Raw genomic sequence first — 57,671 nt, forward strand, 5'->3', positions numbered from 1 at the left:
ATTAATTATTTTAAATAAATCTGTATCTATTATTTAATCTATAGCTTACAAAAAAATTAAGTATTATTGATGAGGATATTAATTATACCAACACTGCTTTGATTGATTTTACAAACGAGTCTGCATTATTTAGCCTGGCTTCTTCAGTCTGGCCGGCCTGAATCTTTTCGATTAAGGCACTGCCGATGATTATGCCATCTGCGTGTCTGGCTGCTTTTTTAGCTTTTTCAGGGCTATCAATACCGAAACCGAGACCGATTGGAAGTTCTCCTGCCTGCTCTCTTACTCTGGTTAAGTATGATTTCAGGGCAGGGTTTTCTCTGCTGCTATCACCGGTAATCCCTAGATGAGCTATTGAATATAGAAAACCTGATGAACGATCTGCTATCGCTTTAATCCTTGATGTTGCCGTATTTGGGGTCACCAGCCTGATCTGATCAATAGCTGCCTCTTTTAGCTGTTCTGATATTGTTTCATCTTCATCAAATGGAAGATCTGGAATGATAATACCTGAAATTCCTGCAGCTTTAGCGTCATGGGCAAATCTTTTCTCTCCGAAATTTAAGATTGAATTATAATAGCCCATTAAGATGACTGGAATTTCTATTTCATCTCTGATCTCTGCAAGCTTTTTGATTAGCTTTTCAAGGGTTATTCCACCTCTGATTGCCCTCTGGGAGGCTGCCTGGATTGTTGGGCCATCGGCCAGGGGATCGGAGAAAGGAATACCGATCTCCAGGATATCAACACCTGAATCCTGAAGCTGATAGATCATTTTTTCTGTGAAATCAAGGTCTGGATCACCGCCGCTAATATATGTAATTAGAGGTTTCTTATTCTTAAAGCTCTCTTTAATTCTGCTCATCTGCTTCTGCCTCCCTGATCTTCTTGAAATTATTGATATCTTTGTCGCCTCTGCCTGAAAGGTTGACTACAATTGTCTGGTCCTGGCTGAGTTTCGGGGCCAGCTTTTCCAGGTAGGCCAGGGCATGGGAGCTTTCTAAGGCCGGGATTATGCCCTCTCTCTCTGAGAGTAGCCTGAAGGCCTGGATGGCCTCCTGGTCATCTATATAATCATATCTGACCCTGTTAATTGCCTTAAGATGGCTATGTTCCGGGCCGACTCCTGGATAATCGAGTCCGGCAGAGATCGAATGGGCTGGAATGACCTGGCCGTCCTGATCCTGGAGAAGATAGGATCTACTACCATGGAGGACACCGACTCTGCCCTCTGACAGGGTGGCTGCATGCCTGCCAGTATCTATGCCCTCGCCGGCAGCTTCGATGCCGATAAGATTGACATCCTGATCATCAACAAATGGATGGAAGATTCCGATGGCATTGCTGCCGCCACCGACACAGGCCAGGATATAATCTGGAAGCTTTCCTTTTTTATTTATAATCTGCTTTTTTGTTTCTTCGCCGATAATCTTCTGGAAATCCCTGACCATTTCTGGATAGGGATAGGGGCCAACGACTGAGCCGATGATATAATGGGTTGATTCTACATTGCTGACCCAGTCTCTAATCGCCTGATTGGTGGCATCTTTTAAGGTCTTGCTGCCTGTATTGACCGGGATAACCCCGGCCCCTAGCATCTCCATTTTATAGACATTTAGGGCCTGTCTTTCAATATCTTCAGCTCCCATGTAGATTTCGCAATCTAAATCGAAACGGGCAGCTACTGTTGCTGTGGCGACGCCATGCTGGCCTGCTCCTGTTTCAGCTATTATTCTTTCTTTGCCCATCTTTTTGGCCAGGAGAATCTGGCCCAGGGTATTATTGATTTTATGGGCGCCGGTATGGTTTAGGTCTTCCCTTTTTAAGTAGATTTCTGGCCCCTGGTAATACTCTGTTAGCTTTTCTGCATAATAGAGCGGGGTTGGCCTGCCTGAATAATCGGCAAGCAGAGCTTTGTATTCCTCTTTAAAGCTATTGTCTTCTTTGATTGTCTGATAGGTCTGACTTAATTCATCCAGAGCCGGGATTAATGTCTCCGGGACATAGCGGCCTCCGTATTCTGAAAAGTATTTCTGAGTCATGGTTTTTGCTCCTCTCGTCTGATCTCAACTTATTAATTTATTTTCGTCTTATTGTCATTATGCTAATTGTTAATAGGACTATTGCTGTTCAGGGCATTTCCTGCATTGTAACTTTTGATTATATCGACTGTTTCACGGATCAATTCTGGATCTTTTCTGCCTGGGGCTGCCTCCAGGCGACTATTTAGATCCACTGCTGCCGGTTGCAGCCTGTCCAGAGCTGCATTGATATTAGCCGGACCGAGGCCACCTGCCAGTATATAATTCTGGTTGAGTTCTTTGCTGGCAAGCAGGCTCCAGTCGAAGCTTTTGCCTGTGCCCCCTGTCTGGCTGCCAACTTTTGTGTCAAATAAGAGATAGTCGGCCTGACCCTGATATTTAGTGACTTCCTTTAGATCTGACTGATCTGAAATAGAGATTGCCTTAATTGTCTGGAGCGGAATATCCCTGAAAATTGAAGGGTCTTCACTGCCATGAAACTGGATTGCTGTGAATATCCTGCTGGCAATAATTTCGTCCAATCTGGATTGATCAGGATTGACAACGACGGCCACCCTGGCGATAAAGGGAGGCAGACTGGCAGTTAATTCTCTGGCCTGGGTTATGCTGACCTGCCTTGGGCTTTCGGCCAGGATGAAGCCCAGGGCATCGACACTGTTATTAACTGCTGCTTTAATATCCTGATGATTGGTCAGGCCGCAGATTTTAATCTTAGTTGATTGCTGCCTTATTTTAGTTGGTTGCTGACTTATTTCAGTTGGCTGTTTCATCTAATACTCCTTTCTTTAAGCCCAGTTGATCGATTTTGGCCTCTGGATCGGCTGCCTTCATTAGGGTTTCGCCAATCAGGACGCCATCAACTGCCAGCTCTTTTAAATAATCTATATCTGCTTTAGTTTTAATTCCGCTTTCAGCTATCAGGTAATAATCATTGCGACGGCCGCTGGACTTTAAGTGATTTACAAGTTTTTCTGTTGTTTTAAGATCGACATTGAAGGTTTTAAGATTCCGATTGTTGATGCCGATAATCTTTGCACTGGTATTAAGGACTCGCTCTAATTCTTCCAGGTTATGGACTTCTACGATTGCCTCCAGGTTTAGTTCTGAGGCGATGGCCAGAAATTGGTTTAGCTGGTCCTGATCTAAAACTGCTGCAATCAAGAGGATTACATCTGCCCCGATAAAGAAGCTCTGATAGATCTGGATTGGATCTATGATGAATTCTTTTCTTAAGACTGGCAGTTCTGTGACCTCTCTGACATCTATTAAAACCTGGTTGCTGCCCTGGAAAAATTTCTTGTCTGTCAGGACTGAGATTGCCGAGGCCCCGGCCTTTTGATAGGCTAGTGCCTGACTTTTAGGCTGGAAGTCTTTCTGGATAAGGCCTTTGCTCGGCGATGCCTTTTTGATCTCGGCTATCAGGCTGAGGCCAGGCTCAGCAAGTCTGGTCTTTAATGACCTGTGTTTGCCGGCTTGCTTGAGTTCTGCGACTTCTCTGCTTTTTTCTGCAATAATCTTATCCAGGATCATTTAGACTGCCACCTCGTTGCTGCAGCTGATTAGTTCCTGTAGCTTTTTTCTGGCCGAGCCTGAATCGATAAGGCTGGCTGCGTATTCTGCTCCCTCTTTGAGGTCATCAACTTTGCCGGCTATCATAAATGCTGCTGCCGAATTGAGGAGTATTACATCTCTTTGAGGCCCAGGCTTTCCCTTTAGGATATCTAAGGTGATCTTCTTATTTTTTTCGACTCCGCCGCCTAGAATTGCGCTAAGGGGCGCCTTCTTTAGGCCGGCCTCCTCTGGCTGGAAATTATATTCTTTGACCTGGCTGTCCTTTAAATAGAAAGTTTTATTTAAGCCGGCCAGGGAGAGCTCGTCTATACCGCCGGCTCCATGGACTACCATTGCTGATTTCAGGCCAAGGTTTTTGAGAACATGAACTAATGGCTCGACTAATTCTTCTTTATAGACCCCGAGGATCTGATAGTCGGTCCTGGCCGGGTTGGTTAATGGGCCCAGGATATTAAAGATTGTTCTTAAGCCTATCTCCTTTCTGGGGCCAACTGCATGGCGCATGGCCTGGTGAAAGTTTGGGGCAAATAGGAATGAGATGCCAGCCTTTTCGAGACAGCTGGCTGCCTCTTCTGGATTTAGGTCTATCCTGACTCCCAGGGCCTCCAGTAGGTCGGCACTGCCGCTTTTAGATGAGACGGAGCGATTGCCATGTTTGGCTACATTTAGGCCACCGGCTGCCATGACCAGGGCAGTTGTTGTTGAAATATTAAAGGTGCCCTTGCCATCACCGCCGGTTCCACAGCTATCGATTAAGTTAGTGGCCTCTGTATTAACTGGAGCAGCTTTAGCTCTCATGACTGAAGCCGCACCGGTGATTTCAGCGATGGTCTCGCCTTTCATTCGCAGGCCGACCAGAAATCCGGCCAGCTGGCTATCTGTTGTCTCACCTTCCATGATCATATCCATTGCAGATTCCATCTCTTTTAAGGTTAGATTCTCTCTACTGACTACTTTCTCTAAATGTTTATTAAACACTGGCATCACTCCTGTTGTTGATAGGATTTTTATTATTTTTCTGGTTGATTAGGTTTTTGTCACTTCTGTGATTGATTAAGTTTTCCAGTAATTGCTGGCCTGTTTCTGTTAGAATTGATTCCGGGTGAAACTGGAGGCCATAGATATTGTAATCTTTATGCTTGATTGCCATGATCTCGCCAGCTCCTGTTTCGGCCAGGATTTTTAGGTCAGCTGGAAAATTATCTCTATTGATAATTAGGGAATGGTACCTGGTGGCTGTGAAATTATCTGGAATCTTATTAAATAACCTGTCCTGACTAGTCTGGCTGGCAATTTTGATTTTAGAGATTTTGCCATGGAAAATCCGGGGAGCTTTGATGATCTCACTGCCAAAGACCTCGCCGATACATTGATGGCCAAGGCAGATGCCGATGATTGGAATCTCGCCTTTAAACTCTTTGATCAGATCCTTTGAGATACCGGCATCCTCTGGCCTGCCTGGACCTGGTGAGATCAGGATATTATCTGGCTTTAGTTCCTTTATCTCTTTAATGGTGATGCTGTTATTCCGATAGACTTTTACCTCATCATATCTCTCTAATATATGGACTAAGTTATATGTAAAGGAGTCAAAATTATCTATTACTAAGATCAAAATCGCCACCTCCTGTTGCTATCTTCAGGGCTTCAAAGAGGGCCTGGCCTTTATTTAAGGTCTCCTGGTATTCTGTGGCCGGGTCAGAATCTGCGACAATGCCAGCTCCTACCTGGAGATTGAGGATTCCATCTTCCAGGGAGAAGGTTCTGATTGTTATGCAGCTATCTAAGTTGCCATTGAAACTGAGATAGGCAACGGTACCGGCATAGACTCCTCTGGCCTCTTTTTCGATATTATCTATTAGTTCAACTGCTTTAATTTTAGGGGCTCCTGAGACTGTACCTGCCGGAAAGTTGGCCTTCAGGGCATCCAGGCTATCATAACCTGGTTTTAGTTCTGCCTCCACCTGAGAGACAAGATGCATGACTCTGGAGAAGTATTCGACCTCCATCAGCTCTGTAACCTCAACTGTTCCTGGAGCTGCTATCCTGCTTAAGTCATTTCGGCCTAGATCTAAAAGCATGGTATGTTCGGATCGCTCTTTCTCATCACTTTTAAGATCAGCTGCCAGGTTGAGATCTTCCTTTTTATTGCTGCCCCGGGGTCTGGTACCGGCCAGCGGCCTGGTCATTACCTGGCGATCCCTGACCCTGACCAGAACTTCAGGGGATGAGCCAATAATCTTTATCTCCGGGAAATTTAAATAAAACGAATATGGCGATGGGTTGGTCGATCGCAGAGCCCGATAGATATTAAAGGGTGGGATTTGATTTTTGACTGAAAATTTCTGGGAGAGGACGATCTGAAAAATATCGCCTTCTATGATATGTTCTTTAGCCCTTTTGACCATTTCCTGGAATTCAACCTGTTCAATATTTGATTTTAAGTTGAACTGGCCTGCATTACCGGTGGCTTCTGGAGATTTAGCTGGAGAATTGGCTTTTAAGTTTTTGGTATCAGGTACAGGTGAGTCGATCAGGGCTTTAACTCTTTCTATCTCTGATATCCCCTGGCTATAGATCTCTTTCTTTTCAGTTAAACTCAGGCTTTCACTTACCTTTAGGTTGTTGATGATCTTCACTCTGTTATTGAGGTGGTCACAGGCCACAATAACCTGTGTTTCAACAAGCAGGCTTAAGGGTTTATCGCCTTTCATTAGCTCTTTTCCTGGTTCTTTATGGTAGATATCTTCCCATTTTTCGATCATCTCATAATTGAAATAGCCGACAAAGCCACCAGTAAATGGTGGCAGTTCTTCTCTCTGATAGACTTTAATCTCGGCCAGGTAGTCCTGGAGATATTCAATGAAATCCTGATCTTTAGTTACAGTACTGCCATTTCTGGTTATTTCGATTGTATCGTTATAATTTCTGTAGATGGCTGCCGGTTCCAGCCCGATAAAGGAATACCGGTCATTCTCGGTACTTTCTAAAAGATAGCTGTACTCTTTTTGGCCAGATAGTTTCTGATATAAAGAAATCGGGGTTTCAGTATCTGCTATTATTTCCTGATAGATTGGGATTATGTTGTATTCTTCTGCTAATTCCAGGTATTCTTTAAGTTTAAGCATCTTTGCCTCCTTCTAGAGGAGCCAGGTTTAGTTTGAAAATAAAAAACGGCCAGGGCTTTTAATAGCCTGACCGTAAAGGTTTATAGATATATAGACATAGTAATCCTGTATAATCTTTATAATAAGCAGCTTTAATAATGCCGGTACTGCTCATCCAATGATACCAAAATACAGAGTATTACATGCTTTCACTATTGCTCAGCTAGTCTAATTCTAATCTAATCTCTTCTAATCCAGGCTCATCTAATCTAATTTTCATTAATTGTATATTATCATTTTACTTTTGTCAAGTGAATTACTGAAATTATTTTGTTAAGTATTAACTTGATAAGATTTGTTGGGTTTATTATGCTAATAGTAAGATAATAATGATCTAATATAGAGGGAGGTTTATTTAATGTCTGAAATTAATAATAATGAGCAGGAAGAGTTTGAACCTGAAGAAAAGCCGGAGAAACTGACTGAAAAGAGTATTAATCGCCGTGACTTTATTGCAATGTCAGGTAAGGTTGTTGCCGGTGCTTATCTGGCCACAGCTGGTTTAGACAGTTTATCTGCCAGTGCTGAAGAGACTAATAGCCTCAATATTATAACCACCACTGATGAGCATCAATATATACTTCCATATAATTATATGGATGATGCCGAGGATCAGGGCATTGGCTTATCTAAGGCTTATAGTCTTATCGAGGAAGAAAAGGCTGAACATGAGAATACTATCCTGGTCTCCAATGGCGATGTGATTCAGGGAAGTATTATCGGGGATTATGAGTTCAGGATTGATCCGTTAGCTGAAGGCGAGACTCAGACTATTGTTAATATCTTTAATGAATTAGGCTATGAGATGGCTGCAGTCGGTAACCATGAGGTCCAGGATTATGGACTTGGTTTTTTTGATAGTGCTGTTGCCGGTGCTGATTTTCCATGGCTGGCAGCCAATATGAGAGTTGCTGGCAGCGATGAGACCTATGTTGATTCTTATAAGATCGTTGAAAAAGAGATCGATGGCGAGACAGTTAGAATTGGCTTTATTGGTTTTATTCCTCCTCCAACAATGCGCTGGGGGCGCGAGCACTTAGATGGCGAGGTTGAGATAGATGGGATTGCTGAAACTGCTGAAAGAATAGTCCCTGAGGTTAGAGATCAGGCTGATATTGTAATTGCCCTGGCCCATACCGGTATTGATGATACCAGGGGCGGTAATGAAGGTGTTGATCTGGCCCAGGTTGATGGATTTGACGCATTTATTTTTGGCCATGATCACAATTTCCTTCCAGGTGATTATGAGCATATTGAAATGGTCGACAGTGAAATAGGTTTAATTAACGGTGTTCCGGCGGTAATGGCTGGTTCCTGGGGCCGGGCGATTGGGATTGTTGATCTGGAGCTGATGAAGGAGAATGGCCAGTGGAGACTGGCTGAAGCCGGTGTCAGGTTAAGAGAGATAGACGAGGATACTCCTTCCAGCGAAAGGATTGAAGACATGGCAGCCGATATTCATGCTGAAGCCCTTGACTATATTAGAACTCCAATCACTGAAGCTGATGAGCCATTTACAAGTTTCTTTGCCCGGGTTAAAGATGCCGCTATTACCCAGATAATTAATGAGGCCCAGTTAAATTATGGCCGTAATTTTGTTGAGGCCAACCCTGAATATGAGGATTACGGGGTTTTAGCTGCCGCTGCCCCATTTAGATTTGGTAGAGAGGGTCCTAGAGATTTCACTCAGGTATCTGATGAGATAAGAATTAGTGATGTTAATGATATTTATATGTTCCCAAATGAGATCAGGATTGTTGAATTTGATGGGCAGATGGTTTTAGACTGGCTTGAATATACTGCCAGTAACTTTAATCAGATTGACCCTGATTCTGATGAGAGGCAGTATTTAATCAATGATAATTTCCCTGGTTACAACTGGGATATAATTGAGGGCATTGAATATGAGATCGATATAACTCAGCCTCAGGGTGAAAGAATTGTTAATGCTACCTATGAGGGCGAGCCTCTGAATGAGGACCAGAACTTCCTGGTTGTGACAAATGATCACAGGGCTTCTGGTGGCGGAGAGTTCCCTCATCTTGAAGGTGAGACAATTATATATTCTACACCGACAACTCACCAGGAGATAATTATTGAGTTTCTTGATGAGCATGATCCTGTTGAAGCCAGCAATAACTGGCGGATTGTACCCTTTGACTATCAGGGTGAATTGATTGTCCGGTCACATCCTGAAGGTGCTGAATATATAGAGCAGCGTAATCTTGGGTTTATCGAGTATCTTGAGACTGACGGGGATGGCTGGGGAATTTATCGGTTCATCTTTGAAGATTAATGGTAATTTTCAAGGTATATAGAAATAGTGAGTTATTGCAAAAGAGTGCTGGGGTAAAGCCAGCACTCTTTTTAATTGAATATATATTTTTGTAGTTATATTAATAATATTAAGACAGGATCACCAGCCTCTATCTGCCATCTTTTCATTATCCTCTAAGGTGCTAATGTTGATTCCGACCATGGCTTCTCCGAGGTTTTCTGAGACTTCAGCGATAATCTCTGGTTTATCATAATTGGCTGTTGCCTTGACGATTGCTTTTGCTCTTTTGGCAGGGTCACCTGATTTAAAGATACCAGATCCAACAAAGACACCGTCACAACCAAGCTGCATCATCAGGGCTGCATCGGCTGGAGTTGCCACTCCACCGGCAGCGAAGTTAACGACAGGCAGGCGGCCATTTTCTGCAACATACTTAATCAATTCGAATGGCGCCTGGTGATCTTTAGCTGCTGACATTAATTCTTCGCTATCCATTGAAGCTATTCTCCTGATCTGGCTATTTACTGTCCGCATATGGCGAACTGCTTCGACAACGTTGCCAGTACCGGCTTCACCTTTGGTTCTGATCATACTTGCACCTTCACCGATTCTTCTTAAGGCTTCGCCGAGATTGGTTGCACCACAGACAAAGGGGACATTGAATTTGGTTTTATCGATATGATTATCTTCATCGGCAGGGGTTAAGACTTCACTCTCATCGATATAATCTACTCCAACTGCCTCTAAGACCTGGGCCTCAACGAAATGGCCGATTCTAACTTTGGCCATTACCGGTATAGAGACGGCATTAATTATCTCCTTGATCATTGTAGGATCAGAAGCCCTGGATACTCCGCCTTCCTTGCGAATATCGGCTGGAACTCTCTCTAAGGCCATAACTGCCACGGCTCCGGCCTCCTCGGCAATTACTGCCTGCTCTGGATTGATTACATCCATGATGACGCCACCTTTGAAGCTATCTGTCATCTTGATAAATTCTTTGCTTTTTTCGTTCATTATATCTCCTCCTGAGATTGGCTTAAAGTGTATTACTAATTTTGATTTGTTTGGAATTGTATCTATTTATATTATCACAAATTATTATTGTATTGTCAATAGTAATACAATAATACTGGGGAGATATTGTCCAGAGCCTGATTTTTACCGTATTTTAAAGATAGTGAGTCTGTTTTGATATTAAGAACTATCTATATCACTCTCCTTTGCTGCTTTGATCATTTCTTTTAGTTCTTCTGTATCTATATCGAGTTTATCTGCCTCTTTAAGCATCGGGACAATATATCTGTCGATAAAATCTCCTCTCCTCTTTTCCAGGAGTTTTTCTCTGGCACCTTCTGCTACAAACATTCCAATTCCTCTTTTTTTATAGATAATACCTTCATCGACAAGTAAGTTGACACCTTTAGAGACGGTTATATGGTTGACCTGATAGAAGTTAACCATCTCTGTTGTTGAAGGGATCTGGTCATTTTCAGTTAATTCCTGATTGACTATCTGGTCTTCTAATCTCTTTTTGATCTGTATATAAATTGGATCTTTATCATTAAATTGATAGCTCAAATCTACCACCACCTTATTGCTGTATTAAATATATTGACTGTAGTTTCCTGTAACTATTTTAATTAATTACTTGCTGTCTGCACTGTATTATTTATTGTTTGCCAGGCTTAATCTCTAATCTGCAATCCAGCTGCTTTTTTTAGAGACTATCATAATTAATACAATTGAAAGTACTAACAGGCCTCCTGTTTCGATGGCCAGATTGGCCGGATTGAGCTGGCTGACTCCCATTATCTGCTGCAGGCCTCTGGCCAGATAGGTTAAGGGCAAAAACCGGCTGACCTGCTGAAAATATGACGGGAGGAATTCGATTGGGAAATAGATCCCTGAGAAAAAGATCATAACTGTCAGCAGGATATTGGCTGCCTGGAACCCGCTATCGGCTGTTGTTGCAAAGAGGGTTATTAAGGCACCCAGCCCCATCATTATGACTGTGCCGATTATAATATAGGGAATAAATAGGAACCAGTTAATATTAAAGCTGACATCAAAAATGTATCTGCTGGATATTAAAATCAGGGCTGTACTGAGTAAGGATGCCGGCATTCTGCTGGATATCAGGGCAAAGGTAAAGGAGTTTCTACTTAAAGGTGAGGCAGCCATTCGCTTTAAGACTCCCTTTTCTTTATGATAGATAAATAGCTCCACTATCACGAATAGACCTGATGAGGCCAGCCCCAGGGCGATTAGACCTGGAAAAAGCGATAAGAACTGACTGCTGCCAGCAAGGTTACCGGTATCAATAATTTCTGTCTGGAGGTAGGTCTCCAGGCCAGACCTTCTGATATCCAGCTCCCTGGCAATGGCCATTGACTGCTGCTCGATTGCCGGGTTATCCTGGATTCTGGCTGGATTATAGCTGAATTCCAGGCCATCTCCGCTGACTCTAAGCAGGGTTTCGGCCTCGTAATCCCTTAATAACTGCTCGCCTTCTTCGATTGAATCGATATACCGATAGCTAAGGCTCTGATTGGCATCTATAACTTCTTCTATCTCTGACTGGCTAATTGTTGCTGTATCTTCAAAATAGAGGAGTACTCTATCCTGGCGCCGGCCATCGCCATTGCCATAAAGTGAGCCGAAAATTAACATGAATAATAGGGGCAGGACCAGAACATAAAAGACAGTCTCTTTATCCCGGAGGAAAGCCAGGCTCAAGATTTTTGTATTGTTTATATATTGTTTAAACATCAAGAATCACCTCCTGGGTTCCAGCTGAATTTGACCATTGAAATTACTATTGAAACTATTAGCCAGATTGCCGGTACGATAAGGTTTAATAGATCAGAAGTCGGGCTGGGATAGACTCCGAGGATATCTCGCATACCATTGACGAGATAGGTCATCGGGTTGATGACAACTATCAGGCCAAGGATGCCTGTCATCCCGGTGACTTCAAAGAAAATACCGCTGAGAAAGGCCATTGGATAGGTCAGGGCCTGACTAACTACTCCGACTGACTCTCTGCTTTGAACCAGTGAGAGCACCATGAAACCGATTGAAACTGAGACAATCAGGGCAAAGACCATATAAATGATAAAGTCAAGATTTAATATATCAAGGTTGACATCAAGGAAAAATATTGACCAGCCATGGATTATTAAGACCTGGACGATTGATAGAACAATAATGAAAGCAAGGATACCTGCAAAATACTGGATTGGTTTTAACGGGGTTGCAAAGTATCTTCTTAATATGCCCCGGGCCCGCATTGATGAAATCCGACCAACTAACACCTGAATTCCGGAGCTTAAAAAAGTGAATAGGATGATTCCTGGTACGAGAAATTCGGCTATTGAGAAACTGCCCTCTTCTCCATTTGTCAGGCTGACATCTATCTGGCGGCTGGTTGTTGCAATTAGCTGGTCCCTGCTGACATTGCCCTCAGCCAGGTTGATTTCTCGGTTAATCTCGTTAATTATACTATTCATGACATCAGCGGCTATATTCGAAAGCTGGTTGCCTGGCTGGCGATAGATCTCGATCTGGCCTGGTTCTGGCAGGCTGCCTCCAGGAATTTTTAGGATGAGATGGCGGTCACCTGATTCCAGAAATCCCTCTTCTTGAGTTATAAATTCTTCTGAAGATTGCTCAGGGTCCTGGCGGTGAAACTGGAACCAGCGGCTATCCTCTGAAGCTTCAATGCCTCTGATCACATCTTCTATAATCATGGCATAGCTTACGGTTTCTTCAGGGCTTTCCTGGTCTATCTCTGGCATGGCTATGCTAATATCAAAGCTGATATCCTGGCCGGTTTGGCCGCCAAAGATCAGGGTCAGAATTGTTAAGAGAACAAGGGGGAAGACGAGATTCCAGAAAATAGAATATCTATCCCGGAGCTGTTTTCTAAGGTGTTTTAGAAAGATATTTTTAATGGCCAGCATCAGTCACGCAGCCCCTTTCCTGTTAATTCAATGAAGACATCTTCTAAATTTGGCCTTCGTATCTTGAGGTTATCCAGTTTAAATTCTGCTTTTTCAGCCCAGTTGATAAGGGCTGGCAGGGCAGTTGAGATATCCTGGACATAGACTGAGATATCTTCAGGGTTTATTTTTATTTCAGGATAATGCTCTTTTAGCTCTGCAAGCTGATTATCTTCAAGACCGTTTCTGGCAAAGTCGATTACATTTTCCTGGCCCAGGTTGTCGATTAATTCTTCAGGGGTGCCATCGGCGATAATCTTGCCCTGGTCCATAATGTAGACGTAATCTGAGAGTTTTTCTGCCTCATCCATATAATGGGTCGTTAGAAAAATTGTCTTACCTTCATCTTTTAAGCCCTCGATTAAGTCCCAGAGATTACGACGAGCCTGAGGATCTAGGCCTGTTGTTGGTTCATCCAGATAGAGTATTTTAGGATCATTGATCAGGGCCAGGCCGATTGAGAGCCGCTGTTGCTGGCCTCCTGAAAGGTTTTCTACAAAGGAGTCTTCTTTATCTTTTAATGCAATCTTCTCGAGAATATCATTAATTGGCAGAGACTTTTTATAAAAGGAGCTAAACATCTTTAGCATCTCTTTAACTTTAACCTTTTCAATATAATTATTTTTCTGGAGGAGAACACCTATATCTTCTTTCTCCTTGCTGCCAATCTTATCTACCTTTCTATTAAAGAACTCAATTTGACCGGCATCTGCCTCTTTAAGGCCTTCGAGAATTTCAATAGTTGTTGTCTTGCCGGCACCATTGGGACCTAGAAGGGTGAATACCTGGCCTTTTTTAACATAAAATGAAATTCCGTCTACTGCCTTAACTGTGCCATATGACTTTTTTAGACCTTTAATTTCGATTGCCCTTTCGCTGCTTGTTATCATAGTCATTTCCTCCTTTTTTGAATTTATTCCTATTTTATTTTGAAAGCTTATTTTTATTCTGAACTGACTTTTGAATAAGCTTTATGGTTATATACATAAATATAATGGTAGATAGGTTGATTGTCAAGTAGTATTTTGTAAAGTTAATTTTTTTATTGAAATTCATAATCTCTTCATATTTGAGTTTTATTATATAGATAGTCGAGCAAAACAATAGACATATTAGGTAAAACAAAATTAAATGGAGGCGATTTTAATGAAAAGATTGATTGTTGTTAGTTTATCTGTTCTGTTGGTTGTAGGATTGGTTGCAAGTACAGGATTGGCTTTTAGAGGACATGGTTCCAGGATGCAGCGAGATTTTGCCAGTCAGGACTTTGAGAGTGTGGACAGGTTTGAAGAGTTGACTGAGGAAGAGCTTGCTGAATTAAAAGAAATTGATCGTCAGATGTTTAGACTTGCTGAGAGAATTTCAGTTCTTAGAGAAGAATATCGTCAGGCTATTATTGATGGCGCTTCTGATAATGAACTGGATGATTTAGAAGATCAGTTATTTGAACTCCAGGATGAGATGGCCGAGCTGAGTTATGATAGTGACTTCAGAGGATTTCACATGGGGAACCGAAGAGGCGATACTGGATTTGGCGGAATGATGAGAGGTTTTATGGGATCTTCTCGTGGAAATGGAACTCACTGCTGGTAATTTAATAATTTTTGATAAACATAAAAAGTCCCCTTGATGATAATTCATTGAGGGGACTTTAAGTATTTTCTGTTAGTTTAATTTTTTGTGGTTGAATCTTTATGATTGCTATACCAGTTTTCATGTCCTGATCATCTCACTCCACCTCCTGATAGCTTATTATTTAAAAAATAGGACCGTTATAATGCTTAAAACCCTGCTGATAATGCTCGTCTCTAATTTTGTCACTATTATCTATTTTGATTTGATCATCTCTTTTTAGCTTAAATAAATTAATTATATTCATCATATTTGACACCTCCTTAAACTTTATAATTCTTTTAGCCTCTTTAGTAGATAAACTCCTGGCTCTTCTTTAGACAGTTATGAAGATGTTCCTGATAAAAATCTTCTCTCTGATTACTCTTCATCTTAATTTCATTGTTTTCTAGCCTTAAAATATTATTTAGTAAACCCACTCTGATCACCCCCTTTATTTAACTTTTATCATTTGTCTATATTATATACTTAAAAATTAAGTTTGTCAAGTATTTGATTAATATTTTTAATAAAAAACTTAATATATTTAATTTTGCGCTTAAAGTAATAACGTATTGAGGCCTGGTTTTTATAGAATTAAAACTCTTATACAACCTGTGATATCATATATTTGCAGGCTTTTAATTTTTATCATATTCATTTAAAGCTATCTTGAAAAATTAATAAAAAAATAATTTAATATTAATATATTTAATATCAACATTAATATATTAGAACTATTATTAGATTATGATGAGTCAGAGATAAAAAACAGGGTATAAATTATTGATTTTAATATACAGGTATAAATTTTGGATTGGAGTACGGGTAGGATTAGATTGGAGTGGGAGTAAGATTGAAGTGATACCTGGAAGATACTCGGGAGATGCTTGCTGGATTGAGACTAACTGCTATTAATTATGTTTTTTTGTCAGATAGTCCCAGGCCATGATTATAACTGCTAGAGAAATAAATGCCTCAACGCTAAATTCAATTAAATGTACCTGAAAGCTGCTCCCTGAAAATGATAGAAGTTCCCTGAACATATTTCCAAGCCCATGATAGAGAACTGCTATGACTGCAAATTGACCTGTTATATTATAAAGCCAGCCATAAAAGATTGATCCGACTAAAATGCCTAAATTAAAGAAAATGAACCCTGTTGAAAATAGCCCAATAGCTGATTGATAGGTTCCTGCTATTAAGAATAAAGGCAGATGCCAGAGAGCCCAGAATAGCCCTATTATCAGGCTACTTTTTAAGGGAGAATAATATTGCTGGAGTGCTTTCTGCCCATAACCCCGCCAGCCTGGTTCTTCAATCACTCCGGCCATTAAACCGACCAGTATAAAGACTGTCGGTGGTGAGAAACTGGCAAGCTGGTGTATTGATTGGTCAAATATTATTGAGCCGATTAATAATGGGCCTCCAGTTAGTATTAATAAAGCAGCAGCCATTACTAGATACCATTTAATCTTTACATTAAATGGATTGAAACAGTTATCAAGAAACGCTTGAATATTTCCTGGCCAGTAGCCAAATTTGACCATGATAACAGCTACTACAGTTGGGGTTATAAAGCCCAGGATAGTAAGGATTATATTAGGAAACTGAAGCCAGCCCTGGCCTGTTGCTGCTGCCCCAAACCAGAATAGCCAGGTTATTATTAAAGTTGTGAATAGATAAATGTAAGGACGATAATTATTGAATTTGTCATCCATAATAACCAACTCCTCGGTATTTTAATTTAAGCTCTGGCTTTTCGATAATATTCAATTTTCATTATAACATAGTTCTAACTAATTTTAGTAGCTTTATGCTGCAGCTTAACTTAATTATTCTACTTCTTAGAGGAAATCCATTCTTTTTTGATAAAAACTATGTTATTATGTTTTTAAGGTTATTTAAAGTATTTAAGTTTTGGAGTCTGGAGGTTTTTAGATGAAAGTAAATCTGATCTGTTCTAATAGTTTTAAGCCTCTTTTAAGGGAGCTTTTAGAGACTAGAGATTTTATTATAGCCGATGATGCCGAGCTTAGCCTGGTGGAAAAGGGCCTGGAGCTCCCTGAGAATGGCATTAGTATTGTCTTTAACCCGGCTGAAATGGAGCAGTTTCTTGCGTTTTTGAAGAATCTATTTTCAGATGCTGGTAAGGATACCCAGAAAGGGGGTTCTCTGCCCGGTCATCTGACAGGGCAGGCTGGCGATAACTATGAGTTAATTAGTTATCAGGATATTATTCTGCTTGAGACCGAGGCCGGCAATATCTATGCCAGGACCGCTAAAGGCAGGGATTATCGGATAAAAGAGAAACTCTATGAGCTGGAGGAATCTCTGGCAGGTGAGGGGTTTATCAGGATTAATAAATCTAATATTGTCAATGTGCTTCATATCAATGAGATTGTGCCCTGGTTTAATGGCCGGTTATTACTTAAGCTAAATAATACTAAAGAGGTTGAGGTCTCCAGGAGTTATGCCGGAGATTTCAAGGATTTTCTGGGGCTGTGAGGAGGTAATGATGGATAAACTAAAAGGATATATTTTGAATTTAATACCGGCTGGAATGGTTGGAGTTGCAGTTGCTGTCTTTGAGTTTTTATTTTTAAATAGATCCAGTGATTTATTAAGGTCCAGCATTATTTATTTTGTCTTTGGGGCTGTTATTGGAACTGTCAGTGCTGGCTGTTATTCCTGGTCCAAATATAAGGGCTTTTCTACTATTCAGTCCTATCTTGTTTCGATGTTAGGGAATGGAATCTCTGTATTTATTCTATTGATGATACTCAGAACCCATCAGGCCTATGGCTGGGGTGCTGTTATTTATATTATTTTACTAACACAGGTGCTGGGTCTTCTGATCTCATATTTTGAGAACCGCTATTATAATGATATTAATAGGAGTTTGCAGGAGAAAAAAGAAAATTTAAGCAGAGAGCAATAATATATTGAAATCCCTCCTTACGGAGGGATTTTTTTGGTTGGTATATATTTTTTGTTACTGGCCAGGGCTGACCTCTGCCATGGCCTCGTGGACAGGGCTGGTTGGCCTTTGCCAGGAGGCTGGGGGCAGGCGATTAATTATGAGTTAGCTGACTACGTTCTGGGGCTGGCCATCCAGCCAATTTTCGATATTGGCAAAGACGATCTCTGCTCTTTTCAGGAAGGCTTCCTCGGTGGCAAAGGCAACATGGGGTGCCAGGACTGTATTTTTGGCGTTAAGGAGTGGATGATCCTCTGGAATTGGAGGCTCCATCTCGAAGACATCGATGCCGGCACCGGCTATCTTATCGTTATTTAGAGCTGCTGCCAGGGCTTCGCTATCGACGACTGGGCCCCGGGCTGTGTTGATTAGAATTGCATCCTCTTTCATGAGATCAATCTTCTGGCCATCGATTAGACCTTCAGTCGACTCTTTGAGAGGAACATGGAGGCTGATAATATCGCTTCTGGCCATAACCTCATCGATATCCAGGTATTCCACGCCTAATTCTTTGCCGATTGCATGTTCTTTGTGATTGTCTACCAGGAGATTACAGCCGAAGGCCTTTGCGATTTTAGCTGTTTTCTGGCCGATTGAGCCAAAACCGATGATTCCAAAGTTTTTACCGGCCAGCTCACTGCCGATGAGCCCGGCTCTGGTCTTTGATTCTCTGGTGGCCTTGTCACAGGCTTTGAGATTCCGCATCAGGTCAATGGTCAGGCCAAAGACCAGCTCGGCAACTGCCTGATTGGCATAACCGGAGGAATTTGAGACCAGGATATCATTCTCTCTGCAGGCTTCCATATCGATATGGTCGTAACCGGTAAAGGCGACTGAGATCATTTTTAGCTCCGGGCATGAGTTGATGACATTGGCTGACAGGGGCTGATTGGCTATAATCATGATTTCGGAATCTTCTGCTCTTTCGATCATTTCGGCATCACTGGCAGCTCTCTCAGAGTATGTTATTAGTTCATGGCCTTTTTCGGCAAATTTTTTCTTATATTCTTCTCTTTTTTCAGTAGAGATATTGATTGGTTCTATCATTACAATTTTCATTATCTGATCACTCCTTAGATAGTTTATTTTTTAACTCTCTAAACTACTAATATTATATCAATTGTTCAGGTAAATAACAAAGTTGCAGATATTTGATTTTGATATATTGCAACTTAACTGCTTTATTCTACGACTTAGCTGAAATCTATTTTCTTCTGGCCAGGTCTATGGTATTCTGCTTATAGAGTTATTCAGGAGTTAGAGGGAAACTGTCAAGCAATCTAAATTATAAGTGAAAATTTGAAAGGGGAAATTATAATATGAAAGTTTTTAAGAGGTTATTAATTATTGTTCCAGCTATACTGGTTTTGGTGATTGGTTTTGTGGTCTTGAGCAGTTATTTTGAGCATAGAGACCTGATTGCTGAGGAGAAGGAGCTTTATCCGGCTCCAGGTCAGCTAGTTGATGTTGATGATGGCCAGCTACATATTTATGCTGAGGGTGAAGGCGATAATACTCTGGTTTTTATGTCCGGATTAGGAACCAGTTCGCCATTTTATGATTTTAAACCGCTTTTTGATGAGCTGACAGAAGATAATCGGATTGTTGTGATTGAGCGGGCAGGTTATGGCTGGAGTGAGATTACTTCTACTGGCAGGGATTTAGATACTGTGCTGGCTGAAAGCAGGCAGGCCCTGGCAGAGATTGGTGAATCCGGGCCATATACTCTGATTCCCCATTCGCTGGCCGGGATGGAGGCTATCTACTGGGCCCAGTCCTATCCAGGTGAGGTTGAGAGAATTGTTGGCCTTGATCCCTTGATTCCAGAGTATTATGAGCAGGATGAAGATAGAGATAATCCTCTCTCGCCACTGGTTACTTTTCTGGCCAGGTCTGGCCTGATGCGGCAGCAGGAAGGTGTCTGCGAGAATATGCCTGTGATTGAAAAGGGCTATCTAAATGATGAAGAGATGGAGGCTGCCTGTGCTATTTTTATGAGGCGATTGATGACTAAAAATATGTGGGAGGAATACCGGAGTCTTGATGATAATAGTCAGCTCGTCTTAAATGGACCCGGGCTTGAGGTTCCTTTTTATGCCTTTATTTCCGGCCAGGGTGAGGAGTTATGGATTGATACCCTGGAGGATTATGCTGATATGAGCTTTACTCTGGATGCTGGTCATTATATCCATCTTGATGAAACTGAGTTGATCGGAGAAAAGATCACTGAAATCATTGAAACTGATGATATTACCTTTTAGATATTTAATTGCAGGGTTTTTGGGATTTTGCAAAAGGCTGGGCTTTTTAAGGCCTGGAAATAGGATATAATTAAGGTGAGACTGAGGCTAAAGTATAATTGATGGTTAGAAAAAATGTGATTTAGCGGTAATTATTAATAGAGTTAATGTTAATAAAATTTGTTGGAATCGATAATATAAGAGCCAGTGGACTCTGGACTTTCTGACGGAGGTGGTAACTGTCAGGTAAGGGCCAGGTCACTGGCTGTTTTATATTTAAAATATTAGTAAATGGAGAACTCCCCTGAAGATAACGCCGATTACAGCTGCCACCATTGCCGGCCTGACAACTTCTTTGATCCTGGGCCCAGCCGAGATTAATAGAGCCAGGCCAACCGGGTCAAAGGGGTTTAATGTGAAGCCTACAACTCTGTTGAGCTCGGCAACTGTCATTGCTCCTTCCTGCATTAGATCCAGCAGAATTCCTAGCATGGCTGTGCCACCGGCTAGATATTTGGTCGCTATCGGCAGGACGGCGGCTCCTGGGATGCCGATTCTGGTTAAAGCCGGGGCCATCAGGGTTTCCAGAACGTCGATAGCTCCAACCTCCCTTAATACGTTGACCAGAAATATCGCTAAAACTAGAGGTGGGATTGATTTCTTAACGATCTCCAGGCCTTCTGCTCCTCCTTTAAATAGAAGGGGAATTAATCTGAGGTCTTTTTTCTCGGCTTCGGCTTTGATGTTTTTAGTTGCCTCTAGTGCCGCGGTCTGTTCGTCTTCTCCATGGATTTTATAGGCCAGGTAGCCGGCCAGTAATCCGCCCAGAACAGAGGTCAGCATGGCTATCGGTATATTGACACCGACAACTGCCAGCGGAAAGGCGGCATTGGCCTGGGACATTACCAGCACTGCGGCCAGGGTTGCTGCTATTTTTCTGTTTGTAATACTGCCGTCCTGTTCCATTATCTTAAAAGTTGAGATCGGGGCTGCAAAGTTTACGAATAAGATCTGGATCATGGCAAATACACCTAGCCCTGGCAGCCCAAAGATTGCCAGGAGCGGCGATATCTTTTTGGCTATTAGGGCCAGCAGGCCTTTATCTTCTAAAACCCGCATTAATGCCATTAGAACAACTAAGACTGGCAGAAGCAGGTATAGTGCTAGATCGACGGCTGTTTCTCCTGATACGATTATTAAGTCAACGACTGTCTGCAAAATAGGATCCTCCTTGATGATTTATGAGTAATTATTACAATTTCAATTTCTTTTTAAGATAACTGCTACAAAGACGACAATTATGAAGATTATAAGCCATTCAAGCATTGTTATCACTCCTGGCCTGCTCCTTGATATCTCCATAAAACGAATATTGACTTTTGCCAGATTCCTTGGATTGATACATGGCTTCATCGGCTTTATTTGTTAGGGTCTCGACGTCCTGGCCGTCTTCTGGATAAAATGCGACTCCCATGCTGGCTGTAATATCAAAGCTTTTGCCCCCGACTTCAAAGGGTTCCTGAAAGGAGTCAAAGATCTTATCAGAGACAACTTCAGCAGATTGCTTGTTATTGATATCTTTGCATTTAATGATAAATTCATCGCCACCATATCTGGCTACGATATCTTTTTCTCTTAAATTTTCCCGCAATCTTGCTGCAACCAATTTTAAAAGATTGTCTCCCTTTTCATGGCCCAGGGTATCATTAACTTCTTTGAAACCATCAAGGTCTAACATAGCTACCATTATAGACTGTTCCTTCTCTTCTGCTATATTAATTGATTCATTTAACCTGTCAATAAATAGTCTTCTATTTGGTAATCTAGTTAAGCTGTCATGGTTGGCCAGATATTGAAGCTCTTTTGTTCTTCTAGCAACCTTGGCTTCAAGTTCTTCATTAAGTTTTCTTAATTTCTCTTCAGCTTCCACCCGTTCTTTGATATTAGAAAATGTGCAGATAAAACCTAAGTAATCTCCCCAATCATCCTGAAGAGTAGCTATTGAAAAGAGTACAGGGATATCCTGGCCTTCCTTTGTTTCCAGTACTTTATCCTGATACTTTATCATATCCCTTTTATTGGTACCAGAGAAAAATGAATCAATCAGGCTATCATCTTTGATGATCTTATCTATTGGTTCTTCTAAAAGTTCTCTCTTTCTAAAATTCAACTGGTTTAATGTACTCTGATTAACCATCTTAACCATCCCTATATTATCAGTAACTATAAGGCCTTCATTCATAGTCTCCAGGATATCGCCGGCTATTCTATCGGGAGAGAGATCCATTAATTTATATTTTTCTATTGAATAGAGAATTCCTAAAGCCGGGATCAGGATAAATATGATTGAAAGATCTGGATATTGATTATAACCTAAATGAGGCGGAATTATATCGACTGCAGTTCCAATTATAAAAGCAAGCACCAGAGTTTTTAATATCAGTTGGGCCTGTTTCTGTTTCCTGGTAGTTCTGGCATTACGACCCCATCTCCAGAGTAATAGCATTGAGATCAGGATATAAGAAATATAATAAATATAAAATGCCAGGCTCCATTCTGTATGTTCAGCTGAAACGACCCAGCCGATATTTAACTCGACCATTTCATAATAATTAAGCATATATGGGCTAAGGCTAAAATTATAAATCATTAAAGCTGCTGGCAGATATAATAGTATCAGCAACAATTTACTTTTCAAAATGCTTTTATTCTTTGCTAGTATTAATGTGAAATGCAGAAATAGACTGTAAAAACTCAAATAACCTACTGCCCCTATTCGCCTCAAGGACAGGGCAGTTTCAGAGCTATTTGCAGCAAGAGAGAGCCCAAAAGATAGTGCCCAGAGACTTAAGAGTATGGAAATAATAAAGAATAATCTATTTTTAGGAGATTTATTATCTTTTCTGATTACATAGATGCCAAGAGTGAAATATATAATAGTTACAATAAAATAAGCCAGGAACGGTATTAGACGGGCTCTTGAAATGACAGGCACCTCCCCACTCAATAGGCAGTACTTTTTTACCACTTAATATATTATTCTCTATAAAGCAGAAAGTTCCTTCAAAAAAATAGAAACTGCTGGATGGCTCAAATTTAATTTTGTATATCTGTTAACAGACTTTGTTTAAATGCAGGAATATATTAAGAGAATAAACCCATTAAAGGAGTGGTCGAGATGAAAAAATATATTCTGAATTTTAGTTTTATGCTCCTTTTGGTATTGGTCTTCTCTGTTGGAACTATGGCGATCTCCCTTGAATATCTTACAGAATTAAATCCTGCACTGACCTACTATAACCTTGATGACCATTTCGCTCCAAACATGGGCATGCATTTTATTGCCCCAGGACCTCATATGACTGTTGTTCTTGCCGATGATAATACTGTTGTTGCGGTTGAACTGGTGGTTCCAGAAGAGCATGGCTGGCTCCCCTGGTTTGACCAACCTGAAGGAGAACCAACTGAACTTCCCATTGGTATAGCTTACACCCAGCATATTTATTTAGCTGACAGAGCTACTATTATTCCTGGCCAGAGTCCAATGCTTTTTGCCAATTATCCTGATGAACAGTTTAATCTCAGCCAGCTTCATCGCTCAAATCCTGCCCTTGATATGTATAAGTATCTCACAGATTATATTCCTGGACGAGGCAGTCTTTTTGGCCCTGAAGGTCCTGGTTTGGGTATCCTTCTTGATGAAAATGAACAGATTCTTGGCTTTGAATTAGTCTTTCCTGCTGAGGCAGGCTGGTTTGCCTGGTTTGATCAATCTGAAGGCCAACCAGATCCCCATCCAGAGTTAGGAGAGATTTATTCTCAGAGTATCCGTCTTGCAACTGCTGAGTAAATTTTATATTTAATTAAATTAATACTCCCCTGAAGCCAGGTTAGTTGACTTGCAGGGGATTTGTTATTTTATAAAATAAATAGCGTTATAATTTATTATTGAAATATTTTGCATTAAACCTGGATTTCATATAAAATGTTCTTTAACTAACTAATACTCAAAAGGAAGTGGCAGTATGTCAAAACAAATAAATGATAAATTTAAAGAGTTAGACCAGTTAACAGTTTTTCATTCAATTAATAATGATAAAATAATCCAAAAGTTAAAATCCCCGACTGGTCAAGATGGTGGTCAAACTATTAACGCCTTGATCGAGCATTCAGAAAATAACTGCTTGAGCGGTGATCTCTGGCAGAATTATTTAAAAGATCTCATTATAACTGATGAAAATATTTTCACTTTAAGTTGTGAAAAGTATATGATCTCTGAAGATAATAGCCTTTATCAGGCAGCAGCTCATGACTTAAAAATATTAAAAAGGCTGCTCTCCCTTTCTGTTATTGATATCTTTAAAGATTATCCAGGAAATCTTTATTCTCTCGGCTCGAATTATAAGCCTGTCAAAAATGCAGGTAAAAATACATATCGAAAATCTTTAGAGCTATTAAATAGCAGCCTAGAAGAAATTATTAACTATTTAAATAAATATTTTTATGAGCATGGGGCAGGCCTTCTTAACCAATACAGGGCTTTTAGCTGGGATAGCAGAGATAACCTGGTTCCTGTTAATAATCCTGATTCGATCAATTTTAATAATTTAATCGGCTATGAAAGCCAGCAGAAAAAATTAATAGCTAATACCGCAAACTTTATAAATGGTCAAAAAGCCTATAATGTTCTGCTCTATGGGGAAAGCGGTACCGGTAAATCATCATCTGTTAAGGCTGCACTGAATAAATTTGCTGGCCAGGGGTTGCGCCTGATAGAAATCAATAGTGATCAGATCAAGGAACTCCCTGGAATTCTAGACTACTTAAGCCAGCGAGGTAGCTATTTCATTATCTTTATGGATGACCTCTCTTTTGAAGAATTTGAGACTGAATATAAGCATCTAAAGGCAATTATGGAAGGCGGGATTGAGGCCAGGCCTAAAAATGTTCTCTTTTATGCGACCAGTAATCGCCGTCATCTCATCCAGGAGAAATGGGAAAGCAGGGAAGAGATTCACCAGAATGATATGATTAACGAACGGCTTTCTCTTTCTGAGCGGTTCGGCCTGACTATCTTATTTAACTCCCCAGATCAAGAGGAATACCTTGAGATCGTTAAAGGCCTGGCCAGCCAAAAGGAGCTTGAAATCGATGATGCTGTTCTGGAAGAGAAAGCCCTCAAATGGCAGATGTGGCACAATGGCCAGTCTGGTAGAACAGCCAGGCAGTTTATTGATTCATTATAAAATTAAATAAATTGCATTAACTAAAAAATTTTCGATAAAAATTCTTGCCATCTTCATCAAGGTCATTAGTCCTGATAAAACCGGCCCTCTCCCAGAAACGCTCATTAATATGATTAGTTGGAGTCAGTTCAATATAGCTGGCTCCTTCTTTTGCAATCTGATTTTCAGCCATTCTGTATGCCTTCTTGCCATAGCCTGAATTTCGCTTATCAGGGCAGATATAAAATTCTGCCAGCAACGATTTACCATCCTCATCAAAATAAGTGCAGTACATCATAAAACCTATTGTTTCTTGTTGCAATTTGAAAAATAATAATTTAAGTGGATTCTTCTCTCTTCTATTTAATCTTTCTATCATATTTTTATATTCATCAGAGAAGAAATAATTTTTATCTAATTCTTCACCCCTGGTGGCATTTTCGGCCAGCTCATTAATATAATCTTTAAATAGTGTCCAGAATTTATCCAGCTCAAATGCTGTTTCTACTTCTTTCATTTTAAGAGTATTATTCATATTCTTTCTCCTTTAATTTGATTGTGTTTCTTCTTCAAATTTATTTTTGGCTGCCAGCACATCACTAATAACCTGATCTATATTATCTGCCTGCAGAACAATTACATCATCTGCTTTAGCCATGCCCAGGGCAACCTGAGTTGCTTCTTGCTCATTAAAGATAATATCTATTCTCTCATCCTTAAAACCACCATCCAGGAGGCCCTGGCGAACCAATTCTGCTGTTTCGCCTAATTTTCTACTTCTGGGATCTGGATCTGAGATAATTATATGATCATAATACTGAGCTAGTGTATAGCCAAATTCAATGATATCTTCTTCCCTGCGGTTGCCTGTGCCTGAAGCCATCCTGATTATTCTATTTGAGCCCAGACTATTAATAAAGTCGCCAGTAGCTTTTATCGCCCCAATATTATGGCCATAATCGATAACGACTTTGTAATCTTCAATCTCTATAATATTCATTCTGCCAGGGGATTGACCAAGGGATGCACTAAAACTAACCAGGCCTGCTCTGATTTGTTTGGCATTTAAGCCTAATGCAGAGACGGCTGCCACAGCAGACAGCACATTTTTAATATTAAAGATAGCTTTACCGGTAAAGGTTATAGGAATCTCGGCAGCACTGGCAACTACTGATTCCCAGCCCTCTTTTTTAATAACTATATTACCATTTTGAAGGATAACATTCATATTGCCCTTATCCAGGTTTTCCTTTAGGGCAGGGTTCTCTGGATTAATCGAAAATAGTATTGGGTTGGCCCTGGTATTTTCCAAACAGTCAAGAACCAATTGATCATCGGCATTTATGACTGCATGGCCCTCAGATTTTACTGCTTCAATAACTGTGGACTTAAGTCGAGCCAGGTCTTCTAATGTATTTATTTCGCCTTCGCCAAGATGATCAGAGCTAATATTAAGCAATACTCCAACATCTGCCCGGGAATAACCTAAACCCCGGCGCAAGATACCGCCTCGAGCCACTTCCAGGACAGCATGATCAATAGTTGCATCTGTTAAAACAGCTTTAGCCCCGGCTGGCCCGCTAAAATCTCCCTCAAGTACTGGAATATTATCAATAACAACTGCATCAGTAGATGTCATGCCAACAACATTTCCGCTTAGACCAAGGATATGGGCAATTAGCCTGACAGTAGTAGTTTTACCATTGGTACCAGTTACAGCAACAATCGGTACCGGTTGATAGGCTCCAGGTGGGAATAACATATCCACCACTGGAACTGCAACATTAATAGGCTGACCCTTAGTTGGATCTAGATGCATTCTAAAGCCTGGAGCAGCATTAACTTCAACTACTCCTCCGATATTCTTCTGGAGTGGTTCCTGTAATGTCGGAGCTACAATATCAATACCGATAACGTCCAGGCCAATTATCCTGGTAATCCTCTCTGCCATCAGTTTAACTAATGGATGAACATTCTCAGTCACATTTACAGCAGTTCCTCCAGAACTGAGGTTAGCTGTTGATTTAATATATAACTTCTCCCCTGCAGGCAATATAGTCTCCAGTGATAAATCATTAATTACCAGTAGCCTTTTCGTCATGGTATCTATTATTATTTTGGTCAGGTTCTTCTCATGGCCAACTCCTCGTTTAGGGTCGTTATTAACTTCCTCTATTAACTGTTGAACTGTTGAGTTGCCATCGCCAATTACAAAGGCAGGCTCTCTTTTAGCCGCTGCCACAAATCTGCCATTAATCACCAGGATCCGAAAATCTGTGCCTACTAGAAGCTTCTCTATCAAAACATCTTCACAAACCTTTTTAGCCATCTGATAGGCTGCTGCAAGCTCTTCTTCACCTTGAATATCAATACTAATTCCCCGGCCATGATTGCCGACTAGAGGTTTAACAACTACTGGATAGCCTAATTGATTAGCAGCTGTTTTAGCTTCAGCAAAATCGCTAACTGAAATGCCTTCAGGCACAGGTATTCCTTTCTCAGCTAACATCTGTTTAGTATATTCCTTATTATCAGCAATTTCAACACCTAATGCTGAGGTACTGTCCATCATTGTAGCCTGAATCCGCCGCTGGTAGCGACCATGACCTAGCTGGACATAGCTATATTCATTCAACCTGATATGAGGAATTCCTCGACGTCTGGCTTCATCAACAATGGCCTCAGTGGAAGGGCCGAGTAGACTATCATCTCTAATTTTCTTTAACTGATAAACTAGAGGCTCGATTTTAGAAGTTTCTCCCTGAAATAATTTATCTACAATATTTATTGCAAACTGGCCAGCCTGCAGGCCGACATTTTCATCGACATAGCTATAGACAACATTATAGACCGTTTTTTCTTCTGTACTAAAAGTTTTTCCAAAGGAGACATCATTATCAGCCAACCCTTGAAGCTCAATAGCAACATGCTCAACTACATGAGCTGCCCAGGTTCCTCGTTCAATTCGTTCAAAGAAACCTCCAGGCCTTCCTGGAGAACAGCTATGCTCATAAAGAGAAGGCATCATATCTTCTAATTTAGATCTAAAGCCTGGCACCAGATCTGTCGGTTTCTCTTCCAGACTACCGATATCCAGTTTTATAAAGATTACTGGCCAGAGACTATATAAATTTGGGCCTCGCAAGGCCCTGATCTCAAGTATTCTCATTTTAATCCCCCATTCTCAAACAGGTGATTCAACTTAAATCTCCTGGGTGCAGATATTTTCTTGCACTTAAATCATAACCATAGCCATTGGAAATTGTATGAACAATCATATTCTCCATTCCAATTGCTTCATCATATCTAATATTAGCCACATTTGAATACTTTAAATCCTGCCCATCAAAAATCACGATCACACCGGTCCCTATTGCTTTAATAATGTGACCTTTTTCAATAATAATCCCGGCATCTTCCCCTAAACCTATACCTAAATTTGTTGGGTTAATACTTAAAACCTGCATCAACCGACTAAATCTTCCTCGTTCAACGAAATGGGTATCGAGAATTACATTATCTATTAAACCAAGACCATCTCCAAGGTTAACTGTTCCCTTCTGATGTGCATCACTACTATCTCCTCCATAGATCATGGTTCTAGACATAGCTGCTGCACCTGCACTGGTACCGGCTATAATACAGAATTCTTCCAGATATCTCCTTTTGATTTCTTCAATGATTGGAGACCCGGCAAGAATACTGGTAATTCTTAGTTGGTCTCCGCCAGTAAAAAAGATTATATCGGCAGTTTTAATCCTATCAAGAAATTCAGGCCTGGAAGCAGTTTCCCTGCTATCAATATTAAGAATACCTACAGATATTTCTTCCTCCTGAGAGAAAGCAGCAATATATTCTTCTCCTGTTTCTTGAGGAAAGTTTGTAGCTGTCGTAATAACCTCAATCTTAGGAACATCGGTATTAACAAGAGAAACCAGAGTAGATAAAATCTCCAGATCATCCTCTTTATCCTCTCTTCCTCCAATGGCCACTAGTAAGCCTTTAGGCAAATACTCATTATTTTTTAATAACATATTATTTAATATTATCACTTCTCACCTCCATATGATTCCAAACCAGCGAGTTTATAATTATTAAATTTTATTAATGTAATTCAACTATACTCTTTTATTCCATAATTATCAAGTTATATTTGTTAACAACCAGCCTGCATTGATCGAATAGCATAAATATCATTATTAGGTTGCAAAATAAAAAACCTGCAGTACCATTACTGCAGGCATAATTTGCTTTATTTAGTTAGATCTTCAGGCATTTCTTTTCCAGTCATCTTAAAGTATTCTGGATCTTTGCGATCCCATTGACTGATGGTCACTTGTCTGCTTTTAACAGAGATTTCTATTCTATAACCCTCTTCAGTCCAGAGACAGTACTTTGTCCGACTGATCACTCCACGCCCGACATCATAATCAATATCATTCCAGCTAATTTTCTTCTGGCTGGCTGATAACGACTTCTGCAATTTCTTGACCTGCTCCTTGCTAATCGGTTCAGTTCTCATAATCATCCTCCTATCTATTTATTTTACTGATATCTAATTAATAAGCTTTATACTTACATTAATATAAAATACCTTTCTGTTAAGAATTTTTGATATTTTAATATTAAAAAAGAGCCTGATTTCGCCTCAGGCCCCTGGATATTAAATATTATTAATTAATCTTTGTTATGGCATTTCTACTTCAAATTCGAAGGTTTCCCAGGCATTAAAGCCGCCGGCAAGGTTGATTGGCTTATAACCCATATCCTGGAGTAATACAGCAGCTATAACTGAACGAGCACCAGACTGACAGGCAACAATGAATTCCTGATCAGGATCTTCTACGAAATCGCCAATGCGGAAGAATAGGATTCCAAAGTTAACATATTCTGAACCTGGAATAAAACCTTCATTACGTTCTGCAGTTGAACGGACATCAAGGATAATATACTCTTCGCCATCATCCATTGCAGCTTTAAGTTCTCTAACTCCCATTTCTCTCTCGAGATCTTCTGAAAGTTCTTCTACAAGATCGCCACCGCTTAAAACATCAGCGGATACATTTAAACTTAAGCCCATAACCAGCATAACAGCTAAGATACCAACAAAAAGTTTTCTCTTCATAAAAATTTCCCCCTTAAAATTTTAGTAAATATGTTCTTGACAACTACTATTATTATAACCTATTAGTAGAATTTTCACAAGTGTTTTTTGAAATTTTACTGGGGACTATTTTTATTGAAATATCATAAATCATATGACTTTAATCCAGTTAATTAATATACTCTATACTAAAATATCTATCCTAAAACAACATTTATATCCTAATTATTTGTGGGTTGTGTGATAACAATAACTACAGATTTATACATATCAATTTAATTTACTAACTTTAGATAATATTATTTTAAGCCAGTAAAAAGCTAGCTGGCACAAGAAAATAATAAGTATTAAGCATTAAAAAAAATCCTTATAAACTCTTGCAATCTCTTCTTTCATACTGTTAATTGGACCGATAACCTCTATCTCTTTCTGGCCTCTAGCAAAAATCTCCCGGCATGGCAGATCAAAAGTTGGATTTTGCTCATCATTACCTGTTATATCAAGGAGTTCTTTCTCTGAGAGGCCAAAAACTACTCTGCCTACATTGCCCCAGTAAATAGATCCAGAACACATTGCGCAGGGTTCGACTGTTGTATATAAGGAGCAGTTCCAGAGAAATTCTTTATCATACTGTTTAGAGGCATTAACCATTAACTGGGTCTCGGCATGGCCAGTACAGTTAGATTCAGTTATCTCAATATTCTCCTGTTCTAAAATTATTTTGCCGTTACTGTCAACCAGTACTGCTCCAAATGGCATGTTGCCATTATTAACAGCTGACCTTGCAAGTTCAATGCATCTACGCAAGTAATATTTATGGTCTTTCATATTCATTAATTTAGACCTCTCCTCATAATAAAGTATTCAGCAATAAGTTACTTATTAACCTTTAAACTCACGGTCATAGGGAACTGTAAGTGCTGTTGGTTCAGCGAATTTCTTATGGGATAATGCAAGCACTACTATTATTAAAACATAGGGAAATACAACAGTTACTTCATAGGGAAAGGCAATACCTGATATCTGAAACCAGCGCTGAAAGCCATTTGCTATACTAAATAACATGGCCCCTTTAAGAATCCCAAATGGTTTCCATCTGCCAAAATATACTAAAGCAATGGCAATAAAACCTCTACCGGCTACTAAATCACTGGCAAACATATTGGCCTGGGCAACTGAAAGATATGCTCCTGCCAGTCCGGCCAGCATACTACCTAAAATAACACATTGATATCTAATTTTAGTAACATTTATCCCCATTGTATCTGCAGCCCTTGGGGTAGAACCGACTGCCCTAACCTTTAGTCCCCAGGGGGTTTTATAAAGAACATACCAGGATACAGGTACCAGCAAGAAGGCCAGATAAACTAAAATATTATGGGAAAATAGAATTCGACCTATATAAGGCAGGTCAGTCAGTCCGGAAATATTTAAATTTTGTAGACCAGGGATACTCTGAACTCCACCAACAAATAATCTAAATAGGGTACCGGCAACCCCCCAGCCGAACATGTAAAGTCCAATACCGCTAATTCCCTGTTTGGCTTTCAATGTAACACTTACAAATGCCATTAATAATCCCATTAATCCACCAACGATTATAGCCAGAATAATACCTAACAGGATATTTTCATGGGCCCAGGCAAAATAAAATGCAACAAATGCTCCTAACATCATAATTCCCTCGACGCCAAGGTTTAAAACTCCTGATTTTTGAGAGAACATCTCGCCGATAGCAGCAAATATATATGGAGCTGAAACTGCAACTGCAACAGTTAATATTCTTATAGCTAATTGTAAATAGGCTGAAACGTCCATAGCTTATACCTCCAGAATTAGATTTTTTATTTTTAGAATTTCTGTACAAAGAAGCTGAGAAACTTCTTTCTATATTTTGGGTTTTCAAGGATCAGGTTACTGGAGACTACTGCCAGTATAACAAGTCCCTGAATACTGATTACTAGAGCAGATGGAATATCAACTGCTCGCTGCATCATCTCAGCTCCAATAAGTAAAAGTCCAAAAAAGAATGACGCAGGGATTACACCTAATGGATGAAGTCTACCAAATAGGGCGACAACTATCCCACTGAAACCATAGTTGGCTGAAAGTCCCTCTAAGACCCGATGATGAACGCCGATAACCTCTATAGAACCAGCGATTCCAGCAAGACCACCTGAAAGAATCATGGCCAGAACCAGGTACTTATCGACCTTAACACCGGCATAATTAGCTGCTTTTGGTTCTTCTCCAACTGCTCTTAATCTAAAACCGAAGGTTGTTCGCCATAAGAGAAAATAAACTAAAAATGCAATAATGATTGCAATAAAGATACCTGAGTGAATCCTCTGCCCCTGAATCAACCTCTGGAAAATTGAGGAGTCAGGCATTCTAGCTGTCTGTGGAACCCCTGTTCCCCAGGCTAATTCAGATGGGTCAATTAATGGACCCCGGATAAGGTAAAGATAAATCTGAAAAGCAATATAGTTTAACATTACTGTACTTAAAACTTCATTTACTGATAGCTTGGCTTTCATCCAGCCTGCAATTCCGCCCCAGATTCCACCGGCAGTAAAACCGGCTAAAATAACAACTGGTATCAAGATAACTTTGGGCAGTCCAGGCAATGCCAGAGCTGTTGCACCGGCTGCAATAGCACCAAGCTGAATCTGGCCTTCGCCACCGATATTAATCATCTTTGATCTAAAGGCAATAGAAATACCGATACCGACCATCATTAATGGTATTGCTCTAACTACAGCTTCAGAAAGGCCATAAATGCTACTAATAGGCCTGATAATCATCGCATGATAGGCCACTAAGGGATTTACTCCAGCTATTAGTAAAATTATAGCTCCAAAAAATAAGGCAATAATAAATGAGCCAACTAAGACTGCTATATTAAATAAGATTTCTCTGAGATTATTTTTCAACTTGCTCCCTCCTTAACTCCAGCCATTAATAGACCTAGCTTCGATTTATCTGCTGCTCTAGCATCTATAATATCAAGGATCTGGCCTTCATAAATTACTGCAATTCGATCACTTAAATTGATCAATTCATCAAGTTCCTCTGTGATCAGAAGAATGGCCATGTCATCATCTCTTGCCTCAAGCAATTTCTCATGAATGTACTGGACTGAAGCTATATCAACTCCACGAATTGGATAGGAAGCAATTAATGCATCTGGTTTTCTTTTTAATTCTCTAGAAAGTATCACTTTCTGGATATTACCTCCAGAAAGGGCATGAGTTGGGGTATTTATATTTGGACATTTTACATCATATTCATCGACTGTTGATTTACAATAATCATTAATATAAGTTCTATCCAGCAAAAATATTTTGCTAAAAGGGTCTCGCAAATAATCTTTTAAAATCATATTTTCTTTAACTTTAAAACCAGGGATTGTACCCATATGGAGTCTATCCTCTGGAACAAAGCCCATACCTTTATCTATTATCTGCTGTACAGATTTATTTGCTATGTTTTCTCCTTTAAATCTGATTTCACCTTTATAAATTTTCTGGAGACCGGCTATTGCCTCTGCTAATTCTTTCTGGCCATTACCGGACACACCGGCTATACCCAGGATTTCACCTTTTCTTATATTTAAATTAATCCCTCTTAAGGCATCAATCCCCCGGGCATTTTTAGCCCAGACATTTTCCAGCTGGACAATCTCTTCACCATATTCAGTCTTTCTATCAGCTGTTGGTAGCTTAACATCGCGACCTGCCATATTCCTTGCCAGTTCATCAATATTAGTTTCAGAAGTTTTAGTAGAGAAGACATTCTCTCCATCCCTTAAAACTTCCACCCGATCGCTTACCTCCATAACTTCATTGAGTTTATGAGATATAAAAATAACGCCCATCCCCTCAGCAATAACTGATCTAAGCCATTCAATTAGCTGATCTGTCTCCTGAGGTGTTAGGGCAGCTGTAGGCTCATCAAGCACCAGCAAATTAGCCTCGTGATACAATGCTTTAATAATTTCAACTTTTTGCCTTTCTCCAACACTTAAATCCGAAATTAAAAGATCAGGGTTAATATTCATTTTATGTAGCTCAGATAATTCTTTAATCCTCTCTGCAACTCTATCAAGATTCATTGAAAACTTACTTTTAAATTTGATACCCAGTGCTACATTTTCAGTTACTGTTAATGATGGTACAAGCATAAAATGCTGGTGAACCATTCCTATGCCAAGTTCAAGGGCTTTCTGAGGGGAATCAATATTTACTTCCTGGCCATTAATTAAAACCCTGCCACCATTCGGTTTATACAGCCCATAAAGAATATTCATTAGAGTTGTTTTGCCAGCTCCATTTTCTCCAAGTAATGCAAGAACTTCTCCAGATTCTACTTTAAGATTAACATCCTTATTGGCTATAACTCCAGGGAATGTTTTAGTTATATCTACCATTTCCATTGATTGAATTTTACCCATAAAAGTCTCCTCCTCGAATATTTCAATAAGCCCCTCCCTCATTTGAAGGAGGGGTTATATACTTAATTGATTTCTATTGTGATTTCGCCATTTATAATTTGTTCAATAGTATCATCGATTAAAGCCTGTAAATCTTCATCAATTAGATGGGCTAAATTCTCATTGAAATCATAAGTTAAAAATCCATTTGCAAATGATAATGGAAGATGCTCTCCACCATAAATACCTTCATCTCTTGCATCGATCATATATCTGACTACCTCTTTGAAGTTAAGAGATTGAGAAGCAATTACAGTGTCTGGAGCAAGACTGCTTTGATCAATATCAGTTGATAACCAATAAACTCCAGCTTCAGCAGCGGCTCTAATTGCTCCGACTGTCTGCTGGGCTGAACCAGTTAGGACATCGGCACCTTCATCTATCTGGGTTTCTGCCATTTCCCTGGCTGCAACTGTGTCACCAAAACTACCGGTGTAGCCAACTCTGATCTCTATATCTGGATCAATTGATTCTACTCCCTGCATAAAGCCAGTGTTATACTTAATCGCGTCACCGGCCTCCACAGGACCAATAACTCCAACTATACCAGTTTCTGTCACATGGGCCGCTATAATACCTGCAAGATAGGCACCTTCTTCTGCATGAGGATCATAGGCATAAACATTATCATGCATGGCATTATAAGAAGTACCATAGGCAAAAGTTGTGTTCGGGAAATCTCTGGCAACATCATCAACAATATTCTGATATTGGGCTCCATGTGCAATCACAATATCAAAATCAGGGGCATATTCTCTCATAGCAGAACCAACTTGAACTGCGTCATATAGATTCTCACTATATGATACATTACTAATTCCTGCCTCGCCAAGCTCTTCCTGGAGGCTCATAACCCCCTCATACATAGCCTGACTCCAGGCCATATCATCAATAGTACTAGGAAATATCATTGCTATACTGACTGATCCATCCTCTGCACTGACTATTCCAGCAAGTGAAAAAATTGTTACAAAAATAAATAAAAAGCTAATTACACTAAGTTTTTTGATCATTATTAATGACCTCCATATTTTTAATTTGACTAATAAATTTTTGGTTCTCTTTCACTTTTTAACATTGATGATTATTTAATATTATCAATTTTAAGAAAATTTATACCAAAAAATTTTTTCTCCACCTCCTCTTGAAAAGTCAGTTAAAATTAAATCATTAAATATAATTTAACATAATGATAAGTAAAAGTCAATAATTTTTTCGACTTTATCTGACTTTTATTTAACCCTTTATTAACCCGGGTTAGACCTTCACTGACCTTTGCAAAAATTAAAGACCGGCTAGCAAAATAATTTCTGCCAGCCGGTATCAATTCAATAATTAATCCAGGAGCCTCTTCTCTCCTTCAAGTTCTTGTATTTCTGTAATGTCCTGGGTAACCTCAATAACTCCTCTATATTTATTTTCACCATCTCTCAAACAGAAATAATCTATTAAAATAAAGCGTTCATTAATAGTCAGCCAGAATCTGGCCTTATCTCTCTTGCCAGCTTTAAAATCTTCAACTATTTGCTCAACAATATGAACACTTTCAGGTGGATGACAGTTATGAACCTTCCGTCCGATTATGGCCGGTGACCTGGGAAATATTCTCTCTGGTGGATCTGAGAAGAACCTGACCTGATCATTTTCATCGACATAGGTTATATCTACTGGCAGATAATTAAAGATTAGCTCTAGCTGTTCCTTTGAAAGCTTGCCAGTAGCAAATTCTAAGACAGCATCTTTTATGTCGCCGTCAGCTTTAGTCTTTTCAACTTTTCTGGAGCTCCCTGTTTTAATAAGTAACTGCTGGGATGCATTCAATTCTTTTTGCCCGGGGCCGGCTATTTTAAAATATCCGACTTCTGGCTCCTGGAGCAGCATCTCTGCCCAGTCAGCCTCAGTCAGCGCTTCCATGGCCAGGGGAAAGATAATCTGTTCTTCTTTATGGACCATTCGATAGGCCATCAGAAATAGCCTGCCAAGCTTCTTATCTATTTCAGGGGTAAGGTCTTTCTCCTCTCTGACCCCGGCTAGAACCTCTTTCCAGCCAGTTCTGATATCGTCATGGATCGACCACATCACCTGGAGTGGCCTGGTATAATCCCAGCTGGCTTCAAGATAAGGAAATAATATATTCTCTTTCCGGGTATAGTGACAGTTAAACTTACTTAGTTCTTCTATATTCTGTTCAAATTCTTTCAATTTATCAGCAAATTCTTTCTGGGTTAATTCTTCAAACTTTAAAGATTTAATCGTCTTTTTCGTATTGCCTAATAAATCCTCAAGCTTTCGATTTTCTTTCATATAATAATAGACTGGATGGCCTTCTCCTGGTTTCTCCCATTCATAACTGTCCAGTGCTGGCTTTAAGACATTAATGATTTTCTCAATATCCTTCTTAATTGCCTTAATATCAACGCCCTTTTCTATCTGTTTTTCTTCTAAGGCAACCATATCAAAGGGGGTAATATTATCAATGGCATTCTGATATTTTTTGATCAACTTGCTGCCATCTTCACCTGCCATCATCCCCATTGAAAACTTTATCAGATCATCTACCCTGTCAAAATCAACTTTATTCTTTATCGCCATAATCTCAGCTCCTTTGCTTATATTTTATGTTGAAAAGAAAAAATAATCAATCAATTATCTGATTAGTTTAATGGATAAAATAGAAATTGAAAAATGATTACTAAATGTCAACTTTTTATATGTTATAATAATTTATGAAGGTATAAAATGATTTCAGCCTGAAACTGAGAAATTAATTTATTAAAGAAAGGAATGATAAATATGAAGATAATCTTATCTCCAAGTAAGACTCAGAATCATCAAAGAAAACGGGAAGAAAAAGGCAGAGATATTTTAAAAAAAGGGTTGACAAATAAATTATTTGATTATCTAAAATCATTGCCAAAAGACGATTTAGGGGAAGAGCTTGATATTCAGGGAAACCTCTTAGACAGGACATTTGAACTCTACCAGGAGCATAGTTTTGAAGATGAAACTATTCCTGCGATTGAATGTTATAATGGGGCTGTGTTCAAAGAGATTGATCTTGAGAACTTTAATAATAAACAGCTTTCATATATACAGGAAAAACTTGTTATACTCTCTCCAATCTATGGACCAATCCATTCCAATACAGAGATTTGGCCCTATAGGTTAGAAATGAGACTAAAGCCAGATAATATTAATCTATATGAATACTGGCAGGAAGTAATGGAAAGTTATTTTGCTGACACTGATTTAATTATCAATCTGGCCTCGAATGAATATAGCAAAGTAGTCGAAAAAAATTTCCAGGGAAAGATAGTTGATTTTTATTTTAAGGAAGAAAAAGAAGACAGCAGTCTTAAAACAGTCGGCTATTATGTTAAACAAAATAGAGGAAAATTACTCAATGAATTGATTAAAAATCAGGTAAAAAGTCTGGATAAAATTAAAGAAATTGATTTGGATGGTTACAGATTTAATGAAGCAGAATCTGATGAAAACAATTTTTATTTTATCAAACCATTTGAAAAATAAAGCTTAAAATTAAATCTTGATCTAATTAGAGCAAAAACTTAATAGTGTAAGACTATTAGCCTACCAGTTAATTTATGGTGGGCTTATTATTAATTTTTATAAACTTTGTGAAATTTGTTAAGAGATACTACTTGGTAACCGTCAGGTCCATTAAATTCTGGCCTGTATTATCTTGAATATTTGATTGAACATTTTTAGTCTTTTAAGATTAGATATCCCCTCTCACACACTTTTTTAAGATGCGTGAAAGTGGTTTAAATAATAAGAGAATAATTATAAAATTAGAGACCCCATGGAGTATATCCATCGGAATTCCTCTAACCCAGTAAGCAAAACCATAGGCCCAACCATAAAAGATAGATTCAAAAACTGCAAAGAACATACCAAAGAATAAACCAAACAGACCACCAACGATAGCATATCCGTACTCTGAATTTACTGTTTTTCTTAAACCCCAGGTTATTAAAATTAATGTTGGCCAGATAAAGTAATAACCTAATATCCAGGTATTAAATCCATAAATAAATATTTCAATTGTCGAAAATATTATAGCAGTCAAAAGAGCCTTTTTAAGACCAACAGACACAGTATAAAGAATAAATAACAGGGTTATTATTTCAACATTAGGAACAAAAGCCAGAGCCATTTTACCGGCAGTTAGAGTCGCACTGAGAATCCCAACCAGGACAATATCATAAACATCTAAACTTCTAGTATCCTCTGAGCTCGAACCTGTAATTGCTTTCATCTTCTAATGGTACCTCCCCAGGACCTCTTTCTGCATCTTCGCCATTGACCATGAGATGAAAATATTCCTGATTGCCATCTGCTTCGTAATCCATTAATTCAACAACCATTGTGCCAAAGTCAAAGCTTTCAAATCCAGCGCCTAAAGTTTCTGCCTCTTCTTCTAACAGTCCTAATAAGAATTCAGCATCAGTATTAAACTCAAAGTCTTCATCGATTCCTTCATCCTCTATCACAATTTCAAGACTTACTATTTTAGCACCCTCAACACCTTCTGGTGCAAGATAATAATTATAGATTCCAAGTCCGGCTGCGGCTAGAAGAACAACTAAAATTATTAAACCAATTTTCTTATTCATTTTTATCCACCCCTCTAATAACTTTTTGAATGATTTTAAAATAAAAAGCTCCCAATACCAGCAGGTATAGGGAGTTAAAATAAAAGACCCACCATACCAGCGAGGCATAGTGGGTAAAATACATTTATAGAATAATCTCATTGAGATATATCCCATACACCGTGGGTATCTTTGAATTGTTTAAGCAAGTATCCTGACTCAGGTTCAACGTTTTTCCTTGCCTTCCCGGAATAGATTCCAGTGGCCTTAATGGAAAAACTCACCTTTACAGTGGCGGGACCGTGCCAGACTTTCACTGGCTTCCTTTTTAATTCTTTGCAGAAACTTAAACTATCTATATTTAATTTTTGCTTTCTCTAATATCTATTTCGATGTAAACTCTAAAACTCCTTTTTTTAATAAAAATTTTAGCAAATTTTATTTTTATATCTCACTTCTAGTTTTTAATGATAACATATGCCCATCTTCAAGTACAAAGTTAGGATGCTCTTCAAAGAATTCAATAAACATTTCTGGTTAGGTGATATTGAAAATTTCTAGAAACTCATTGAAGAAACTCTTGAATATTGTAAAGAACTCAAATTGATTACTAAAAACCAAAAGCCATCTGCTGAAGTATTATTAACATATCTTCAGTTGCATTTGTAGCATTATGAAATGTCGTAAGGATTACATAACCATCACCATAAGTGAGATGAACTAGAAGCGGGCTATCTTCAACGATTTCGCCACTAACATAAATATCTCCAGTGACATCTATACTTACATCCTCTGCTACCGAGTTTATTACATTCCATCCTGGTGAATCATAATAGTTTAAATTAATAGTATCCTTTCCCAAAATAAATTTAATATCTTCATTATGGATATTTGCCAATACATCTTCATCTCTTCCTTCTCCTACTCTGCCCAAAAGATCTATTTTATCGGAAAATAACCTGGCAGGTATATCCAATGCATAGTCCGATGCATAAATATAGCCACCATTTTCTATAAAATTCAAAAGATTATTAGCTTCTGTAGAGTTTTCTGTAATGCTTAATCCCCCACATTCAAAAAACAATACTACAAACTCTTCTAATTTGCTTGAATCTGCAAGGGTAGCTAAGTTTATATTTTCATATTCAAAACCTAATTTTTCAAGAATCCCAGCAATATCATCATAACTACCATTATTTACCCCGATCTTTCCTGTAGGCTGTAAAACTACATTATCTACCTGAATATTTTCTCCAGCAGCAATATTAACCATGATTTCAGCCTTAAAATTACCTTTGAATGCAATAATATTTTGTTGACCTACACTTATATCGCTAAGTGTATAAAACCCTTCTTCATCCGTGCTTGTTTGTATTGCCAATTTGTCTACCACTACAGTAGCTCCTATAATTGGTGTTACTTCATCTGGAGCTGTTACATATCCTGAAACCGAACCCACACCTGTTCTAACATCTTCAATTGTTTCTCTACTGGAGCTGCTAAGATCACAGGAGGTTAATATAAATACCATCGAAAATACTAATACCATAACCATCATTTTTCTTAAAACATCTCTCTCTTTCATATCTCTCCCCCCTAAATGAATTCCACTTCTCCATAACATTTTTAATTAATTATTGTTTCATTAATCTAATTATACCCTATTATTATTGTCTGTCAGTCACATTCTACTTAGATTCTACTCATAAACTGGTCACATCTTTATAAATATTTTACTTAATATCTAACCAGGCTGCTACTAAAACAAAATTTTTTGAAAGAGAGTAGGACCAGCCTTTTACAGCTGGGACCCCTCGTCAAACTGCACGTACGGTTCTCCCGTAAACAGCTTACCATTATCGTTGCCCCATAGCAGGGAATAAGTCAGCGTTTCTCACAACTTATCAGTTCTACTCTTTTGATATTAAAGCTTTATTGACCCTTTGTATTCATAATATTACTGGCCACGTCTCTAGGCTTAAAGCCAATCGCTCCCTCCAGTATATTATTACTAAAGTGGCAGTATTGCTAACATTCCACAGCCTCAGATTATTTATTCTCCTTAACTGCTCCATTATCAGCCTCTTTAATCTTAAATTAAAGTTTAAACTGCTATAATCAATTAGCCACTCATATCTCATTTCAAACTTCGATAACGTAGATATCCTTCACTCAAGCTATCTTTATCCTCCTGTCAGTTGCCTAACTATCATCGGGATAGCTGTCATCACTACTATGATATCATCTGATTTCTATATTAGCCTTACCTTGACTTTCCCTTAGGGGTTATATCTCGGCTTATTTCAGCTGTTTAGCTGAAAACTAATATAGACCTCCCCTGGTTGATTTAAAGTTATTCAAGTCATTCCGACCCTAATCACACCTGCCTATTTAGCAACAACTCTTCCGGCTACACGTATTAACTGGCGCTACCCATCTCCCTATATTAGGGCCTGCTGCTAACATTGGATTTCCTCATTATAAAGGTGAGTCATCATAGACAAATGCCACCTCTGGTTCACATATTGTTCCGGACTGACTTTTAGCCTCAGGCTCTTTAGATTCCACTTCACAGTAAACACCCTGCCATTGTTGGCTTCACATACCGTACCGGCGAGAACAGCATGGATAGGACTTCCACCTATTTAACTTTAATTTTACAGGGCACACTAAATAAAAACCTGGCCCTAAAATCAGGGCCAGGCATTATTTTTATTTATTTGTAAACTGTACTTATGCTACAAGAGCTTTTATTTTATCTACAAAACCATCTAATAGTGAGTAAATCACTGGCAGAAAGATTAATGTTAAAAATGTAGAGCTTAATAAGCCACCGACAACTACAACTGCCATTGGTGCTTGAACTTCAGCACCTTCACCAAGTCCCATGGCCATAGGTAACATAGCCAGCATAGTTGTTAGGGCTGTCATGGCAATCGGCCTTAATCTTATCATACCAGCATTAATTAAGGCATCTCTTCTATTCTGGCCATCACGCCTTAAAATATTAACATAATCTACAAAGACAATAGCATTATTTACAACAATACCAACCAGCATAATCGCACCGATAAAAGCCACGACGCTTAATCTATGCCCGGTTATAAACAATCCGCCTATTGCCCCTATAACTGCCAGCGGTACTGAGAACATGATTGCAAATGGATGAATCAGGGATTCAAACTGAGCTGCCATTATCATATAGATTAAGACAACGGCCAGTATAAAGGCATAAGTTAGATCACCAAAGGCTTCTTCCATCTCTTCAGCCTCACCGGTAATATCAACTCTGTAGCCATCTGGCATTGAAAAACCTGCAAGCTCTGCTTCAATATCATCGGCTACTCCTCCAAGATCACGCCCATCAAGATCTGATGATACAGTAGCTGTTCTCTCCTGATTTTCTCTATTAATCTGCACAGGCCCTTCAACTATTTCAATATCAGCAAGTTCTTGTAATTCAACCATTCCAGCTTCTGGAGTAGCTATTCTAAGTTGCCTGAGATCAACAAGGCTTTCTCTGCCATTCTCAGCCAAACGGACTCTAATATCATATTCACTTCCACCAGATCTATATAATGACGGTACAGTCCCATCAAGGCCAGTATTCACTGTGGTGGCAATCATAGCAGCCGGGACTCCTAGTTCAGAACTTTTAGCCTGATCTATCCTGACAACTACTTCAGGCCGACCTTCATCAAAACTAGTTTCCACATTCATTGTACCCTGAATACCTGTAACCATCTCAGCTATTTCATCTGACAATTCTTCAAGAATATCAAGTTCTGGACCCTGAATCCTAACAGAAACTGGCGAGCCTCCCCCCATTCCGCCAAAATCAGCAGCCATATCTACAACAGATATCTCTGCCCGGGGAATTCCAGAGGTCAAGTCCTGGATTTCATTAATAATCTCAGTTGTCGACTTATCTCTTTCTGTACTGGAGACCAGACTAACTTCCAGGTTAGCCTCGTTTGTACCGCCACCACCTAGACCGATCATTGCAGCCTGGCCCCCTCCAGAACCAACTGTTGTATAAACTGTTTCTACTTCAGGTATCTCTGAAACTAACTCTTCAATATCTAAGGCTACACCCCTTGTTTCTGCAAGCATCATTCCAGGAGGGAGTTCAATCTCAACCATAATTTCTCCCTCGTCCATTGGCGGAATGAACTCTGCGCCTAACTGAGGCAACATCAACAGACTTGCTCCAAAGATAACTGCAACCACAATAACTGTGGTTAATCTATGATTTAAAGCAGCAGCAATAATTGAGCCATATAATTCTTTGATTTTGGTACCAAGAGTGTCAATAAAACCAAAATCGAACTTTTTTGTCACAGAACCATTTAAAAGCCTGGAAGCAAGCATTGGAATTAATGATAAAGCCACTAATAATGATGCAACCAGGGCAAAAGCGACGGTCATCGCCAGTTCACTAAATAATTCTGATGCAATCCCTTCGATATATACTATCGGCAAAAAGACTGCCGCTGTTGTCAGGGTTGATGCGATGATAGCAGAAGCTACCTCGCCACTACCTTCAGTTGCTGCCAGCATGGCACCTGAGCCTTCCTGGCGCATCCGATAAATATTTTCAATTACAACTATAGCATTATCAACCAGCATACCTATACCCAGGGCAATTCCACCTAGAGTCATTAGATTAAAAGTTAAATCTGCAAAATACATTAAAACAAAAGTTGCTACGACTGATATCGGTATAGCCAGTCCAATAATAATAGTCGTCTTAAAACTTCTCAGAAAAATAAATAATACAAGTACTGCCATCAGAGCTCCTAAAGCAGCATTCATCCCTAAATCACCGATGGCTTCAAGAATAAATTCAGCTTCATCATAAACATAATTAAGATTGATATCACCATCAAGTTCAGACTGAATAGCTTCAATCTCGCTCCTTATTCTCTGGGAAACTATAACAGTATTAGCTCCACTCTCTCTCTGAATAGTCAGCCCAATACCTTCAACTCCATTAATTCTGGTATATTGATTTGTATCAGATTCGCCATCTACCACTTCAGCAACCTCAGATAACATCAGTCCAGATTCATTTAATCTCAACTCTCGGATATCATCTACAGATTGGAATTCTCCTGTTGTCCTGGTTAACATTTCGATTCTGCCATCTCTGACATTACCGCCAGGCATCCTGATATTTTCCGTCTGGATTCTTTCAACGAGATTATCAAGAGTCAGGCCGTATGCATGGAGTTTATCCTGGTCAACATCAACCTGAATCTCCCGCTCCAAACCACCTGTTACATCAACTGTTGCAACGCCTTCAAGCCTTTCCAGTCTAGGAACAACCATATCATTTGCCCATTCAGTCATTTCAAGGATGCCCATCTCACCAGAAATACCTAGAGTTACCATTGGTAACATCTCAGGGTCAAAGCTCACAACTATTGGATCAGCCGCATCATCTGGCAACATATCTCTAACTAGATCTATCTGCTCTCTGACATCGAGCATGGCAAAATCCATATCTGTACCAAAGGAGAATTCTGCCATTACCATGGATTGATCTGAGCTAGAAACTGACGAAATCCCTTCAAGGCCATCGACTGTACCAACAGTATCTTCAATTGGCCTGGTTACCATTGTTTCAATCTCCTCAGGAGCTGCTCCTTCATATTCAGTAATTACGGCAACAATTGGAAATTCCAGCTCTGGCAATAGATCAAGGCCTAAATCACCAAAACTGATGAATCCAAGAAAAACTACAATCAAGATGGCCATAGTTGTAAAGACTGGCCTCTTGACTGTAAATTTAGAAAGATTCATAATCCACCACCTCAACAGCCTGGCCATCCTCCAGACGATCATGGTCATACAGAACTACCTGTTCACCCTCATTCAAACCAGAGATAATCTCTACTAAGTTCTCAGTCTCCATTCCAGTTCTAACTGTCTGTATTCTGACAGTCCTATCTTCTATAACAAACACAGATGCCCTGTCACCATCAATATCAAAGATTCCATCTTGTGGGATTACAACAACATCTTCAGCCTCTTCAATTGTAAATTCAACACTTCCACGCATTCCGGCCCTGATCAAGTGATCAGGGTTAGAGACTGCGACTTCAACAGGAAAACCACCCTGTTCTCCTGCCATTGGAGCAACTGACCTTATTCTTCCAGTAAACTCTTCATCTGGAAGGCCATTAACATTTACATCAGCAGCATCTCCTTGCTCCAGTTGGCCAACATATAATGAGCTCACATTTGCAGTAGCTTTGATTTCATCCAGATTTACTATATAAAATAGAGGGTTTCCAGGTGCTGCCATTTCGCCAGCATCCATCTCTACCTGGGCTATAAACCCTGCGGCTGGGGCTTTAATTTCAATGTCATTATAGACTGACCTGGCCATATTAAGGCCAACTCTAGCCTGTTCAACCTGGGCCCTGGCTGCTCTTAAATCTTCTTCAGTTGGCCCACGCTCAGCTTCAGCCAGCATCGCCTCAGCCCCTTCTAAGGCAGCCATAGCAGCTTCATACTGAGTTGTAGCCTGGCTGACCATCTGTTCTTCTTCAACTCTGAAATCATAAAGATCAAGACTCATATCTCTAAAAGTCTCAGCACCATCAACAGCTATTTCAGCCTGACGGAGTCCATCTTCTGCCATTTCCAGCTGGGTCCTGGCCTGTTCTTTACCAGTCTTTATTTCATTATATTGTTGTTCACTAATCGCTCCTTCTTCATACAGACTGGCCATTCTCTGGTAATTATCATCGGCCTCTTCAAAAGCCAGTTCCGCCTGGCGATATTCTTTTTCAGCCATCTCCAGCTGAATTCTTGCCTGCTCTAATTCATTTTCAGCCTGTTCAACTTCCATATCATCAGGAGTTCTCTCGTCATAAACCTCTTCTGCAAAGACAACTTCATTCCTGGCCCCTTCAACAGAGATTCTGGCCTCCTCAACCTGGGCTGCTACCTGGGCTAATTCTTCATCAGTTGCCCCAGATTCTAATCTTGCGAATTCGGCTTCTGCAGCATCTAGCTGAGCTTCAGCCTGTTCAAGCTCATACCTGTACATTTCAGCATCTATTCTGGCTAGAACCTGATCTTTCTCAACCAGGTCTCCAACCTGAACATTAACAGCTTCCAGCTCACCCTCCAGCCTGGGCATTACAGCATACTCACTCCCTGGCTGCATTACAGCATTGAAACTATTAGTTTCCTGCAAACTCCTTAAAGCTGCTTCAGCTCCAATAATCCTAGTTGCTATACCATCCTCGGCCTTAACAATATTAGTTGTACCCAGGTCCGAATTCTCAACATTTCCTATTAAATATCCAGCAGTTAGACCAATAATCATTAGAATACCAATGATTAAAAGCTTTCTGGATATCTTCTTTACAATATCTATTCTGCCATCCATAAGTTACTTAACCTCCTCTAACAATTTATCAGTTCTTCCAAGCACCAGATAAAGGTCAGCCAGCGACTCAATTCTGCTATATCTGGCCTCTTCACCTGCCAGCCTGGCCTGGCTATAGCCAGCCCGTGCATCAATAACGTCTGTGCTGGTTCCAACGCCTTCAGAATATCTCAATTCAGCCAGCCTCAATTGTTCTTCGGCCTGTTCCTGCATTTGAGCAGTTAATTCTTCCTGGCTGATAGCATCATAAAATGCATTCAAAGCTCTATTAGCCTCTATATATAGGCCATCCTCTGCTTCCTGCCTATTATATTCCAGCTGGCGCATTTCAGCCTCAGCCTGTTCAATTTCAGCTCTTCGCTGACCACCATCAAAAATATCAAAACTAACATTCACACCTATAGACCAGGAGCTATCTTCAAAGCCAATATCTTCATCCTCCCAGGAATAATTGCCGACCATCGCTATAGTCGGAAACCTCTCAGCTTCAGTCATCTCCAGACTTGCTTCACTGGCCTCACGTTGATAGGCAAGGGCTTCAAGCTGGGGGTTATCTTCTAAATCTATAAGTTGATTTTCTTCAGCCATTTTCAAGACTTCATCTTCTAAATTTATAAAAGCTTCATCATAACTGCCAGCAAGGCCGATTTCAATTCCTCGCTCCAGACCAAGCAGACTCCTAAAACCCTCCCTGGCAAGCTCTAGATTGCTTCTGGCTTCAACGATCTCCTGCTCAACCTCAGATAAAGCCACCATTGCCTCATGTCTATCAAGTTCAGTTACCATGCCGGCATCCAGGTTAGATTGCACTACATCAAGATGGGTTTCAACCTGTTCTTTTATATCATGCTGTAATTCAAGCAACTCCTCAGCCAGCAAAACATTATTATATGTGGTAATCACTTCATGGATCAATTCCTGTCTATCACCTTCAAACCCGGCTTCAGCAGCACTATAACCTGCTTTGGCCTGATCAATTCCACTGCTGATTCTGCCAAAGGTATATAGGGGTTGTTGCAGTGACAATTCTGTTTGAAAGATACTGTCAGGCTGTTCAAAACCTTCACCTATCGGGCCAAAAATATCTGTAAAACTACCAGCAATCTCATCAGCTGCATCATCATCTAAAGGAAAACCAAACTCACCAGCAATATCCTGAATATTACTACCATCTATCTCAAAATCAAACTGCTCCTGATCTCCGCCAAACCGCATATAACTGCTGGATATCGAAATATTAGGTAGCCTGGCAGCTTCAGCCATATCTACAGAGGTTCTAACACCTTTTAGTTCTTCACCTGATGCAAGCAGGCCTCGATTATTTTCCAGAGCAATCTCAAGGCTTTCTTCCAGGCTTAAGTTTTCATAATCAACTGCTCCAACTCTAACTGGTCCAAAAATTAGCGCACTTATAATAAAAAGTACAATAAAAACAGATGATACTTTAATTTTTTCTAATAATTTAGCCTTCATTACCTCTGCCTACCCCCTGTAAAAATAATTCTATTGTATAATCGACTAATTCATTGACATCATAATCACCTTCAAAGACCGAGGGACCAAAGGAGTTTGTCAGTCCTAAAAAACTAAAAGACATCAGCTTTAAATTTTTGTCCTTTAATAACCCTTCTTCAACACCATCTTTCATTACATTTTCAACAAGACTATTAAACTTTTTATGCCAGCGCCAGATCTCTTCTTTGCAATCAGCATCAATTTTTTTGCCTTCCATAAATATTGAAAAGGCCAGTTTATAATTTTTCTTGTAAAAATTAGCATGAACCTCCATCATCTTTTTTAGTTTTTCTTTAACGCTACAATCTTTTTCAGCAATCCTTTCGAAGCTATTATAAAGCCTGCTAATCACATCATTTATCATCGTTTCAAAAAGTTCCTGCTTATTATCAAAGTAATAATATACTGTTCCCTTACTTGTATTTGAAGCTTCAACAACATCACTCATTGTTGTTTCATGGTAACCCTTATTAGCAAAAAGCTCCATAGCTGCATCAATTATCTCTATTCTCGTTTTATTTTTCTCCATCTTGTATCCCCCTAAATAATATATATAAATATATCTACCGACCAGTCAGTCTATAACACTTAAAAAGTATACCATCATCATAGATAAATATCAAATAACAAATAACTAAATCTCTCAATTAAAAATGATTACCCTCCTGAAAATTCAGGAGGGTGCTAAATATAGAAGTCAATATTAAATTAACTCTTTATTTAAATTCTATTGAATTTATAACATCTTGAATTTCTTCAAAGTTTGCATGAAATTCATCTTCATAGGCCTGATAATAAATATTTATCCTATAATTATCAGCTCCAGATTTAATTACATAATCATAAAAAAGCTCATCTGAATTATTCTGGTTATCTTCTTTTAATAGGATAATATTATCAATAAAATTATCAGCCAGCATTAAATTTTGATTTCTCTGGCCATTTCTGCCCTTAAGATAAGCAATTATCTCCTGTAATTCATGAAGTTCAGTATGGTCTTCTTTAATCGCTGAAATAAACTCATCCCTTTTTTCATATTCTAAAAGATAATTGTTTACCTTATCAGCTTCCTGCAGATCTTCAGCTAAAATTAAATATAGCCTCTCAATCTGGCTATCTAGTACACTTATCTCTCTTTTGACATCCCGGGCTGGAAAACCATATATTTCAGGGGTTGATACCTGTAAAACTTCAATTGACATCATATCTTCTGCAATCTTAATAAAAAATTCATCTAATCCTTCTTTAATCTCTGCTGACAATTCTTCTTCAGTTAAGGTTTTATCAAGTTTTTCAATTTCAATTACAAAGTCAAATTCATCCTGGCCTTGATTTAAAATTATTGTTTTCGTATTAAAGGATTCATTTATTTCTGGCTCCCAGCTGGCTGGATAGGTAAAAGTAATATTTTCACCTGAATACTCATCCAACCCATTATTAATGCAGGCAGAAATCGTTATCAATATTATTGCAGCCATAATTATCATTGCAATTTTTCTTAGCATAAATATTTTCCTCTTTCATTTTTATTTATTCTAAATCAATAGTTTTTAGGTAAATCTCTGATTCTGGTTGATTCCGCTCAGATTCCAGCCAGACTGGCCACCAGTGGTTAACCATCAATTTCATCTCAGCATCTGGCAGATCATCTTCAAAACTAGCAAGCAACTCATCCTCGACATAAAAGTTGATTAACCCTGGCCGATAATCTATTGTGTAACTATAATAATCTTCAACAGGATCAAAGTCTAATCTCTGGCTCACTTTATTTGTCTTAACTCCGTCTTTAAAAGTCACAAAATCTATCTGACGACTGCCATCATTATGAATTTCAATATCTATCTCATCATTTTCTGATTTTACACCCTGATATAAAAAGAAGGCAGTAAAAGAGCCTGGTGCATAATCGGATTTGATAGTAGCTGAGTAAGTTCCATAACCATACCTCTCTTTAGTCCTTACCTCTGCACCATGATACGAATTTGCAGGCGATGATAGCACCAGTTTATCATCAACTAATTTAACATTATCCGGCCTTAATCTTCCCCGGCCTAATCTATGACTGGCAGTAATTAATTCTATATCTGATAAATTATAAAAGTGGTTTTCATGATTTGGATTCCTTTGAGCAAATGCTTGATCCAGCATTAAAAAACTAATGCTAACCGATAGAATCATAACTAGCATAACAATTAATCTCGTTGTCTTCATCTTTTTACTCCCTGTATTAATTTTATTTATTAAATTCCTTTCTATCCTGTTCCCCCCAGATATGCCTTTTCTTTAGAAGATCATAAATGCCCTGCAGGCGCCAGAAAGTATGAAACTGCTGGTAACCAAAGCTTTCTAGAACAGCTGTTAGAAATAGCTTAAGATTATCTTTTAGTTTATCATACTTTCTAAAGGAAATCTCTTCAAACAGAACAGAAATTGTAGATAGTAGAATTCTCAATAATATTGATACAGTAAAAAAAGCAAGAACAAGCTCCAGACTTGCTATACCAAGTATTATAGTTATAATTATAGAGATATAACCTAGCAGTTCAATGACTGGACCAAAAAACTCACCGAACAAAAAGAAGGGATAGGCCAGCATTCCAACTGCGCCATATTTTCTGTTGAATAATAACTCTTTATTCATTAATAAGCTCTGGCCTAACCCCTGCTGCCAGCGGCGACGCTGTCGTCCCAGGGTTTTTAAGGATTCTGGCACCTGTGTCCAACAAACCGGGTCTGGCAAAAATACTGTCCTATACTCACGCCCCTCTGCTTTCAGCATTCTATTCAATTTTAAAACCAACTCCATGTCTTCCCCAATTGTATCTTTACTATAACCGCCTACTGAAACAAGGTGACGTTTTCTAAAAATACCGAAAGCTCCTGATATTATCAACAGACCTTCTATAGCTGCCCAGCCTACCCGGCCAAACAAAAATGCCCGAAGGTATTCAATTATTTGAAAGCGGGCCAGCCAGCTTTTTGCCAGATTAACCTGGGTGATTTCACCATTTTCTACCTGACAATCATTGGCTATTCTGATAGTCCCTCCAGCTGCAACCACTCTCCTATCTTCAACAAATGGCTCAACAAGCCTTAATAAAGCCTCGCTCTCAATTAAGGAATCAGCATCTATATTACAGACAAGGGGAAAATAGGCTACATTAATACCTGCATTTAATGAATCAGCCTTGCCACCATTTTCTTTATCGACCACTACAAGATTTGGATAATCCAGAGAATCATAAACCCCTTTAATTTTTTCAGTCTCCAGTTGCCCTTTATATGTACGACTGGATTTAACCAGATCAAACTCTTCTTTAAGCCTTTCAAGGGTTGCATCCTTAGAACCATCATTAACAACTACCACCTCAAACTCAGGATATTCCAGTGATAGCATTGAATTAATACTCTCAGTTATTGTTAATTCTTCATTATAAGCCGGGACAATTATGCTCAATGGTTTATAAAACTCACTTTGAAAAACCTTTTTTAAATCAGTAATTTCATATTTAACTTTCTCTTTTTTCAATGAAAAGAAAGCTATAAGATTTAATGTAATATAAGTAATGTTTATTATTAAAAAATATATGATTGAAATATACACCAGAATTCTAAAAATGTTCAAACTGACCACCTGCCTCCAGAATATAATTACTAATTTCTGAGCCTGGTTTATCGCTAACTGCTACCTCCTCAAGAAAAGCTTTAAAACTATTATGATATAGAGCCATGCCTGAATAAAAGCTGACCCACCAATTTTCATCAGAAATTCTCGCCTTTAACTGTTCGGAATAGCTTGATTCCCAGTTTTTATATAAATAACGTACAGTCTGACTCCTGACAACCCAGTTATCATGATTAATAAAGGGAGTTAAATCTAGATCGACTGGCTCCTTAATCCTTGATAAGGCCTTAAAAATCTGAATAATAAGCTCATCATTATCCACCTCTTTTAAAAGCCTTTCTAATACCGGTAAAGCCCCTTTATATTTATTGTGGCCTAAAAGTTCAACAAAAAGAGCAATTGTCTCATAGGGTGAAGTTTGAAATTCCTTCCTGATATCCACTTCCCCATCTAACCAGTCTTCAATTATCAGTAAAAGCCTGGGGCAGATTTTCTGGCCATATAAAATCAAAATCTGCGATATCCCTTCATAGGTGATCTCAGTTCTAGTTAGGAAAGCTTTGATAATCTCATAGACAAGAGAGGTTTCACCTATTTGAGAAATTGCCTGCCCGGCTGTTTTTATCTTTAAACTGGAATCAGATTTTAACATCTCCTCAAGATAGGGAAGCGCCTTTTTATGTCTGACTTTCCCAAGAATCAAAGCCGCCTTAAGCTTATCCTTATTGGAACCAGTCCTTAATTTTTTTAAATAATACTGAATGAAACCAGATGCCTGAAGCAGATTCTTTAGCTTTTCAAAGTCTTTACCATCAAGATTATCCAGATAAGTTCTAATGAATTTCCAGGTATATTTATAATTTTTATTGAAACTGGCTGTTGCCTCATTTAAAGATATTTCATTATTAAGATATCCAAATAGAACTGGCTGCCATTTTTCTTTTAAAGCCTGATACTTTCTGTTATTAAAATATATTTTCAGATGGAATACTGATAAAAAGACCAGAAATGATATTATAAGTAGAACCAATATAAATATAATCAGATAAATAAAATTTAACATAATCAGGACTCCAGAGTTGTTCTAACTGTCTTAATTAAGTTAGCAGGATCAAAGGGCTTGGTAAGGTATGAGTCTGCACCTAAATCAAAAGCCTTTTTAATATATTTATCCTGACTTTTACTTGAAAGTACAATGGTTTTGGCTGGAATCTCCTGTGAACGGATATTCTTTAAAAGTTGAAAGCCATCCATTTTAGGCAGGAAAATATCAATAAGAATCAAAATATACCGATTATCTTTAATCTTGTTCCAGGCTTCCAGACCATTTTGGGCTTCATCTACCTCATAACCTGCTTTTTCTAACTTATTTTTTTGAAGCCCTCTGATAAGTTCATCATCCTCAACTACTAAGATTTCTTTATTTTTATCTGACATCGTAACCCCTCCAGAGACAGTTCATAATCAAAATAAATATATTTCATTCTACATTATCATACTTCTAGACTTTATCTGATTTCTCCTCCTTATTTTTTCTTATGGCCGCCAATATTGCTATTTAAGCGTTCTCTGATGCTGCCATCAGCCTGGCTTAAACCATAATCTAATTTTTCAGGACCAAATTCATTTCGGATCTGATCTCTGGCTCTGGCAAGATTCATCTTCTTTTCTTTATCCTGAAATAAACTCAACTGAACATTTTCTTCTCCTAGAAGATTACTTAAAGAAAGACTAATCCTTCGAATCGGGCTGCCAGCCTGATATTTTTTCTCAAGCAATTCTAAAGCTGCTCTCATGATTTCATGCTCTAAATTTGTAGCAGATTCTAAAGTCTGCTGGCCCTGAAAGCCTTTCTTATAAAACTCCTGACTATAACGGATATAAAGGCTAACTGTTCTGCCAGCAAGGCCCAGTTCCCTGGCACGATAACCGATATCTTCGCTTAAATTAAAAATCACTGTTTTTATCTCCTCAAACTTCTGATAATCCCGATACAGAGTTGCCCCCCGGCCAATACTCTTTCTTTTATCATCATAAAAGCCTCCAGGCCTGCTATCATCAATCCCCCAGGCCTGGCGATAAATTTCAACACCTACTATCCCGAGCCGTTTCTTAAAAAACTCCAGGCTCCGGCTGGCAACATCGCCCATGGTATAGATACCCCATTTATTAAATTTAGCAGCTGTTCTGCTGCCAATCCCCCAGACCTTTGAAACCTCTAAAGGCCATAATTTATCCTTAATATCATCATATCCCCATCTAGCATAGCCTGTCTTTTTCCCTTCAACATCCATAGCTACTTTTGAAAGAAACATGTTCGGTCCAACCCCTACGCTACAGGCCAGACCGTGTTTATTATTAATCTCATTCTTTATTTTTGTGACCATATTTTTAGTGCCATTATAGCGGACTTTTGTACTGGTGAGATCTAACCAGCTCTCGTCTACAGAGTAAACAAAAATATCATCTGGATGAACGTAACTGGTATAGATATCTATAATCTGAAGAGCCCGGTTCATATAAAGTTCCATTCTAGGCTCAACAAGAAGTATCTCCGGTATATCAGGAATTTCATAAAGACGATTGCCAGTTCCTAAATTAAATTTAGCTTTCATATAGGGACTGGCTGCCAGAATAACAGATCCCTGCTGATCCTGATTGCCGACAACTGCTATAGCCGTCTCAAAGGGGTCAAATCCTCTGGCTATAGCCTCAATACTGGCATAAAAAGATTTAATATCAAAACAGGCTATATCGCCATCTGGCAAGGTTGAATAATCAATTGGAGGTTTTCCTATCATCTTTGTCGCCCCCCATTCTGTGCGAACATCTGTATTACTAAGTTTATCACAGAATTATTGGGCTGACAAGACCAATAACTTAAAACAAAAAGATAGCCCAGGACATCCCGGGCCATAAAAGTATTATTCAAACTGATTATTAATATTTCTATTCTATCTCTATCTTCTTTGCTTCCCTGTCATCATCAGGCTCTGCCTTACCTACTTTTACAGATAAAATCCCATATTCAAGATTAGCCTTAATTTTATCTTCATCGATATTAGTAAATTCAAACTTCCTTTTATATTCTCCAATTATCCGTTCCTGGCAGAGAATATCCTGCTCTCCTTCGCAGAGTTTTCTCCTTTTGGCAACTATTACAACCTTACCATCCCAGACCTCTATCTCAATATCTTCTTTTTTAACACCAGGGAGTTCAGCTTTAATCAAATAATGATCTTTCATCTCATAAACATTTGCTATAAAGGGCTCAAATTCAGTATACTGATAGGGAAACATTCCTCGATTACCATAACGCTGCTTCGGTTTTAAATTCTCCTTATCTTCGTCATCATCAAATTTGTCTCCATAAAGATTATGGAACATATTATATCCCTCCTGGGGTAGATTTAGTAAATCTTATTTTATATATTCAATATAACTTAATAAAATCCTTCAAAACAGGCTAAATCGTCTGTATATTTAAAAAAATACAAATTATTTCGAACTTTGAGAAGGAATTCTTTAAATCATATTGAATAAAATAAATAGAAATAAATTAACTTTCACTAAATTTTTAAAATTATATTTACTTACCCAACCCTTAAGATTTTTTCCTGATTAATTATTACTAGCTGCTATATTAATTCTTATCCTGTAGGAGGGAAATATTTATGGCAAATAATACTGAAGCTGTTGCTCGAGAATCTGAAGTAACTGTAAACAAGAAAGATTTTTATGCACTTGAAGAAACACCGCCTATTGGCAAAAGATTTCTACTTGGCCTCCAGCATATGCTGGCAATGTTCGTAGGTGTTATAACTCCACCAATGTTAATTGCTGGAGCTGCAGGTCTTGGCCCATCAGAAACCAGCTTTATGGTGAGTATGACTTTGATCATGTCTGGAATAGTAACCTTTGTACAGTGCAAAAGATTTGGCCCTGTTGGTGCTGGCCTGCTAGGAGTTACTGGAACAAGTTTTACCTTTGTTCCAATGGCAATGGCAGCAGCTAATGCCGGAGGTATACCTCTAGTGCTAGGTATGGCCATGGCAACTGCCCCGGTTGAAATTTTAATAAGTCGATTTATTAAGCAGATTAAAGTTTTATTTCCACCTCTAGTTACCGGTACCGTTGTAACATTAATTGGTTTAACTCTAATCGAAACTGGCATGCAGGATTTCGCCGGAGGAGCCGGTGCTGAAAACTTTGGTTCAATGGAAAACCTTCTTTTAGGTTCATTTGTTTTAACTGTAATTATTATCTGTAGCCGCTTTGGCAAAGGTTTAATAAAATTAGGAGCAATTGCCATTGGACTTGGAGCTGGCTATTTAATCTCAATACCCCTTGGTCTAATAAATTTTGAGCCTGTTTTTACAGAGGGCTGGTTAACAGCTCCACAACCATTATATTTTGGCCTGGATTTTGATTTTGCCCATTTACTCCCCTGGATTATCGCCTTTATAGTAACTTCAATTGAATCAATTGGAGACTTAACTGCAATTGCCGAAACATCCGGTGAACCAGTCGATGGCGAACTCCATAGAGATAGATTAAGTCGGGGGCTTTTAGCTGAAGGTATCGGCAGTATGATTTCTGCCATTTTTAATGTAATGCCCAATACCACCTTTAGTCAGAATATTGGAGTTATCCAGATTACAAAAGTAGGTAGTAAAGCTGTCGGTTATATAGTTGCTCTATTACTATTAATGTTAGGCCTATTCCCGAAATTCGGTGCCATAATAAGTGTAATGCCTGCACCGGTCTTAGGCGGAGCAACCTTAGCCTTATTTGGAATGATTGCTTCTGCTGGAATTAATATAGTTACTAAGAATGGTTTTTCTGACCGGACCGCTTTTATCTTTTCGATCAGTTTAAGTGTAGGTCTTGGAATAACTTTCTTCCCGGAAATCGCAGAAAGTTTTCCAGCTGCTATAGAAGTTCTATTCTCTTCAGGAGTTGCCGCTGGAGCCATCCTGGCTGTTATCTTAAATCTGATTGTACCTGAAGAATAAAAACAAAAAATTAAATACCATAAACCAAGAGCCTATCCTGGAAAAGGATGGCTCTTTACTTTATTTTAATCCTCTCCCTCCATTTAATTACTTGTCATCCAGATTAAATAATATGAACTTTAAAATAAATATTTAAACTTTTTTATTTTTTAAGCAGGAATTTGTCGATTGATGTTTAATATATATAATATCAGAATTGAATTCCTATTTTCGGAACAGCATATTTTTTTAGTTTTAATATTTTCAATATTGTAAAGATTATTATGATCGGAGGTTATATATGCCGAACTCAAAAACTTCAAAAACAACTGAAAAGGTGACTAAAATCTTTGAAATGTTTTCAATTAATAAACCTGAGTGGGGGGTGACTGAACTTAGCAGTGAGCTTGATTGGAGTAAAAGTGTAACCCATAGAATCTTAAGTACACTTGAAAACTCTGGCTTTCTTCAACAGAATAAAGATACTAGTAAGTATCAATTAGGCTACCGCCTGATAGAATTAGGAAGTATTGCACGACAAAATATTGAGCTGATTGACCTGGCCAGAGAAGAAATGAAAGATCTATCTAAAAAAACCGGTGAAACTGTTCTTCTGGATATTCCAGATGGCATTAAAACTATCTGTATAGATAAAGTAGAAAGTAATGCCAATATTAAATTTACCTGTGGAATCGGTAAACCTGTTCCTATCTATGCCGGGGCACTTGGAAAAGCTATTCTGGCCTATTATCCAGAAGAAAAAATTGATGATGTAATTAATGCTGGCCTAATAAAACATAC

53 protein-coding genes and 1 riboswitch (1 of these 54 running past the window's edge) are annotated in these 57,671 nt (G+C 39.0%); of the genes, 10 read left to right on the forward strand and 43 right to left on the reverse strand.

Going from position 1 to position 57,671, the window contains the following annotated elements; all coding sequences use genetic code 11:
- Positions 1–82: 82 nt before the first annotated feature.
- The 7 genes from trpA to I0Q91_RS09330 form a co-directional block, all read right to left on the reverse strand.
- On the reverse strand, positions 83–865 hold the full coding sequence (gene trpA, locus I0Q91_RS09300; RefSeq protein WP_270454226.1) for a tryptophan synthase subunit alpha: 783 nt from the start codon (positions 863–865) through the stop codon (positions 83–85).
- Complete coding sequence (trpB, locus tag I0Q91_RS09305) at positions 852–2,042, reverse strand: tryptophan synthase subunit beta (RefSeq protein WP_270454228.1); 1,191 nt, start codon at positions 2,040–2,042, stop codon at positions 852–854. The genes trpA and trpB overlap by 14 nt, the downstream gene beginning before the upstream one ends.
- Positions 2,043–2,104: 62 nt before the next feature.
- Positions 2,105–2,812 carry a phosphoribosylanthranilate isomerase gene (locus tag I0Q91_RS09310; RefSeq protein WP_270454229.1) on the reverse strand — a complete coding sequence of 236 codons (708 nt, stop codon included), beginning with the start codon at positions 2,810–2,812 and terminating at the stop codon, positions 2,105–2,107.
- Positions 2,796–3,572, reverse strand: a complete 777-nt coding sequence (gene trpC, locus I0Q91_RS09315) for an indole-3-glycerol phosphate synthase TrpC (protein WP_270454230.1) — start codon at positions 3,570–3,572, stop codon at positions 2,796–2,798. The genes I0Q91_RS09310 and trpC overlap by 17 nt, the downstream gene beginning before the upstream one ends.
- Positions 3,573–4,592, reverse strand: coding sequence for an anthranilate phosphoribosyltransferase (gene trpD / locus I0Q91_RS09320; protein ID WP_270454231.1), 1,020 nt, complete (start codon positions 4,590–4,592; stop codon positions 3,573–3,575). It abuts the gene before it with no gap.
- Complete coding sequence (locus I0Q91_RS09325; protein WP_270454232.1) at positions 4,585–5,229, reverse strand: anthranilate synthase component II; 645 nt, start codon at positions 5,227–5,229, stop codon at positions 4,585–4,587. Before I0Q91_RS09325 ends, trpD begins: the two co-directional genes overlap by 8 nt.
- Positions 5,210–6,742, reverse strand: coding sequence for an anthranilate synthase component I family protein (locus tag I0Q91_RS09330; protein ID WP_270454233.1), 1,533 nt, complete (start codon positions 6,740–6,742; stop codon positions 5,210–5,212). Before I0Q91_RS09330 ends, I0Q91_RS09325 begins: the two co-directional genes overlap by 20 nt.
- Positions 6,743–7,139: 397 nt before the next feature.
- On the opposite strand from I0Q91_RS09330, the gene I0Q91_RS09335 reads away from it, so the two are divergent.
- Positions 7,140–9,077 carry a bifunctional 2',3'-cyclic-nucleotide 2'-phosphodiesterase/3'-nucleotidase gene (locus tag I0Q91_RS09335; protein ID WP_270454234.1) on the forward strand — a complete coding sequence of 646 codons (1,938 nt, stop codon included), beginning with the start codon at positions 7,140–7,142 and terminating at the stop codon, positions 9,075–9,077.
- A gap of 120 nt (positions 9,078–9,197) precedes the next feature.
- On the opposite strand, the gene pdxS is transcribed toward I0Q91_RS09335, so the two are convergent.
- From pdxS to I0Q91_RS09360, 5 genes are all read right to left on the reverse strand, one after another.
- On the reverse strand, positions 9,198–10,076 hold the full coding sequence (gene pdxS, locus I0Q91_RS09340; RefSeq protein ID WP_270454235.1) for a pyridoxal 5'-phosphate synthase lyase subunit PdxS: 879 nt from the start codon (positions 10,074–10,076) through the stop codon (positions 9,198–9,200).
- Positions 10,077–10,256: 180 nt separating this feature from the next.
- Positions 10,257–10,640 (reverse strand): GntR family transcriptional regulator, encoded by a 384-nt coding sequence (locus tag I0Q91_RS09345; RefSeq protein WP_270454236.1) that lies wholly within the window; start codon positions 10,638–10,640, stop codon positions 10,257–10,259.
- 114 nt (positions 10,641–10,754) lie between these two features.
- Complete coding sequence (locus I0Q91_RS09350; RefSeq protein WP_270454237.1) at positions 10,755–11,831, reverse strand: ABC transporter permease; 1,077 nt, start codon at positions 11,829–11,831, stop codon at positions 10,755–10,757.
- On the reverse strand, positions 11,831–13,024 hold the full coding sequence (locus tag I0Q91_RS09355) for an ABC transporter permease (protein ID WP_270454238.1): 1,194 nt from the start codon (positions 13,022–13,024) through the stop codon (positions 11,831–11,833). Before I0Q91_RS09355 ends, I0Q91_RS09350 begins: the two co-directional genes overlap by 1 nt.
- Positions 13,024–13,953, reverse strand: a complete 930-nt coding sequence (locus I0Q91_RS09360) for an ABC transporter ATP-binding protein (RefSeq protein WP_270454239.1) — start codon at positions 13,951–13,953, stop codon at positions 13,024–13,026. Before I0Q91_RS09360 ends, I0Q91_RS09355 begins: the two co-directional genes overlap by 1 nt.
- A gap of 256 nt (positions 13,954–14,209) precedes the next feature.
- Between I0Q91_RS09360 and I0Q91_RS09365 the strand changes: the two genes are divergently transcribed.
- On the forward strand, positions 14,210–14,656 hold the full coding sequence (locus tag I0Q91_RS09365; RefSeq protein ID WP_270454240.1) for a hypothetical protein: 447 nt from the start codon (positions 14,210–14,212) through the stop codon (positions 14,654–14,656).
- A gap of 163 nt (positions 14,657–14,819) precedes the next feature.
- Here the strand turns inward: I0Q91_RS09365 and I0Q91_RS09370 are convergent, their stop codons facing one another.
- The 3 genes from I0Q91_RS09370 to I0Q91_RS09380 form a co-directional block, all read right to left on the reverse strand.
- Complete coding sequence (locus I0Q91_RS09370; RefSeq protein WP_270454241.1) at positions 14,820–14,945, reverse strand: hypothetical protein; 126 nt, start codon at positions 14,943–14,945, stop codon at positions 14,820–14,822.
- Positions 14,946–14,985: 40 nt separating this feature from the next.
- Entirely contained in the window at positions 14,986–15,114 is a 129-nt protein-coding gene (locus I0Q91_RS09375) for a hypothetical protein (protein ID WP_270454242.1), read from the reverse strand.
- Between the two features lie 474 nt (positions 15,115–15,588).
- On the reverse strand, positions 15,589–16,395 hold the full coding sequence (locus I0Q91_RS09380; RefSeq protein WP_270454243.1) for a CPBP family intramembrane glutamic endopeptidase: 807 nt from the start codon (positions 16,393–16,395) through the stop codon (positions 15,589–15,591).
- Positions 16,396–16,615: 220 nt separating this feature from the next.
- Between I0Q91_RS09380 and I0Q91_RS09385 the strand changes: the two genes are divergently transcribed.
- A complete protein-coding gene (locus I0Q91_RS09385) occupies positions 16,616–17,182 on the forward strand; it encodes a LytTR family DNA-binding domain-containing protein (RefSeq protein WP_270454244.1) in 567 nt (188 codons plus the stop codon).
- A gap of 10 nt (positions 17,183–17,192) precedes the next feature.
- Positions 17,193–17,615: a hypothetical protein gene (locus I0Q91_RS09390; protein WP_270454245.1), complete on the forward strand. Its 423-nt coding sequence runs from the start codon at positions 17,193–17,195 to the stop codon at positions 17,613–17,615.
- Between the two features lie 144 nt (positions 17,616–17,759).
- Here I0Q91_RS09390 and I0Q91_RS09395 read toward each other — a convergent pair whose 3' ends face one another.
- Complete coding sequence (locus tag I0Q91_RS09395) at positions 17,760–18,713, reverse strand: 2-hydroxyacid dehydrogenase (protein WP_270454246.1); 954 nt, start codon at positions 18,711–18,713, stop codon at positions 17,760–17,762.
- 260 nt (positions 18,714–18,973) lie between these two features.
- On the opposite strand from I0Q91_RS09395, the gene I0Q91_RS09400 reads away from it, so the two are divergent.
- On the forward strand, positions 18,974–19,915 hold the full coding sequence (locus I0Q91_RS09400; protein ID WP_270454247.1) for an alpha/beta fold hydrolase: 942 nt from the start codon (positions 18,974–18,976) through the stop codon (positions 19,913–19,915).
- A 255-nt stretch (positions 19,916–20,170) separates the two neighbouring features.
- Here I0Q91_RS09400 and I0Q91_RS09405 read toward each other — a convergent pair whose 3' ends face one another.
- Together I0Q91_RS09405 and I0Q91_RS09410 are read right to left on the reverse strand one after the other, a co-directional pair.
- Complete coding sequence (locus tag I0Q91_RS09405) at positions 20,171–21,112, reverse strand: nucleoside recognition domain-containing protein (RefSeq protein ID WP_270454248.1); 942 nt, start codon at positions 21,110–21,112, stop codon at positions 20,171–20,173.
- Positions 21,113–21,212: 100 nt separating this feature from the next.
- Positions 21,213–22,889: a diguanylate cyclase domain-containing protein gene (locus I0Q91_RS09410; protein WP_270454249.1), complete on the reverse strand. Its 1,677-nt coding sequence runs from the start codon at positions 22,887–22,889 to the stop codon at positions 21,213–21,215.
- A 183-nt stretch (positions 22,890–23,072) separates the two neighbouring features.
- Between I0Q91_RS09410 and I0Q91_RS09415 the strand changes: the two genes are divergently transcribed.
- On the forward strand, positions 23,073–23,744 hold the full coding sequence (locus I0Q91_RS09415) for a hypothetical protein (RefSeq protein ID WP_270454250.1): 672 nt from the start codon (positions 23,073–23,075) through the stop codon (positions 23,742–23,744).
- A gap of 175 nt (positions 23,745–23,919) precedes the next feature.
- On the forward strand, positions 23,920–25,140 hold the full coding sequence (locus tag I0Q91_RS09420) for an ATP-binding protein (RefSeq protein WP_270454252.1): 1,221 nt from the start codon (positions 23,920–23,922) through the stop codon (positions 25,138–25,140).
- 16 nt (positions 25,141–25,156) lie between these two features.
- Here I0Q91_RS09420 and I0Q91_RS09425 read toward each other — a convergent pair whose 3' ends face one another.
- From I0Q91_RS09425 to I0Q91_RS09475, 11 genes are all read right to left on the reverse strand, one after another.
- Positions 25,157–25,654: a GNAT family N-acetyltransferase gene (locus I0Q91_RS09425; protein WP_270454253.1), complete on the reverse strand. Its 498-nt coding sequence runs from the start codon at positions 25,652–25,654 to the stop codon at positions 25,157–25,159.
- Positions 25,655–25,666: 12 nt separating this feature from the next.
- Positions 25,667–28,288, reverse strand: coding sequence for a cyanophycin synthetase (gene cphA, locus I0Q91_RS09430; RefSeq protein WP_270454254.1), 2,622 nt, complete (start codon positions 28,286–28,288; stop codon positions 25,667–25,669).
- Positions 28,289–28,316: 28 nt separating this feature from the next.
- A complete protein-coding gene (locus tag I0Q91_RS09435) occupies positions 28,317–29,171 on the reverse strand; it encodes a cyanophycinase (RefSeq protein ID WP_270454255.1) in 855 nt (284 codons plus the stop codon).
- Between the two features lie 200 nt (positions 29,172–29,371).
- Positions 29,372–29,641 carry a hypothetical protein gene (locus I0Q91_RS09440; RefSeq protein WP_270454257.1) on the reverse strand — a complete coding sequence of 90 codons (270 nt, stop codon included), beginning with the start codon at positions 29,639–29,641 and terminating at the stop codon, positions 29,372–29,374.
- A gap of 165 nt (positions 29,642–29,806) precedes the next feature.
- Positions 29,807–30,244 (reverse strand): rhodanese-like domain-containing protein, encoded by a 438-nt coding sequence (locus I0Q91_RS09445; protein WP_270454258.1) that lies wholly within the window; start codon positions 30,242–30,244, stop codon positions 29,807–29,809.
- Between the two features lie 333 nt (positions 30,245–30,577).
- Entirely contained in the window at positions 30,578–31,057 is a 480-nt protein-coding gene (locus I0Q91_RS09450) for a nucleoside deaminase (protein ID WP_270454259.1), read from the reverse strand.
- A gap of 48 nt (positions 31,058–31,105) precedes the next feature.
- Positions 31,106–32,041, reverse strand: a complete 936-nt coding sequence (locus I0Q91_RS09455) for an ABC transporter permease (RefSeq protein WP_270454260.1) — start codon at positions 32,039–32,041, stop codon at positions 31,106–31,108.
- Positions 32,042–32,073: 32 nt separating this feature from the next.
- Entirely contained in the window at positions 32,074–33,156 is a 1,083-nt protein-coding gene (locus I0Q91_RS09460; protein WP_270454261.1) for an ABC transporter permease, read from the reverse strand.
- Positions 33,153–34,676 carry an ABC transporter ATP-binding protein gene (locus I0Q91_RS09465; RefSeq protein WP_270454262.1) on the reverse strand — a complete coding sequence of 508 codons (1,524 nt, stop codon included), beginning with the start codon at positions 34,674–34,676 and terminating at the stop codon, positions 33,153–33,155. The genes I0Q91_RS09460 and I0Q91_RS09465 overlap by 4 nt, the downstream gene beginning before the upstream one ends.
- A 62-nt stretch (positions 34,677–34,738) precedes the next feature.
- Positions 34,739–35,728, reverse strand: a complete 990-nt coding sequence (locus tag I0Q91_RS09470; RefSeq protein WP_270454263.1) for a BMP family lipoprotein — start codon at positions 35,726–35,728, stop codon at positions 34,739–34,741.
- 322 nt (positions 35,729–36,050) lie between these two features.
- The gene (locus tag I0Q91_RS09475) at positions 36,051–37,307 is read right to left on the reverse strand and encodes a DUF438 domain-containing protein (protein ID WP_270454264.1); all 1,257 of its coding nucleotides are present in this window, start codon (positions 37,305–37,307) and stop codon (positions 36,051–36,053) included.
- A 201-nt stretch (positions 37,308–37,508) separates the two neighbouring features.
- Between I0Q91_RS09475 and I0Q91_RS09480 the strand changes: the two genes are divergently transcribed.
- The gene (locus tag I0Q91_RS09480; RefSeq protein WP_270454265.1) at positions 37,509–38,246 is read left to right on the forward strand and encodes a YaaA family protein; all 738 of its coding nucleotides are present in this window, start codon (positions 37,509–37,511) and stop codon (positions 38,244–38,246) included.
- A 208-nt stretch (positions 38,247–38,454) separates the two neighbouring features.
- Here the strand turns inward: I0Q91_RS09480 and I0Q91_RS09485 are convergent, their stop codons facing one another.
- From I0Q91_RS09485 to I0Q91_RS09550, 14 genes are all read right to left on the reverse strand, one after another.
- A complete protein-coding gene (locus I0Q91_RS09485; protein ID WP_270454266.1) occupies positions 38,455–38,994 on the reverse strand; it encodes a hypothetical protein in 540 nt (179 codons plus the stop codon).
- Entirely contained in the window at positions 38,957–39,352 is a 396-nt protein-coding gene (locus I0Q91_RS09490) for a hypothetical protein (protein ID WP_270454267.1), read from the reverse strand. The genes I0Q91_RS09485 and I0Q91_RS09490 overlap by 38 nt, the downstream gene beginning before the upstream one ends.
- A 166-nt stretch (positions 39,353–39,518) precedes the next feature.
- A riboswitch (cobalamin riboswitch) is annotated at positions 39,519–39,696 on the reverse strand.
- 245 nt (positions 39,697–39,941) lie between these two features.
- Positions 39,942–40,916 carry a carboxypeptidase-like regulatory domain-containing protein gene (locus tag I0Q91_RS09495; RefSeq protein WP_270454268.1) on the reverse strand — a complete coding sequence of 325 codons (975 nt, stop codon included), beginning with the start codon at positions 40,914–40,916 and terminating at the stop codon, positions 39,942–39,944.
- 1,148 nt (positions 40,917–42,064) lie between these two features.
- Entirely contained in the window at positions 42,065–45,136 is a 3,072-nt protein-coding gene (locus I0Q91_RS09500) for an efflux RND transporter permease subunit (RefSeq protein WP_270454269.1), read from the reverse strand.
- Complete coding sequence (locus I0Q91_RS09505; RefSeq protein WP_270454270.1) at positions 45,123–46,736, reverse strand: efflux RND transporter periplasmic adaptor subunit; 1,614 nt, start codon at positions 46,734–46,736, stop codon at positions 45,123–45,125. The genes I0Q91_RS09500 and I0Q91_RS09505 overlap by 14 nt, the downstream gene beginning before the upstream one ends.
- Positions 46,737–46,739: 3 nt before the next feature.
- Positions 46,740–48,209, reverse strand: a complete 1,470-nt coding sequence (locus I0Q91_RS09510) for a TolC family protein (protein WP_270454271.1) — start codon at positions 48,207–48,209, stop codon at positions 46,740–46,742.
- On the reverse strand, positions 48,199–48,780 hold the full coding sequence (locus I0Q91_RS09515; RefSeq protein WP_270454272.1) for a TetR/AcrR family transcriptional regulator: 582 nt from the start codon (positions 48,778–48,780) through the stop codon (positions 48,199–48,201). The genes I0Q91_RS09510 and I0Q91_RS09515 overlap by 11 nt, the downstream gene beginning before the upstream one ends.
- A 187-nt stretch (positions 48,781–48,967) precedes the next feature.
- A complete protein-coding gene (locus tag I0Q91_RS09520) occupies positions 48,968–49,756 on the reverse strand; it encodes a hypothetical protein (protein ID WP_270454274.1) in 789 nt (262 codons plus the stop codon).
- 25 nt (positions 49,757–49,781) lie between these two features.
- Complete coding sequence (locus I0Q91_RS09525; RefSeq protein WP_270454275.1) at positions 49,782–50,462, reverse strand: family 16 glycosylhydrolase; 681 nt, start codon at positions 50,460–50,462, stop codon at positions 49,782–49,784.
- 22 nt (positions 50,463–50,484) lie between these two features.
- Positions 50,485–51,876: a glycosyltransferase family 2 protein gene (locus I0Q91_RS09530; RefSeq protein ID WP_270454276.1), complete on the reverse strand. Its 1,392-nt coding sequence runs from the start codon at positions 51,874–51,876 to the stop codon at positions 50,485–50,487.
- Positions 51,863–52,939 (reverse strand): HEAT repeat domain-containing protein, encoded by a 1,077-nt coding sequence (locus I0Q91_RS09535; RefSeq protein WP_270454277.1) that lies wholly within the window; start codon positions 52,937–52,939, stop codon positions 51,863–51,865. Before I0Q91_RS09535 ends, I0Q91_RS09530 begins: the two co-directional genes overlap by 14 nt.
- A gap of 2 nt (positions 52,940–52,941) precedes the next feature.
- Positions 52,942–53,313 carry a response regulator transcription factor gene (locus I0Q91_RS09540; RefSeq protein ID WP_270454278.1) on the reverse strand — a complete coding sequence of 124 codons (372 nt, stop codon included), beginning with the start codon at positions 53,311–53,313 and terminating at the stop codon, positions 52,942–52,944.
- An 89-nt stretch (positions 53,314–53,402) separates the two neighbouring features.
- Positions 53,403–54,677: a Y-family DNA polymerase gene (locus I0Q91_RS09545; protein WP_270454279.1), complete on the reverse strand. Its 1,275-nt coding sequence runs from the start codon at positions 54,675–54,677 to the stop codon at positions 53,403–53,405.
- Positions 54,678–54,825: 148 nt separating this feature from the next.
- Positions 54,826–55,263: an Hsp20/alpha crystallin family protein gene (locus I0Q91_RS09550; protein ID WP_270454280.1), complete on the reverse strand. Its 438-nt coding sequence runs from the start codon at positions 55,261–55,263 to the stop codon at positions 54,826–54,828.
- 287 nt (positions 55,264–55,550) lie between these two features.
- On the opposite strand from I0Q91_RS09550, the gene I0Q91_RS09555 reads away from it, so the two are divergent.
- Together I0Q91_RS09555 and I0Q91_RS09560 are read left to right on the forward strand one after the other, a co-directional pair.
- Positions 55,551–56,891, forward strand: coding sequence for a uracil-xanthine permease family protein (locus I0Q91_RS09555; protein ID WP_270454281.1), 1,341 nt, complete (start codon positions 55,551–55,553; stop codon positions 56,889–56,891).
- 280 nt (positions 56,892–57,171) lie between these two features.
- Positions 57,172–57,671, forward strand: partial view of an IclR family transcriptional regulator gene (locus I0Q91_RS09560; RefSeq protein ID WP_270454282.1) — the 5' portion only. 250 nt of this gene lie beyond the right edge of the window; the window shows 500 of its 750 coding nt (coding positions 1–500); its start codon is at positions 57,172–57,174; its stop codon lies beyond the right edge, outside the window.

This window comes from Halonatronomonas betaini, assembly GCF_015666175.1.
Taxonomy (GTDB): Bacteria; Bacillota; Halanaerobiia; order Halanaerobiales; family Halarsenatibacteraceae; genus Halonatronomonas; species Halonatronomonas betaini.

Excerpts from the sequence above, each read along its gene's own strand:
- trpA (WP_270454226.1), bottom strand. The coding sequence starts at position 865 with ATGAGCAGAATTAAAGAGAGCTTTAAGAATAAGAAACCTCTAATTACA.
- trpB (WP_270454228.1), bottom strand. The coding sequence starts at position 2,042 with ATGACTCAGAAATACTTTTCAGAATACGGAGGCCGCTATGTCCCGGAG.
- I0Q91_RS09310 (WP_270454229.1), bottom strand. The coding sequence starts at position 2,812 with ATGAAACAGCCAACTGAAATAAGTCAGCAACCAACTAAAATAAGGCAG.
- trpC (WP_270454230.1), bottom strand. The coding sequence starts at position 3,572 with ATGATCCTGGATAAGATTATTGCAGAAAAAAGCAGAGAAGTCGCAGAA.
- I0Q91_RS09330 (WP_270454233.1), bottom strand. The coding sequence starts at position 6,742 with ATGCTTAAACTTAAAGAATACCTGGAATTAGCAGAAGAATACAACATA.
- I0Q91_RS09335 (WP_270454234.1), top strand. The coding sequence starts at position 7,140 with ATGTCTGAAATTAATAATAATGAGCAGGAAGAGTTTGAACCTGAAGAA.
- pdxS (WP_270454235.1), bottom strand. The coding sequence starts at position 10,076 with ATGAACGAAAAAAGCAAAGAATTTATCAAGATGACAGATAGCTTCAAA.
- I0Q91_RS09350 (WP_270454237.1), bottom strand. The coding sequence starts at position 11,831 with ATGTTTAAACAATATATAAACAATACAAAAATCTTGAGCCTGGCTTTC.
- I0Q91_RS09355 (WP_270454238.1), bottom strand. The coding sequence starts at position 13,024 with ATGCTGGCCATTAAAAATATCTTTCTAAAACACCTTAGAAAACAGCTC.
- I0Q91_RS09360 (WP_270454239.1), bottom strand. The coding sequence starts at position 13,953 with ATGATAACAAGCAGCGAAAGGGCAATCGAAATTAAAGGTCTAAAAAAG.
- I0Q91_RS09365 (WP_270454240.1), top strand. The coding sequence starts at position 14,210 with ATGAAAAGATTGATTGTTGTTAGTTTATCTGTTCTGTTGGTTGTAGGA.
- I0Q91_RS09370 (WP_270454241.1), bottom strand. The coding sequence starts at position 14,945 with ATGATGAATATAATTAATTTATTTAAGCTAAAAAGAGATGATCAAATC.
- I0Q91_RS09380 (WP_270454243.1), bottom strand. The coding sequence starts at position 16,395 with ATGGATGACAAATTCAATAATTATCGTCCTTACATTTATCTATTCACA.
- I0Q91_RS09385 (WP_270454244.1), top strand. The coding sequence starts at position 16,616 with ATGAAAGTAAATCTGATCTGTTCTAATAGTTTTAAGCCTCTTTTAAGG.
- I0Q91_RS09390 (WP_270454245.1), top strand. The coding sequence starts at position 17,193 with ATGGATAAACTAAAAGGATATATTTTGAATTTAATACCGGCTGGAATG.
- I0Q91_RS09395 (WP_270454246.1), bottom strand. The coding sequence starts at position 18,713 with ATGAAAATTGTAATGATAGAACCAATCAATATCTCTACTGAAAAAAGA.
- I0Q91_RS09400 (WP_270454247.1), top strand. The coding sequence starts at position 18,974 with ATGAAAGTTTTTAAGAGGTTATTAATTATTGTTCCAGCTATACTGGTT.
- I0Q91_RS09415 (WP_270454250.1), top strand. The coding sequence starts at position 23,073 with ATGAAAAAATATATTCTGAATTTTAGTTTTATGCTCCTTTTGGTATTG.
- I0Q91_RS09420 (WP_270454252.1), top strand. The coding sequence starts at position 23,920 with ATGTCAAAACAAATAAATGATAAATTTAAAGAGTTAGACCAGTTAACA.
- I0Q91_RS09425 (WP_270454253.1), bottom strand. The coding sequence starts at position 25,654 with ATGAATAATACTCTTAAAATGAAAGAAGTAGAAACAGCATTTGAGCTG.
- cphA (WP_270454254.1), bottom strand. The coding sequence starts at position 28,288 with ATGAGAATACTTGAGATCAGGGCCTTGCGAGGCCCAAATTTATATAGT.
- I0Q91_RS09440 (WP_270454257.1), bottom strand. The coding sequence starts at position 29,641 with ATGAGAACTGAACCGATTAGCAAGGAGCAGGTCAAGAAATTGCAGAAG.
- I0Q91_RS09445 (WP_270454258.1), bottom strand. The coding sequence starts at position 30,244 with ATGAAGAGAAAACTTTTTGTTGGTATCTTAGCTGTTATGCTGGTTATG.
- I0Q91_RS09450 (WP_270454259.1), bottom strand. The coding sequence starts at position 31,057 with ATGAATATGAAAGACCATAAATATTACTTGCGTAGATGCATTGAACTT.
- I0Q91_RS09455 (WP_270454260.1), bottom strand. The coding sequence starts at position 32,041 with ATGGACGTTTCAGCCTATTTACAATTAGCTATAAGAATATTAACTGTT.
- I0Q91_RS09465 (WP_270454262.1), bottom strand. The coding sequence starts at position 34,676 with ATGGGTAAAATTCAATCAATGGAAATGGTAGATATAACTAAAACATTC.
- I0Q91_RS09470 (WP_270454263.1), bottom strand. The coding sequence starts at position 35,728 with ATGATCAAAAAACTTAGTGTAATTAGCTTTTTATTTATTTTTGTAACA.
- I0Q91_RS09475 (WP_270454264.1), bottom strand. The coding sequence starts at position 37,307 with ATGGCGATAAAGAATAAAGTTGATTTTGACAGGGTAGATGATCTGATA.
- I0Q91_RS09480 (WP_270454265.1), top strand. The coding sequence starts at position 37,509 with ATGAAGATAATCTTATCTCCAAGTAAGACTCAGAATCATCAAAGAAAA.
- I0Q91_RS09485 (WP_270454266.1), bottom strand. The coding sequence starts at position 38,994 with ATGAAAGCAATTACAGGTTCGAGCTCAGAGGATACTAGAAGTTTAGAT.
- I0Q91_RS09490 (WP_270454267.1), bottom strand. The coding sequence starts at position 39,352 with ATGAATAAGAAAATTGGTTTAATAATTTTAGTTGTTCTTCTAGCCGCA.
- I0Q91_RS09495 (WP_270454268.1), bottom strand. The coding sequence starts at position 40,916 with ATGAAAGAGAGAGATGTTTTAAGAAAAATGATGGTTATGGTATTAGTA.
- I0Q91_RS09500 (WP_270454269.1), bottom strand. The coding sequence starts at position 45,136 with ATGAATCTTTCTAAATTTACAGTCAAGAGGCCAGTCTTTACAACTATG.
- I0Q91_RS09505 (WP_270454270.1), bottom strand. The coding sequence starts at position 46,736 with ATGGATGGCAGAATAGATATTGTAAAGAAGATATCCAGAAAGCTTTTA.
- I0Q91_RS09510 (WP_270454271.1), bottom strand. The coding sequence starts at position 48,209 with ATGAAGGCTAAATTATTAGAAAAAATTAAAGTATCATCTGTTTTTATT.
- I0Q91_RS09515 (WP_270454272.1), bottom strand. The coding sequence starts at position 48,780 with ATGGAGAAAAATAAAACGAGAATAGAGATAATTGATGCAGCTATGGAG.
- I0Q91_RS09520 (WP_270454274.1), bottom strand. The coding sequence starts at position 49,756 with ATGCTAAGAAAAATTGCAATGATAATTATGGCTGCAATAATATTGATA.
- I0Q91_RS09525 (WP_270454275.1), bottom strand. The coding sequence starts at position 50,462 with ATGAAGACAACGAGATTAATTGTTATGCTAGTTATGATTCTATCGGTT.
- I0Q91_RS09535 (WP_270454277.1), bottom strand. The coding sequence starts at position 52,939 with ATGTTAAATTTTATTTATCTGATTATATTTATATTGGTTCTACTTATA.
- I0Q91_RS09540 (WP_270454278.1), bottom strand. The coding sequence starts at position 53,313 with ATGTCAGATAAAAATAAAGAAATCTTAGTAGTTGAGGATGATGAACTT.
- I0Q91_RS09545 (WP_270454279.1), bottom strand. The coding sequence starts at position 54,677 with ATGATAGGAAAACCTCCAATTGATTATTCAACCTTGCCAGATGGCGAT.
- I0Q91_RS09550 (WP_270454280.1), bottom strand. The coding sequence starts at position 55,263 with ATGTTCCATAATCTTTATGGAGACAAATTTGATGATGACGAAGATAAG.
- I0Q91_RS09555 (WP_270454281.1), top strand. The coding sequence starts at position 55,551 with ATGGCAAATAATACTGAAGCTGTTGCTCGAGAATCTGAAGTAACTGTA.